Source organism: Collinsella sp. CLA-ER-H8, from assembly GCF_040092335.1.
GTDB lineage: Bacteria > Actinomycetota > Coriobacteriia > Coriobacteriales > Coriobacteriaceae > Collinsella.
In genome coordinates this window covers 1-57,671 of record NZ_JBBNLU010000002.1, presented here as the reverse complement: position 1 = coordinate 57,671, position 57,671 = coordinate 1, and the positions used below count along the sequence as shown (strand labels likewise).

The 57,671-nt window shown below is 60.3% G+C and carries 53 protein-coding genes (1 of these 53 running past the window's edge); 45 read left to right on the top strand and 8 right to left on the bottom strand.

The annotated features are described in order from the left end of the window. On the bottom strand, window positions 1–1,105 hold the beginning of the coding sequence (locus AAAX72_RS01505) for a U32 family peptidase (protein ID WP_349128728.1). It extends 1,388 nt beyond the left edge of the window; only the first 1,105 of its 2,493 coding nucleotides appear in the window; it begins with the start codon at window positions 1,103–1,105; its stop codon lies beyond the left edge, outside the window. Window positions 1,106–1,483: 378 nt separating this feature from the next. On the opposite strand from AAAX72_RS01505, the gene AAAX72_RS01500 reads away from it, so the two are divergent. Then, a complete protein-coding gene (locus AAAX72_RS01500; protein ID WP_349128726.1) occupies window positions 1,484–1,861 on the top strand; it encodes a Rid family detoxifying hydrolase in 378 nt (125 codons plus the stop codon). A gap of 122 nt (window positions 1,862–1,983) precedes the next feature. Here AAAX72_RS01500 and AAAX72_RS01495 read toward each other — a convergent pair whose 3' ends face one another. Continuing rightward, window positions 1,984–2,640: a PAS domain-containing protein gene (locus AAAX72_RS01495; protein WP_349128724.1), complete on the bottom strand. Its 657-nt coding sequence runs from the start codon at window positions 2,638–2,640 to the stop codon at window positions 1,984–1,986. A 351-nt stretch (window positions 2,641–2,991) separates the two neighbouring features. Between AAAX72_RS01495 and AAAX72_RS01490 the strand changes: the two genes are divergently transcribed. From AAAX72_RS01490 to xdh, 5 genes are all read left to right on the top strand, one after another. Next, a complete protein-coding gene (locus AAAX72_RS01490; RefSeq protein WP_349128723.1) occupies window positions 2,992–4,386 on the top strand; it encodes a solute carrier family 23 protein in 1,395 nt (464 codons plus the stop codon). 196 nt (window positions 4,387–4,582) lie between these two features. Further along, window positions 4,583–5,938 (top strand): putative aminohydrolase SsnA, encoded by a 1,356-nt coding sequence (ssnA, locus tag AAAX72_RS01485; protein ID WP_349128721.1) that lies wholly within the window; start codon window positions 4,583–4,585, stop codon window positions 5,936–5,938. A gap of 148 nt (window positions 5,939–6,086) precedes the next feature. After that, window positions 6,087–9,086 carry a putative selenate reductase subunit YgfK gene (gene ygfK, locus AAAX72_RS01480; RefSeq protein WP_349128719.1) on the top strand — a complete coding sequence of 1,000 codons (3,000 nt, stop codon included), beginning with the start codon at window positions 6,087–6,089 and terminating at the stop codon, window positions 9,084–9,086. 11 nt (window positions 9,087–9,097) lie between these two features. Next, the gene (locus tag AAAX72_RS01475; protein ID WP_035137469.1) at window positions 9,098–9,577 is read left to right on the top strand and encodes a 4Fe-4S binding protein; all 480 of its coding nucleotides are present in this window, start codon (window positions 9,098–9,100) and stop codon (window positions 9,575–9,577) included. Window positions 9,578–9,589: 12 nt separating this feature from the next. Then, entirely contained in the window at window positions 9,590–12,367 is a 2,778-nt protein-coding gene (xdh, locus tag AAAX72_RS01470; protein ID WP_349128718.1) for a selenium-dependent xanthine dehydrogenase, read from the top strand. Between the two features lie 480 nt (window positions 12,368–12,847). On the opposite strand, the gene AAAX72_RS01465 is transcribed toward xdh, so the two are convergent. After that, window positions 12,848–13,846: a hypothetical protein gene (locus AAAX72_RS01465; RefSeq protein WP_349128716.1), complete on the bottom strand. Its 999-nt coding sequence runs from the start codon at window positions 13,844–13,846 to the stop codon at window positions 12,848–12,850. 592 nt (window positions 13,847–14,438) lie between these two features. On the opposite strand from AAAX72_RS01465, the gene AAAX72_RS01460 reads away from it, so the two are divergent. The 8 genes from AAAX72_RS01460 (at window position 14,439) to AAAX72_RS01425 (ending at window position 25,345) form a co-directional block, all read left to right on the top strand. Then, complete coding sequence (locus AAAX72_RS01460; RefSeq protein ID WP_349128714.1) at window positions 14,439–15,830, top strand: ATP-binding protein; 1,392 nt, start codon at window positions 14,439–14,441, stop codon at window positions 15,828–15,830. Window positions 15,831–16,860: 1,030 nt separating this feature from the next. Beyond that, entirely contained in the window at window positions 16,861–17,067 is a 207-nt protein-coding gene (locus AAAX72_RS01455) for a hypothetical protein (RefSeq protein ID WP_117773406.1), read from the top strand. Between the two features lie 2 nt (window positions 17,068–17,069). After that, entirely contained in the window at window positions 17,070–18,428 is a 1,359-nt protein-coding gene (locus AAAX72_RS01450; protein ID WP_349128713.1) for a class I SAM-dependent DNA methyltransferase, read from the top strand. Between the two features lie 78 nt (window positions 18,429–18,506). After that, window positions 18,507–18,866, top strand: coding sequence for a hypothetical protein (locus AAAX72_RS01445; protein WP_349128712.1), 360 nt, complete (start codon window positions 18,507–18,509; stop codon window positions 18,864–18,866). A gap of 2 nt (window positions 18,867–18,868) precedes the next feature. Further along, window positions 18,869–19,435 carry a hypothetical protein gene (locus AAAX72_RS01440; RefSeq protein WP_349128710.1) on the top strand — a complete coding sequence of 189 codons (567 nt, stop codon included), beginning with the start codon at window positions 18,869–18,871 and terminating at the stop codon, window positions 19,433–19,435. A 195-nt stretch (window positions 19,436–19,630) separates the two neighbouring features. Then, a complete protein-coding gene (locus AAAX72_RS01435; RefSeq protein ID WP_349128709.1) occupies window positions 19,631–20,086 on the top strand; it encodes a restriction endonuclease subunit S in 456 nt (151 codons plus the stop codon). A 2-nt stretch (window positions 20,087–20,088) separates the two neighbouring features. Beyond that, window positions 20,089–23,181 (top strand): DEAD/DEAH box helicase family protein, encoded by a 3,093-nt coding sequence (locus tag AAAX72_RS01430; protein ID WP_349128707.1) that lies wholly within the window; start codon window positions 20,089–20,091, stop codon window positions 23,179–23,181. Window positions 23,182–23,221: 40 nt separating this feature from the next. Next, window positions 23,222–25,345: a DUF262 and DUF1524 domain-containing protein gene (locus tag AAAX72_RS01425; protein WP_349128706.1), complete on the top strand. Its 2,124-nt coding sequence runs from the start codon at window positions 23,222–23,224 to the stop codon at window positions 25,343–25,345. 67 nt (window positions 25,346–25,412) lie between these two features. Here the strand turns inward: AAAX72_RS01425 and AAAX72_RS01420 are convergent, their stop codons facing one another. The 3 genes from AAAX72_RS01420 to AAAX72_RS01410 all read right to left on the bottom strand — a co-directional run bounded on the left by AAAX72_RS01420 (window position 25,413) and on the right by AAAX72_RS01410 (window position 27,607). Continuing rightward, window positions 25,413–25,694: a hypothetical protein gene (locus AAAX72_RS01420; RefSeq protein WP_349128704.1), complete on the bottom strand. Its 282-nt coding sequence runs from the start codon at window positions 25,692–25,694 to the stop codon at window positions 25,413–25,415. A gap of 149 nt (window positions 25,695–25,843) precedes the next feature. Then, window positions 25,844–26,830, bottom strand: a complete 987-nt coding sequence (locus AAAX72_RS01415) for a hypothetical protein (RefSeq protein ID WP_349128702.1) — start codon at window positions 26,828–26,830, stop codon at window positions 25,844–25,846. A 123-nt stretch (window positions 26,831–26,953) separates the two neighbouring features. Beyond that, complete coding sequence (locus AAAX72_RS01410; protein ID WP_349091912.1) at window positions 26,954–27,607, bottom strand: helix-turn-helix transcriptional regulator; 654 nt, start codon at window positions 27,605–27,607, stop codon at window positions 26,954–26,956. A 277-nt stretch (window positions 27,608–27,884) separates the two neighbouring features. Here AAAX72_RS01410 and dpaL point away from each other — a divergent pair, with 277 nt between their 5' ends. The 5 genes from dpaL to hydA all read left to right on the top strand — a co-directional run bounded on the left by dpaL (window position 27,885) and on the right by hydA (window position 34,104). Further along, window positions 27,885–29,099 (top strand): diaminopropionate ammonia-lyase, encoded by a 1,215-nt coding sequence (dpaL, locus tag AAAX72_RS01405; RefSeq protein ID WP_217750831.1) that lies wholly within the window; start codon window positions 27,885–27,887, stop codon window positions 29,097–29,099. Window positions 29,100–29,173: 74 nt separating this feature from the next. Beyond that, on the top strand, window positions 29,174–30,559 hold the full coding sequence (locus AAAX72_RS01400) for a YgeY family selenium metabolism-linked hydrolase (protein WP_055252228.1): 1,386 nt from the start codon (window positions 29,174–29,176) through the stop codon (window positions 30,557–30,559). A gap of 200 nt (window positions 30,560–30,759) precedes the next feature. Next, complete coding sequence (gene ygeW / locus AAAX72_RS01395; protein ID WP_349128700.1) at window positions 30,760–31,962, top strand: knotted carbamoyltransferase YgeW; 1,203 nt, start codon at window positions 30,760–30,762, stop codon at window positions 31,960–31,962. 150 nt (window positions 31,963–32,112) lie between these two features. Next, window positions 32,113–32,727 carry a nucleotidyltransferase family protein gene (locus tag AAAX72_RS01390; RefSeq protein ID WP_152067670.1) on the top strand — a complete coding sequence of 205 codons (615 nt, stop codon included), beginning with the start codon at window positions 32,113–32,115 and terminating at the stop codon, window positions 32,725–32,727. Between the two features lie 9 nt (window positions 32,728–32,736). Further along, on the top strand, window positions 32,737–34,104 hold the full coding sequence (hydA, locus tag AAAX72_RS01385) for a dihydropyrimidinase (protein ID WP_152067671.1): 1,368 nt from the start codon (window positions 32,737–32,739) through the stop codon (window positions 34,102–34,104). A gap of 110 nt (window positions 34,105–34,214) precedes the next feature. Here the strand turns inward: hydA and yqeC are convergent, their stop codons facing one another. Next, window positions 34,215–34,949, bottom strand: coding sequence for a selenium cofactor biosynthesis protein YqeC (gene yqeC, locus AAAX72_RS01380; RefSeq protein WP_349128698.1), 735 nt, complete (start codon window positions 34,947–34,949; stop codon window positions 34,215–34,217). Window positions 34,950–35,051: 102 nt separating this feature from the next. On the opposite strand from yqeC, the gene yqeB reads away from it, so the two are divergent. The 23 genes from yqeB (at window position 35,052) to AAAX72_RS01265 (ending at window position 49,625) form a co-directional block, all read left to right on the top strand. After that, on the top strand, window positions 35,052–35,846 hold the full coding sequence (gene yqeB, locus AAAX72_RS01375; protein WP_349128696.1) for a selenium-dependent molybdenum cofactor biosynthesis protein YqeB: 795 nt from the start codon (window positions 35,052–35,054) through the stop codon (window positions 35,844–35,846). Window positions 35,847–35,855: 9 nt separating this feature from the next. Then, a complete protein-coding gene (locus AAAX72_RS01370; protein ID WP_349128695.1) occupies window positions 35,856–36,899 on the top strand; it encodes an XdhC family protein in 1,044 nt (347 codons plus the stop codon). Between the two features lie 312 nt (window positions 36,900–37,211). Beyond that, window positions 37,212–37,769: a 50S ribosomal protein L5 gene (gene rplE / locus AAAX72_RS01365; RefSeq protein ID WP_006235260.1), complete on the top strand. Its 558-nt coding sequence runs from the start codon at window positions 37,212–37,214 to the stop codon at window positions 37,767–37,769. Window positions 37,770–37,848: 79 nt separating this feature from the next. Next, the gene (locus AAAX72_RS01360; protein ID WP_022094280.1) at window positions 37,849–38,034 is read left to right on the top strand and encodes a type Z 30S ribosomal protein S14; all 186 of its coding nucleotides are present in this window, start codon (window positions 37,849–37,851) and stop codon (window positions 38,032–38,034) included. A gap of 119 nt (window positions 38,035–38,153) precedes the next feature. Further along, entirely contained in the window at window positions 38,154–38,552 is a 399-nt protein-coding gene (rpsH, locus tag AAAX72_RS01355) for a 30S ribosomal protein S8 (RefSeq protein ID WP_006235262.1), read from the top strand. 33 nt (window positions 38,553–38,585) lie between these two features. Further along, entirely contained in the window at window positions 38,586–39,122 is a 537-nt protein-coding gene (rplF, locus tag AAAX72_RS01350) for a 50S ribosomal protein L6 (RefSeq protein WP_006235263.1), read from the top strand. Window positions 39,123–39,197: 75 nt separating this feature from the next. Next, window positions 39,198–39,566 carry a 50S ribosomal protein L18 gene (rplR, locus tag AAAX72_RS01345; RefSeq protein WP_349128693.1) on the top strand — a complete coding sequence of 123 codons (369 nt, stop codon included), beginning with the start codon at window positions 39,198–39,200 and terminating at the stop codon, window positions 39,564–39,566. A gap of 14 nt (window positions 39,567–39,580) precedes the next feature. Continuing rightward, window positions 39,581–40,105, top strand: a complete 525-nt coding sequence (rpsE, locus tag AAAX72_RS01340) for a 30S ribosomal protein S5 (protein WP_006235265.1) — start codon at window positions 39,581–39,583, stop codon at window positions 40,103–40,105. A gap of 2 nt (window positions 40,106–40,107) precedes the next feature. Continuing rightward, entirely contained in the window at window positions 40,108–40,290 is a 183-nt protein-coding gene (gene rpmD, locus AAAX72_RS01335; RefSeq protein WP_006235266.1) for a 50S ribosomal protein L30, read from the top strand. Window positions 40,291–40,293: 3 nt separating this feature from the next. Further along, window positions 40,294–40,743 carry a 50S ribosomal protein L15 gene (gene rplO / locus AAAX72_RS01330; protein WP_006235267.1) on the top strand — a complete coding sequence of 150 codons (450 nt, stop codon included), beginning with the start codon at window positions 40,294–40,296 and terminating at the stop codon, window positions 40,741–40,743. After that, a complete protein-coding gene (secY, locus tag AAAX72_RS01325; protein ID WP_022094278.1) occupies window positions 40,737–42,023 on the top strand; it encodes a preprotein translocase subunit SecY in 1,287 nt (428 codons plus the stop codon). Before rplO ends, secY begins: the two co-directional genes overlap by 7 nt. Before the next feature lie 18 nt (window positions 42,024–42,041). Continuing rightward, a complete protein-coding gene (locus tag AAAX72_RS01320; protein ID WP_349128691.1) occupies window positions 42,042–42,668 on the top strand; it encodes an adenylate kinase in 627 nt (208 codons plus the stop codon). Continuing rightward, a complete protein-coding gene (gene map / locus AAAX72_RS01315; protein WP_329738298.1) occupies window positions 42,665–43,453 on the top strand; it encodes a type I methionyl aminopeptidase in 789 nt (262 codons plus the stop codon). The genes AAAX72_RS01320 and map overlap by 4 nt, the downstream gene beginning before the upstream one ends. Before the next feature lie 104 nt (window positions 43,454–43,557). After that, window positions 43,558–43,776 carry a translation initiation factor IF-1 gene (gene infA / locus AAAX72_RS01310; protein ID WP_035137443.1) on the top strand — a complete coding sequence of 73 codons (219 nt, stop codon included), beginning with the start codon at window positions 43,558–43,560 and terminating at the stop codon, window positions 43,774–43,776. A gap of 150 nt (window positions 43,777–43,926) precedes the next feature. Next, entirely contained in the window at window positions 43,927–44,040 is a 114-nt protein-coding gene (gene rpmJ, locus AAAX72_RS01305; protein ID WP_006363204.1) for a 50S ribosomal protein L36, read from the top strand. A gap of 14 nt (window positions 44,041–44,054) precedes the next feature. Then, entirely contained in the window at window positions 44,055–44,429 is a 375-nt protein-coding gene (rpsM, locus tag AAAX72_RS01300; protein ID WP_022094275.1) for a 30S ribosomal protein S13, read from the top strand. 14 nt (window positions 44,430–44,443) lie between these two features. Next, window positions 44,444–44,848 carry a 30S ribosomal protein S11 gene (gene rpsK / locus AAAX72_RS01295; RefSeq protein WP_006235274.1) on the top strand — a complete coding sequence of 135 codons (405 nt, stop codon included), beginning with the start codon at window positions 44,444–44,446 and terminating at the stop codon, window positions 44,846–44,848. Between the two features lie 19 nt (window positions 44,849–44,867). Further along, window positions 44,868–45,464 (top strand): 30S ribosomal protein S4, encoded by a 597-nt coding sequence (gene rpsD, locus AAAX72_RS01290; protein WP_006235275.1) that lies wholly within the window; start codon window positions 44,868–44,870, stop codon window positions 45,462–45,464. 32 nt (window positions 45,465–45,496) lie between these two features. After that, window positions 45,497–46,438 (top strand): DNA-directed RNA polymerase subunit alpha, encoded by a 942-nt coding sequence (locus AAAX72_RS01285; RefSeq protein WP_006235276.1) that lies wholly within the window; start codon window positions 45,497–45,499, stop codon window positions 46,436–46,438. A gap of 30 nt (window positions 46,439–46,468) precedes the next feature. After that, window positions 46,469–46,936: a 50S ribosomal protein L17 gene (rplQ, locus tag AAAX72_RS01280; RefSeq protein WP_055287451.1), complete on the top strand. Its 468-nt coding sequence runs from the start codon at window positions 46,469–46,471 to the stop codon at window positions 46,934–46,936. A gap of 92 nt (window positions 46,937–47,028) precedes the next feature. Further along, window positions 47,029–47,853, top strand: coding sequence for a tRNA pseudouridine(38-40) synthase TruA (gene truA / locus AAAX72_RS01275; RefSeq protein ID WP_349128689.1), 825 nt, complete (start codon window positions 47,029–47,031; stop codon window positions 47,851–47,853). Window positions 47,854–48,056: 203 nt separating this feature from the next. Beyond that, window positions 48,057–49,055 (top strand): glycosyltransferase, encoded by a 999-nt coding sequence (locus AAAX72_RS01270; protein ID WP_349128688.1) that lies wholly within the window; start codon window positions 48,057–48,059, stop codon window positions 49,053–49,055. Window positions 49,056–49,187: 132 nt separating this feature from the next. Beyond that, the gene (locus tag AAAX72_RS01265; protein WP_006235280.1) at window positions 49,188–49,625 is read left to right on the top strand and encodes an ArgR family transcriptional regulator; all 438 of its coding nucleotides are present in this window, start codon (window positions 49,188–49,190) and stop codon (window positions 49,623–49,625) included. Between the two features lie 188 nt (window positions 49,626–49,813). On the opposite strand, the gene AAAX72_RS01260 is transcribed toward AAAX72_RS01265, so the two are convergent. Beyond that, window positions 49,814–52,012 (bottom strand): PBP1A family penicillin-binding protein, encoded by a 2,199-nt coding sequence (locus AAAX72_RS01260; protein WP_349128686.1) that lies wholly within the window; start codon window positions 52,010–52,012, stop codon window positions 49,814–49,816. Between the two features lie 162 nt (window positions 52,013–52,174). Here AAAX72_RS01260 and AAAX72_RS01255 point away from each other — a divergent pair, with 162 nt between their 5' ends. From AAAX72_RS01255 to AAAX72_RS01245, 3 genes are all read left to right on the top strand, one after another. Continuing rightward, entirely contained in the window at window positions 52,175–54,133 is a 1,959-nt protein-coding gene (locus AAAX72_RS01255) for a U32 family peptidase (protein ID WP_349128684.1), read from the top strand. Window positions 54,134–54,229: 96 nt separating this feature from the next. Continuing rightward, complete coding sequence (gene tyrS / locus AAAX72_RS01250) at window positions 54,230–55,441, top strand: tyrosine--tRNA ligase (RefSeq protein ID WP_035137437.1); 1,212 nt, start codon at window positions 54,230–54,232, stop codon at window positions 55,439–55,441. A gap of 279 nt (window positions 55,442–55,720) precedes the next feature. After that, the gene (locus AAAX72_RS01245) at window positions 55,721–57,541 is read left to right on the top strand and encodes an adenine deaminase C-terminal domain-containing protein (protein ID WP_349128682.1); all 1,821 of its coding nucleotides are present in this window, start codon (window positions 55,721–55,723) and stop codon (window positions 57,539–57,541) included. Window positions 57,542–57,671 lie beyond the last annotated feature (130 nt).

The window sequence follows — 57,671 nt, the reverse complement described above, 5'->3', positions numbered from 1 at the left end:
CCTTGCCCACGGGCTCAAACAGCTCAATACGGGCGATGGCGGCACGGCGACGGCGGTCGTCGGGCTTGAGGCCGCGCACATCGCGGTTGGCCGGGCGGCTGCCCAGCACCGTGCCCACGATCTGGCCGCGGTTGTTGGAACGCTCGTAGCTCATCATCTCGTCGCCCGAGGTGCCGTCCTGATAGGCGTGCGTAAAGTCGCGGTTGAAGCAGCGCTTGAGCTGGCGCTGGCGGGCGGCTTCCTCGTCCTTGGCAACGGTGGCTCCGGATAGCATGTCGTCAATTTCGTGACGATACACATCAACGATGGAGTACACGTAATCGGGCGCCTTCATGCGGCCCTCGAGCTTGAGCGATGCGGCACCGGCGTCATACAGACGGCGAACAAGCTGCGAAGTGTTGGTGTCGCGCGGGCATAGCGCACGCTCGCGGCCGGCGGGGGAGAGCGCGCGGCCGTTCTCGTCGATCAGCTCGTAAGGCAGGCGACAGGGCTGAGCGCACATGCCGCGGTTGGCCGAGCGGCCCGCCATGGCAAAGCTCGACAGCAGGCACAGACCCGAGTAGCAAAAGCAGATGGCGCCGTGGCTAAAGACCTCAAGGTCCACATCGGGCGCGGCATCGTGAATGGCGGCAATCTCGTCGATGGAAAGCTCGCGCGAGAGGGTCACGCGGTCGGCGCCCTGCTCGCGGCACCAAAGGGTTCCGCGGTCGTCGTGGATGTTTGCTTGGGTTGAGATGTGCGTCTCGATGCCGGGCATGGTGCGCTTGACCTCAAAGAACAGACCCCAGTCCTGGATGATGAAGGCGTCAGCGCCCAGCGTGGAGCAGCGATGGATGAGTTGCAGCGCATCGCCCATCTCGGACTGCTTGATGACGATGTTGACCGTGACGTAGACGCGCGACCCGGCCAGGTGTGCAGCACGGCAGGCCTGCTCAAAGGCCTCGTCGGTAAAGTTGGTGGCCTTGCGGCGGGCGTTGAAGCTTCCCATGCCGCAGTAGATGGCGTCTGCCCCGGCAGCGAGTGCGGCGGCAAAGGGCTCCGGGCCTCCGGCGGGGGCCAAGAGCTCGGGTCTGCGGTTGGTGGTTCGACTGGCGGTTGCGGTCATATCCTGCCTTTCAAAATGCTCAGATATTCAAAAGTATAGTGGTGCTGTTGCGGCAGACGAGCCCTGTGGCCCAAGCAGGATAAAGTCTTCAGCAGCCCTTGCAGCAAAAATGATCCGTTTCCCTCCGTCCCCTATGGATCACCTGATTCGATGGGGACGGAGGGAAACGGATCATTTTGAGCTTCACCGTCCGGTCGTGCCGTTCAGCGGCTGACAGGCGCCGTTGGGAGATAAAATATTCTCGCAACGTGATAATAATCTTGCATCGCGCGGAAACCTTGAGTACTATCCCAAATCAAGCGCGGTGTTCAGACCGAACTGTGCCTCCCGGTGTGAACACCGCGCTCACGCTCTCTATTTGATCGTAAGGAGAAAAACATGAGCAAGGCCGTCGTGTCTTCCGATAACGCACCCGCAGCCATCGGCCCGTATTCCCCCGGCATCCAGACCGGCAACATGGTGTTCCTGTCCGGCCAGCTGGGCATCGACCCCGCAACCGGCAAGATGCCCGAGGGCGTCGAGGCCCAGGCTAAGCAGTCCCTTGCTAACGTCGAGGCTCTGCTGACCGCTGCCGGCGCCACCTTTGCCGATGTCGTCAAGACCACGGTCTACCTGGCCGACATTGCCGACTTCGCTGCCGTGAACGAGATCTACGCTTCCAAGTTCGAGGCTCCGTTCCCCGCGCGCAGCGCTTTCCAGGTTGCCGCTCTTCCGGCCGGCGGTCTGGTCGAGATCGAGGTCGTCGCCGCTCTCTAAGACGTTGGCGAAAACAAAACATGACATCCAAAAAGACCCTGCAGTGCGTGTGAACTGCAGGGTCTTTTGTCAAGCGATGCGACAAAAATGATCCGTTTCCCTCCGTCCCCAAGGGTTAACGTTTAGCCTTCCTTGCGGACTTTTTGCAGGTAGCGGTAGACGCTGGGCTCCGAGATGCCCAGCGCGGTGGCGGCGCAGGCCACGGCACCCTTGAGCATGAACACCCCGTTGCCGTTGAGGTGGCGAATGACGTTCACGCGGTCGCTTTGACCAAGCGATGCTACATCCAGCCCGCGCGCGCTCAGCAACTCGGCAATGCTGCGGTCGATGAGCTCCTGCGTAGACTCCGAAAGGCTTTCGACCTCGATAGACGCGGGCTCTGCCTGTCTAGGCGCCGCGTCGAAGCACGCCATGAGCTGCTGCGCCATGGCGTTGATGGAGCGCACGGTCGAGAGGTCGGTGTTGACGCAGAGCATACCGACAATCTCGTCATTCTCGCGGATAAAGTACGTCGCCGACTCCAACGTCTTGCCACCGGCACCGCGCCCCTCGTAGCCCGTAATAAACGGCAGGTCGCGATACTTGGCGTCGTGCATGATCTTGAGCGCCAGATCGGTGGCGGGACCGCCGACCTTACGGCCGCTTACGATGCCGTTGCGAATATCGACGATGGCGTGGTCGGGATCCGAGAAATCGTGCAGGACGATCTCGCTGTTTTTGCCGAGTATCTGCTCCAGGAAATCGACCATCGGCAAAAAACGACGTACGGTCTCGTTCACGGGCAACTCCTTTGGGTTCTATCGAAGTGTTCATAACAATTTTTTATCATGGTAACACGCTGCTCATCATCTCGTATATCCGCAGGTACATTGCGTAATACAGACGAACGGTAGGAATTTAGCGGTAAACGGTTGACCAAAAGAAAAGTAAGATGTTATTTTGACCAGACACTTTCCTGACCTGCGGAAATGCGCTATCTCAGCTGAGGAATAGTCTGATAACAAAAAATTATTATTGAGAATGAGAATCATCTTTAATACGATATGCAACGAAGGCACAACCTCAACCCCGCACTGCGTCACAATAGAGCGTTAGATGCGAAAACAACTATTTCGAGGATTGGTGGTCAAATGACCCAGGAGACGGTTACGAACGGCACTGAAGCCCTGTTCACTCGCGAAGGCATGCCTCCCGTTAAGGAAATGATCCCGTGTGCCCTTCAGCACGTACTGGCATCGTTTGCCGGCATCATTACACCGGCGGTCATCATGGCCGGCGTCTACGGCTTTAATAGCCAGCAGAGCACCGACATCATTCAGGTTGCGCTCATTCTTTCGGCAATCGACACGGCCCTTCAGGCCTTCGCTCCCTTCCGTCGCATTGGCGGCGGCCTGCCCATCGTCATGGGCGTTTCGTTCGCGTTCCTGCCGGCCCTTCAGGCCATGGGCGCCTCGGGCTTTAGCTTTGGCGCGCTGCTGGGCGGCGAGATCGTCGGCGGCGCCGTTGCGGTCCTCTTTGGTCTGGCCTACAGCAAGATCAAGTGGCTGTTCCCGCCCGTCGTGACCGGTACGGTCATCTTCTCCATTGGCGTCTCTCTCTATCCCACGGCCGTCAAGTACATGGCCGGTGGCATGGGCACGCCGCTGTGGGGCACCCCGCAGGCCTGGTGCGTTGCTCTTATCACCTTCGCCGTGGTCTTTGCGCTCGCCAACTTTGGCAAGGGCACGCTCAAGCTGGGATCCGTGTTCTTTGGCATGATCGTCGGCATGATCGTTTCGATCCCCTTTGGCATGATTGACTTCTCCAGCGTCGCCACCGCTCAGGTCTTCGCCCTTCCCAAGCTCGTGCCCTATGCGCTCGAGTTTGATCCCGAGGTCTGCATTACCCTCGCCGTCGTGTTCCCCATGGTTGCCATTCAGGTTATCGGTGACGTCTCCGCTGCTTGCCTTGGTTCCATCGACCGCATGCCCACCGAGCGCGAGCTCTCCGGCGCTATCGTGTCCCAGGGCCTCACTTCTATGGTCGGCGGCCTGCTAGGCGGTCTTCCCACCAGCGCCCTTGGCCAGAACGTGGGCATCATCTGCTCCAACAAGGTCGTCAACAAGTGGGTCTTTGTGATCATTGCGGCCGTCTTTGCCATCGCCGGTCTGTTCCCGCAGCTCTCTGCCGTCCTTTCCGCTATCCCGCAGCCCGTCATCGGCGGCGCGACCGTCGGCGTCTTTGGCACCATCACCATGAACGGCGTGCGCATGTTCACCCGCGAGGGCCTTACGCAGCGCACTACTACCATCGTCGGCACCTCCGTCGTCTTTGGCCTGGGTATCTGGATGGCCAGCGGTTGCCTTGCCGGCGAGGGCATGCCCACCTGGGTGTCCACCGTCATCGGCTCCAATGCCGTAACTCCCACTGCCATCATGGCCATTGTCCTTAACCTGATCCTTCCGCAGACGCCGGTCGTGGCTCAGCACATCGATGCCGCCAAGGATGCCGCTGTGGATCTGGTCCTGCCCGAGAGTAAGAAGTAACCAATTCGGTGCTATTCGCCGGCGGACGCATCGCCTCGTCCGCCGGCGCCATGCGGCGCCAAGCCGCACTTCAAAGGGCTTGTCCCTTTGGTGAAGCGTTGACGGGAGAGGGCCCGTTTCCGGTGTAGGCCGGCGCTTCGCACTTCCGCCATGTCAGAGGTGTCAAACCCCGCCCCTGATGTTGAAGGGAGCATTTATGCTTCTGGTCGCTAACGGTTCCGTCTTTACCCGCAACGCTCAGACTCCGTTCATTCCCAACGGTGCAGTCGCTATTGACGGAGATACGATCGTCGAAGTGGGCCCCGAGCGCGAGCTCAAGGTCAAGTACCCGGATGCCGAGTACGTCGACGCCCAGGGCAACCTCATCATGCCCGGACTCATCAACTGCCACACCCACATCTATTCGGGTCTGGCCCGCGGTCTTGCCATTAAGGGCTGCAACCCCACCAACTTCCTGGAGAATCTTGAGCAGCAGTGGTGGAAGATTGACGACAACCTGACGCTCGACGGCACCAAGGCCAGCGCCTATGCCACGATTCTGGATTCCATCCGCGACGGCGTCACCACGATCTTCGATCACCATGCGAGCTTCTGCGAGATTCCGGGCAGCCTCTTTACCATTAAGGACGCCGCTCAGGAGCTGGGCATGCGTTCGTGCCTGTGCTACGAGGTCTCCGACCGCCGTGGCCAGGAAAAGTGCGACCAGGCCATTGCCGAGAACGCCGAGTTTGCCCAGTGGGCCGCCAAGGAGCGTCGCGATAACGACAACCACATGATCGCCGCAATGTTTGGCGGTCACGCCACCTTTACGCTGTCGGACGAGACCATGGATAAGATGGCCGAGGCCAACAACGGCCTGACCGGCTTCCACATCCACGTGTGCGAGGGCATGAACGATGTGTGGGACTCCCGCCTCAACCGCGGCGGCATCAGCCCCGTCGAGCGCCTGCTGCAGCACAACCTGCTCGGTCCCGACACCATGCTCGGCCACTGCATTCACGTGACGCCTGCCGAGATGGATATCGTCAAGGAGTCCGGCACCTGGCTGGTCAACAACCCCGAATCCAATATGGGCAACGCTGTGGGCTGCGCCCCCGTGCTCGAGTTCTTCCGCCGCGGCATCCCCGTGTGCATGGGCACCGACGCCTACACCCACGATATGCTCGAGAGCCTCAAGGTCTTCCTGATTATTCAGCGCCATAACGCCGCTATGCCTAACGTGGGCTGGTGCGAGGCCATGACCATGCTGTTCGAGAACAACGCCAAGATGGCCAGCAAGTACTTCGATCGCAAGCTCGGTGTGCTTGAGCCCGGCGCTGCCGCCGACGTCATCGTCATGGACTACAAGCCCTTTACGCCGCTGAGCGAGGAGAACATCGACGGCCACATGCTCTTTGGCATGATGGGCAAAAACTGCCGTACCACCATCATCAACGGCCGCGTCCTGTACAAGGATCGCGAGTTCGTTGGCATTGATGAGGACAAGATCAACGCGTGGACCATGGCTGAGTCCAAGAAGCTCTGGAGCACGCTTAACGATCGCGCCTACTAATTACAAGTAGATTCACGCGCGCCGGATGTTTCGCCGCATCCGACGCGCGTATAGGCGACCTCCGCGGGGTCGCCGGCGCTGTGCTAGCGCTACACCGTATTTGCGCCCGCCGCGCGGTCTCGCCGGGCGTTACAGAGAGGAGCTCATTATGAGCGACATCATGAGGCCGATCCCGTTTTCGCAGCTGATGAACTGGATCATCGAGGAGCACAAGACCCAGGACGCCATCTTTGGCGTGCGTAAGATGGTCACGGCCAACCAGGAGGGTGCGCTTCCCATTTTTGACGAGCGCATCGAGACTCCGTTTGGCCCGGCCGCCGGCCCCAACACGCAGCTTGCCCAGAACATCGTGGCATCCTACGTGGCCGGTTCTCGCTTCTTTGAGCTCAAGACCGTTCAGGTTATGGACGGCGAGGAGCTCTCCAAGTGTGTGAACAAGCCCTGCATCGTGGCGCAGGACGAGTGCTACAACTGCGAGTGGTCGACCGAGCTCGAGGTTCCGCAGGCTTTTGCCGAGTACGTGAAGGCATGGTTCGCCTGCCACCTGATCGCTCGTGAGTACGGCCTGGGCAGCCCGGACGGCTTTGTCTTCAACATGTCCGTGGGTTATGACCTGGAGGGCATCAAGAGCCCCAAGGTCGACGCCTACATCGAGGGCATGAAGGACGCCAGCGGCTCCGAGGTTTGGAACGAGTGCCGCACGTGGGCGCTCGCTAACCTGGACAAGTTTGAGCATGTCGATGCCGCGTTTGTCGAGTCCATCCCGGCACGCGTTTCCAACTCCATCACCGAGTCCACCCTGCACGGCTGCCCGCCGGCCGAGATCGAGCGCATCGCGACCTATCTGATCACCGAGAAGGGCCTCAACACCTACATCAAGTGCAACCCCACGCTGCTGGGCTATGAGTTTGCCCGCCAGCGTCTGAACGAGCTGGGCTTTGACTACATCGTCTTCGATGACACGCACTTCCGCGAGGACCTGCAGTGGGCCGATGCCGTGCCTATGTTCGAGCGCCTGATTGCCCTGTGCGCCGAGCGCGGTCTGGAGTTTGGCGTCAAGCTCACCAACACCTTCCCCGTCGACGTGACGAGAAACGAGCTGCCTTCCACCGAGATGTACATGTCTGGCCGTTCGCTGTTCTCGCTGACCATCGAGGCTGCCCGCCGCATTACCGAGCAGTTTGACGGTAAGCTGCGCATCAGTTACTCCGGTGGCGCCACGGTCTACAACATTCGCGCCCTGTATGATGCCGGCATTTGGCCCGTCACCCTGGCGACCGACGTGCTCAAGCCCGGTGGCTACGAGCGCTTTAGCCAGATGGCCGGCGAGTTTGCCGATCTGGCCGGCAAGCCGTTCGCGGGCGTCTCTCTCGACGCCGTGACCGCGATCCAGACCGACTCGCTCACCAACCCGCTCTACAAGAAGCCGCTGCGCCCGCTGCCCGACCGCAAGGTCGCCGGCAAGAGCCCGCTTTCCGACTGCTTTACCACGCCGTGCCGCACGAGCTGCCCCATCCAGCAGGATATTCCCGCCTATCTGGCGGCTGTTGACGAGGGCCGCTACGAGGACGCGCTCAACATCATCATCGAGCGCAACGCCCTGCCGTTCATCACCGGCACCATCTGCCCGCATCCCTGCGGCCGTGCCTGCGAGCGTGCGTTCTACGAGCCCGAGGGCGCCCAGATTCGCGCCAGCAAGCTCAAGGCCGCCCGCGAGGCCATGACCGCCGTGCTGCCCAAGCTGCGCGCCCAGGCCATCGCCAACGACGGCGAGCACAACGTTGCCGTTATCGGCGGCGGCCCGGCCGGCCTGGCGACGGCGTTCTTCCTGACGCGCGCCGGCGTGCCCGTCACCATCTTCGAGGCCCGCGATTCGCTCGGCGGCGTGGTCCGTCACGTGATTCCTGAGTTCCGTATCGCCAGCGACGATATCTCGCACGACGCCGAGCTCTGCCTGGCCTTTGGCGCCAAGGTGCAGCTCAACGCCCGCGTGGAGTCCATTGACGAGCTCAAGGCCCAGGGCTTTTCCGACGTGGTCGTGGCCACCGGTGCCTGGATGCCCGGCTCTGCGGGCTTGGGCGAGGGTGCCGAGCTCGACGTGCTGGAGTTCCTCGAGGCCGCCAAGAAGGGCGAGAAGCTCGAGTTGGGCGAGGACGTCGTAGTTATTGGCGCCGGCAACACCGCCATGGACGCGGCTCGCGTGGCCAAGCGCCTGGCTGGCGTGAAGAGCGTGCGCCTGGTGTATCGCCGCACCAAGAAGCAGATGCCCGCCGACGAGGAAGAGCTCGATCTTGCTCTTGCCGACGGCGTTGAGTTCTGCGAGCTGCTGGCGCCTAAGGCGCTCAACGGCGCCGTGCTGACCTGCGACGTTATGGAGCTTGGCGAGCCGGATGCAAGCGGCCGTCGCAGCCCCGTCGCCACGGGCGAGACCGTTGAGCTTTCCGCCACCACGGTGATCTGCGCCGTGGGCGAGGGCATCGATGCCAGCCTGTACGATGCCGCGGGCGTCGAGCACGACCGTCGCGGCCGCCTTGCCGCCACCTCCACCGGCGTCGAGGGCGTCTGGGCTGCAGGCGATTGCCGCCGCGGTCCCGCCACCGTGGTTGAGGCTATTGCCGACGCCGCCGAAGTCGCCCGCGCCATCGCCGGCGTGGACTTTAACAAGTACGCCGACTGCAACGAGCAGGCCGGTCGCGAGGACACCTGCTACGAGCGTAAGGGGTCGCTGTGCCGTGACAAGCGCAACTGCACCAAGACTCGCTGCCTGGGCTGCGGCTCGGTGTGCGAGGTCTGCTGCGACGTGTGCCCCAACCGCGCCAACGTGGCAATTAAGGTACCGGGCTTGGCCAAGCATCAGGTCGTCCATGTCGATGGCATGTGCAACGAGTGCGGCAACTGTGCCGTGTTCTGCCCCTACCAGGAGGGCCGTCCCTATAAGGACAAGCTCACCCTGTTCTGGAGCGAGGAGGACATGGAGAACTCCGAGAACGAGGGCTTCCTGGCCGTGGACGAGGACCACTTTAAGGTCCGCGTCGCCGACACGGTCCGTACCGTCTCGGTCGATGCCGTCAACACCGGTCTTCCCGAGGCCCTCCGCCTGACCATCAGGGCTGTGCGCGACAACTATTCGTACCTTCTTAAGAAATAGGCGAGTCTCTTATGGCCAAATCCATTCAACATAATGTGGCCTACGTTGCCTGCGGAAGCGGTTGCGCCTCCGCAGGCGGCGACGCCCGCTGCAGCGAAGGCTGCATTGGCTGTGGCGCCTGCGTTACGGCCTGCCCCCACGGTGCCATCGCACTGGTCGACGGCGTCGCCCGCGTGGACCGCTCCAAGTGCACGGGCTGTGGCCTGTGCGGCATGGCGTGCCCGCAGCGCGTGATTGCCTTCGTTCCCGGCTACCAGAACATCCTGGTGCGCTGCAACAACACGGATAAGGGCGCCATTGCGCGCAAGATCTGCGACACCAGCTGCATCGGTTGCGGCATGTGCGCCAAAAAGTGCCCCGCCGGCGCTATCCGCATCGAGGACAACTGCGCTCATATCGACGGCGCGGACTGCCTGTCGTGTGGTATGTGCGCCGTCGTCTGCCCGCATGGCGCCATCCACGACCGAACCGGCATCGCCGCCGGCGTGTAGAAGGGAATCACCATGGCACAGGAATTCACTTTTACCGTTAACGGCGTGGAGCGCACGACGACCCAAAATAAACCGCTGCTGCGCTACCTGCGCGACGACCTGCACATTCACTCCGCCAAGGACGGCTGCTCCGAGGGCGCCTGCGGCACCTGCACCATCCATGTGGACGGTGCGGCCGTCAAGGCGTGCGTGCTGACCACCGCCCTTGCCGCCGGCCGCAACATCGTGACCGTCGAGGGCCTGCCCGAGGACGTGCGCGAGGCCTTTGTGTACGCCTTTGGCGCCGTGGGTGCCGTGCAGTGCGGCTTTTGCATCCCCGGCATGGTCATGGCGGGTGCGGCGCTCATCGCCGAGGATCCCGAGCCCACCGAGGAGCAGATCAAGTACGCCATTCGCGGTAACGTCTGCCGCTGCACCGGCTACAAGAAGATCATCGAGGGCATCTCGCTTGCCGCTGCGGTGCTCCGCGGCGAAAAGCAGATCGACGAGGATTTGGAGCGCGGCGACGACTACGGCGTGGGCAAGCGCGCCTTCCGCATCGACGTGCGCAAGAAGGTGCTCGGCGAGGGCAAGTACCCCGACGACATCGACGAGCTCGATCAGCCGGGTCTGACCTATGCCAGCGCCGTGCGCTCCAAGTACCCGCGCGCCCGCGTGCTCTCCATCGATACTTCCAAGGCCGAGGCCCTGCCCGGCGTGGTGGGCATCCTGCGCGCCGAGGACGTGCCGGTCAACCAGGTCGGCCACCTTATCCAGGACTGGGACGTCATGATCGCCCAGGGCGATATCACCCGCTGCGTGGGTGACGCCATCGTGCTGGTGGTTGCCGAGGATGAGGCGACGCTCGAGAAAGCCAAGAAGCTCGTAAAGATCGATTACGAGCCGCTGGAGCCCGTGCGCAACATCGCCGAGGCCAGGGCTGCCGACGCCCCGCGCCTGCACGACAGCTTCTTTGCCTTTGGCAACACGGTGGAGCTCAAGGACAACGTGTGTCAGAGCCGCCACGTGACGCGCGGCGACGCCGCCAAGGCGCTGGCCGAAAGCGCGTTCACCGTGACGCAGCGCTTTACCACGCCCTTTACCGAGCATGCCTTCTTGGAGCCCGAGTGCGCCGTTGCCTTCCCGTACAAGAACGGCGTCAAGGTGCAGTCGACCGACCAGGGTGCCTACGACACGCGCAAAGAGTGTGCCCATATGTTTGGCTGGGATAGCGAACCCGAGCGCGTGGTCGTCGAGACCATGCTCGTGGGCGGCGGCTTTGGCGGTAAGGAGGACGTTTCGATCCAGCACCTGGCCGCGCTTGCTGCCTATAAGTTCCAGCGTCCTGTGAAGTGCAAGCTCACGCGTGCCGAGTCGCTCGCGTTCCATCCCAAGCGTCATGCCATGGACGGTACCTTTACGCTGGGTTGCGACGCCGAGGGCAACTTTACCGGCCTGGATTGCGAGATCAACTTTGACACCGGCGCCTACGCGTCGCTGTGCGGCCCGGTGCTCGAGCGCGCTTGCACGCATGCTGTCGGCCCCTACAAGTACCAGAACACCGACATTCGCGGTTATGGCTACTACACCAACAACCCGCCCGCCGGCGCGTACCGCGGCTTTGGCGTCTGCCAGTCCGAGTTTGCGCTCGAGAGCCTGATCGACCTGCTGGCAGAGAAGGTCGGCCTGGATCCGTGGGAGATTCGTTACCGAAACGCTATCGAGCCGGGCGAGGTTTTGCCCAACGGCCAAATTGCCGACTGCTCCACGGCGCTTAAGGAGACGCTGCTCGAGGTCAAGGATGCCTACTATGCGCATCCCGGACACGCCGGCATTGCCTGCGCCATGAAGAACGCCGGCGTGGGCGTGGGCCTGCCCGATGCCGGCCGCTGCAAGATTCGCGTCGAGAACGGCGTGGCCGTGGTCTATGCCGCCACGTCCGACATCGGCCAGGGCTGCAACACGGTCTTTTTGCAGGACGTTGCCGAGGCCTGCGGTCTGCCGCTGAGCTGCATTGCCAACGGCGAGTGCTCCACCGAGAACGCTCCCGACTCCGGCACCACGTCTGGCTCGCGTCAGACGGTCGTGACCGGCGAGGCCGTGCGCGGTGCCGCCTTCCTGCTGCGCGATGCCATGCTTGACATCGAGGCCGGCAAGTCTGCGCCCGCCGCTCCCGTGAATGCGCATGGCGACGGCGTCAAGATCGAGTACGACGACGGTCGCGCCTATCAGCTGCACACGCAGGAGCTCGTCGCCGGCCAGGGTATGCATCCTCAGGATCCCGCGACCGCCATTAAGGCGCTCGAGGGATGCGAGTTTGGCTACGTGTACCTGGAGCCGACCGACAAACTGGGCGCGGATGTTCCCAACCCCAAGAGCCACATCTGCTACGGTTTTGCCACGCATGTGGTCATTCTGGATGATGACGGTCGCGTGAGCGAGGTCTATGCCGCGCACGATTCCGGCAAGGTGGTCAACCCCATCTCCATCCAGGGTCAGATCGAAGGCGGCGTGCTCATGGGTATGGGCTATGCGCTTACCGAGGACTGGCCGCTCAAGGACTGCGTGCCCCAGGCAAGGTACGGTACGCTCGGGCTGTTCCGTGCGCCCGAGATTCCGGATATCCACGCCATTTACGTGGAGAAGGACGAGCTGCTGCCTGTGGCATATGGCGGCAAGGGCATCGGCGAGATCGCAACGATCCCCACGGCGCCCGCCGTACAGAACGCTTACCGCGCGTTTGACGGCAAGCTGCGTCCGGATCTGCCCATGGTGGATACGCCCTACAGCCGCGCCCGTCGCCGCGGGTAGGGTAGGGTGCGGACAGCATTGCTGACGGGCTGTTCGCGCTCAACACCAACTGCATATGCTGCGCCTTTGGCCCCAGCTCCATCGCGAGCCGGGGCCTTTTGTTTGGAGCGCCTCCGCATGCGGAAGCTGCGTCCCGGAATCCAGCCTCGGAACGGGATTAACTTTCCCAACGGGGCCGCATGCGGAAACTGCGTCCCGGAATCGTGCCTCAGAATGGGATGCGTTTTCCGCTGGCCGGTCGTTTGGAAAGCGCATCCCAGTTTGAGTGTTTATTCCGGGATGCGGTTTCCGCTGAAGGACTCAACCGGAAAGCACGACCCGTTCCGAGACCTGATTCCGGGACACGGTTTCCGCTAGGCATACCATCTGGAAAGCGCATCCCGTTTTGAGCGCTCAATCTGGGACACGGTTTCCGCGGGTGCTGCCAACCGGAAAGTGTGTCCCAGTTTGGTGGACAGGCGGGCATAAACTTAGCAGCCCCTACAGCTCAATATCGTTGAGCCATGTCGGCAGCGCGGTCTGCCGGATGCCTGCCGTCTGCAGCTTTTTGGCGAGCATTCCTGCCGAGCGGACCTCGTTCATGGTAAAGCGCAGCAGAGGGTGGCCGTAGAGCGATAGGTGCGCCTCGCGCTGTCGTTCGGCAACGAGCGCCTCGGCGGTGGTGTGTCCGGCCAGCATGGTCTGGTCGGTATATTTGATGAGCCCGTCGAGCTCGCCCAGCGTGAGTTCCCGCGCCTGGCGCTCCCAGGCAAAGTCCGTTCGTATGGGCTTGGCCGAATCGAAGGGGTCCGTCAGCTCGTATTGAAGCCAGTCGGGCGCAAAGCCCGTCTCGATCATGACGGCTCGGGCGACCGATTCCCCGCCGCTCTCGGCGCGGGCGTCGGCATACCGAAGCGTTGTGAGGGCGGTACGAATCGCGCGACCATTGCGGGCAGTCGCTCGTTGCTCAACGGCCTCCATCAGCTGTTCCGGCGCAAGGCCGAGCTTTGAGATCGCCGAATCGGCAATGGACATGCCGTCGGCAAAACCAGTTTGCAGCAGGCAATCTGTGGCCGTTTGGATGGGCGGCGTTACCGATATGCCGGACAGACGGATTGCTCCGACCGGCTCGATCTGATGCCGCTGAATATGCGCGCCCGGGCGAGCCGACGGCTTGGTGGCACTGCAGACATGCACGACATTCAGGTGTCGCCACGAGACCTCGAGCCCCAGCAGGCAGGCGGCCGAAAACGAGCAGAACGTCCAATCAGGGTGGATGATCGCAAGGGCGCGAATAATCTCGCAATGACGCTGCGCCCGGTTGAGCTCATCCCAGCGCATTCTGCGCGCGAACAGTCCCGGCATGGGGGAGACGACCGCGCTGTCGGTGCGCCGAAGGAGCGCTTTTCGGATCGCCGTGCTCGGGGGAATCAGACAGCGCCCTTCTTGTTCGGCTTGAGTGAGCAGTTGGTCGATGAGCTGGTCATTGCAATGGGTCATGAGCTACCGCCTCCTTTTGGGTAGCAAAAACGTATCAGCTGGAACTTGCCGCTCAGCTGACCAAAAGCTGACCAAAATCTAACCATGCAGGTAGATGACCTGCTTTTGGCGACATATTTCTTGTTTGAATCGGTGGGCGGTAATCGGCGACCGTGAACGGTAGCTGGATATGAAGTCTTGGTAAGTTTCGGGACGTGTACTTTTTGAAAAAGAGCATTCTATCTGCTGTTGTGTGTTTCTGGATCGCATATTTGAAGGCATGTGATAAGGGCGGCGGACTGTCGCCTTGTACCTGCGGAAACTGTGACCCGGAATGAGCGCTCGGAATGGGATGCATTTTCCGGTAGAAGCTTCAGCGGAAAGTGCATCCCAGAATTCAGGCTCAGAACGGGACGCACTTTCCGGATGACGTGCTTGGCGGAAACTACGGCCCAGTTTCTGGCTCCAGAACGGGATGCATTTTCCGGAGCGGTCCACGTGCGGTGGGGGTGCCGCCCCTTGTGCGTGCACCGCTTGTCGAATTACGTTATAGCTAGCTATATTATAGGAAGGTATAATATAGCTAGCTATAACGTAAAGGAAGGATGGCCCTATGTTTATCGGAAGAACAGTGGAAATGTCCGAGCTCAATCGACTGTATGGCACGGGCTCCTTTGAGATGCCTGTGATTTACGGCCGTCGTCGTGTGGGCAAAACGCGTCTTATCACAGAATTCATCCAAGACAAGAAGGCTATTTACTTTCAAGCTCGTCGTACCAATGCAGAGGCAAACCTGCACGGCTTTAGCCAGGCGATACTTGCGGGTTCGGTTGGTGCTGCAGGCGTGTCGTTTCGTAGTTTTGACGAGGCGTTCGATGCATTGGCCACCATGGCTCGCACGGAACGTTTGATTGTCGTGATTGACGAGTATCCCTATCTCGCCCAATCGAATCCCGAGATCAGTTCGTTGCTGCAAGACAAGATTGATCACTTGTACAAAGAGACTAGGCTCATGCTGATTCTATGCGGCTCGTCTCTTTCGTTTATGGAGGAACAGGTGTTGGGCTACGAGAGCCCACTATACGGTAGGCGTACGGCCCAGTTTAAGATCATGCCGCTCGATTTTATGACGACCCTCGGCCTGTGGCATAGCATGGGTCGCGAAGACGCTGCGGTTTGCTATGGCATGACGGGCGGCATTCCTGCATATATCGAGAAAGTCGATCCTGCCGTATCGCTCAAGGACAACATCAAACGTCTTTTCCTTACTCCTACGGGCTATCTCTTTGAGGAGCCGAGTAACCTGCTGTTGCAAGAGTGCCGCAATCCCGAGCAATATGATGCGATCGTGCAGGCAATTGCCCAGGGGCGCTCGAAGATCTCGGAGATTGCGAGCTCTACGGGAATCCCTGCGAGCAACGTAAAGAGCTATGTGGATAAGCTGGCGTCGCTTGGGATTGTCGAGCGCGAGCTGCCCCTAAACGAGACGAGCAATAAGCGAGCCGTGTATCTGCTGAGCGATCAGATGTTTAGGTTCTGGTACAAGTTTGTGCCGCAGAACATCGGGCTGATTCAAAACGATATGGCCGCGATGGCGTATGAGCGCATTGAGCCGCACGTATCGGATTACATGGGTACGGTCTTTGAGATTATATGCAGACAATACGTGTACGAACTCGCGCGCGCGGGCCAGCTCGATGTGGTTCCGGCGAGTGTCGGGCGCTGGTGGGGGACGGATAATCGCACGCATACGCAGGAAGAAATCGACTTGATTGTTGACGATGGCGAGGGCGTTGCGCTGTTTGCGGAGTGCAAATGGCGCAATGAACCGGTGGGCGAAGACGTGCTGCAAAAGCTCGTGCACCGAAGCGAGCTCTTTAGACGGCAACGAAAAAGCTATGCGCTTTTCTCAAAAAGCGGCTTTACGCAGGGATGTCGGGATGCCGCGGAGAGTAGGGGAGACGTCAAGCTGATCTCGTTTGCCGAGATGTGTGGGCGGGGATAATGAAGCGCGTCCTGATTTGATGCCGGGAATGGGATGTGCTTTCCTTTTGCGACTTTTGGCGGAAAGTGCGTTCCAGATTTCGGCTTCAGAATGGGATGCCGTTTCCGGATCGGCCCTCAGGCGGAAACTACGACCCGGAATTTGGCTCCAAAACGGGATACGCTTTCCCGGTGGCATCTCTGGCGGAAACTGCATCCCGGAATCGAGCCTCAGGGTGGGACGCATTTTCCGGTAGAGGCCTGGGACGGAAGGCGTGTCCCAGAATTCGGCTAATCCGATGGCCAGGTGGTTGAGCGAGCGGGCTCCGAGGCTCCATTACTGAAAATTCATTTGTTAAACCTGGCAACCGTGGGTAGAATAAAGCCGACGGCAGCCCAAGGGTGATAGCTGGGCAGCGCCGTTACTTAGTTCAAGGGGTCAATGCCTTAACGGCGTCGACCCCTCTTCTTTTGCTTCGTACGCTGCTTAAGTGCCTCGGAAAGTCCGATAAGCGCCGTGAGGAGCGAGACCAAAGATCAGGAGCTTCACGAAATCAATCAGATCGGTCATGGGCATCACCTCCCGTCGCATGGAGGGCGCTGCCCGGCACATGGAACTGCCGTCAACAACTGCCATTCTATCAAAGCGCGGTCATAAATACGAATATATGTTCGATAATAACAGCAACGTGATTCCCTCGAATAGCAGCCTTTCGTAAGGGCGGCAGAAGACGACGCTGGGCGATTGGGGATAGACGCGCAGGTCTTCGTCACCGAAAGCCCGTTTGATTAACCAGCCCTCTGTAGGTACACTGCATATTGATGGGCTCGGGATGACCGCTGATTCAAGTCACCGGGCCTAAATTCATATCTATAGGTTTAACCGAATGGCTGACAAGCCTACGGGACCTAAGATTCCATGGCATCGCGAATGGGCAGAACGTTGACTCTCGACTTCCCCTTCTATCTGCGTCAGATGGTCATTGGCTTCTGTTCCTTTGCTAGAATCAGAAGCACATTTGTATTGCATCATGCAATCGCGGGGGTTGCCAATGAAATACGCCGAGCTTGTCGACGGAGAGGCCAAGACAAGCGAGCTCAAGAGCTTTCTTGTGGATGGCGAGAACGTTGCCGTGACCATCCGCATACCTAAAAACATGCGTGATGCGGCGAAGGACGCCGCTGCGCTTTCTGGCATCAGCTTTACCTCGCTGGTAAAGATGAGCCTCATCGAATATCTGACCAAGAAGGAGAAATAGCAGTGGCGGATAGCGACGATCTTATCAAGGCCGTTGGCGCCAATATTCAAGAGAAGGCATCTCTCATTTGGAGTGCCGCCGATACCCTGCGTGGCCCCTACAAGCCTCATGAGTACGGCCTGGTCATCCTTCCTATGACCGTTATCAAACGCTTCCACGACTGCCTTGAGCCCACGCACGATGCCGTTCTCGCCGCAGCTGAGAAATACAAAGCCTTTTCCGTGAAGGACGGCTTTTTGCGCGATGCCTCCGGCTACCCCTTCTACAACACCTCTAAGTTCACCTTCGAGACGCTCAAGGCCGACCCGGAGAACATCGAGGACAACTTCAAGGACTACATCAACGGGTTCTCAGACAACGTGCAGGACATCTTGGCACGCATGAAGTTCGCCGACCAGATCGAACGCCTCTCCGACCCAGACGCCCCGCTGCTCTACCAGGTCGTCTGCGACTTCTGCAAGCCGCAGGCCGACATGTCGCCCGACAAGATCAAAGCTGTGGACATGGGCTACATCTTCGAGAACCTCATTCAGCGCTTCTCCGAGTCCTACGACGAGGACGCCGGCGCTCACTTCACGAGCCGCGACATCGTGTACCTCATGACCGACCTGCTCATTCAGGCAGACCCGCACGTCTTCGACGGCGACCGCATCACGAAGACCGTCTACGACCAGACCATGGGAACCTCGCAGATGCTCGGCTGCACCGAGGAGCGCCTGCGCCAGCTCGACGCCGAGGCCCGTGTAACCTGCTACGGTCAGGAGTTCAATCCCTTCACTTTCGGCATCGCGAAGGCGAGTGCGCTAATTCGTGGCGAGGACGACGCCAACATGCGCTTCGGAGATACCCTCTCCGCCGATAAGTTCGATGGCTTCAAGTTCGACTACTGCATTTCCAATCCACCCTTCGGTGACCCGTGGAATCCTCAGGCCCCCTCGGTGGAGAAGGAATTCAAGACTGCCGGCGGTGGACGCTTCCCCGTTGAGAAGCTTCCCGCCAAGGGCGATGGTCAGATGCTCTTCGTGCTCAACGGCCTGTCTAAGCTCAAGGACGACGGCGTGATGGCGATTGTCCAGGACGCGAGTCCGCTCTACAAGGGCAAGCCCGGCAGCGGCGAGGACAGCATCCGCCGATACGTGTTGGAGAACGACTGGCTCGACGCGATCGTGCAGCTGCCCTGCGACTCGTTCTACAACACCGGCATCGCCACCTACGTTTGGCTCTTCAGCAAGGCGAAGGCACCGGAGCATCGCGACCACGTGCTGCTCATCGACGCCTCCCGGTGCTTCGAGAAGCGCCGCAAGGGCATTGGCGACAAGAAGAACGACATCACCAAGTCCTGCCGCGACCTTATCGTCTAGGCGTACTCCGAGTATCGCGACGGCACTTGGACGGGCGCCGGGTCCAACGGACTAGAGGTCTCCGTCGAGGCGCGCCTGATGGAGACGGTCGAGTTTGGCTTCAACCGCGTTGCCGTGGAGAGCCCCGTCGTCGACGAGGACGGAGAACCCGTCCTTAACAAACGCGGGAAAATGCAGGCGGACAAGGCCAAGGAGGACACCGAGGACATCCCGCTCACTCAGGACATTGACGCCTATATCGAGCGCGAGGTACGCCCGTACAACAAGTACGCCTGGGTGGACAAGAAGAAGACCAAGGTGGGCTACACCGTCCCGTTCACGCGCGTGTTCTACAAGTACGCCGAGCTGGAGCCAGCTGACGAGATCGCCAAGCGCATCCTCGAGCACGAGAAGACGCTCGAGGAGAGCCTCGAGGCCCTCTTCGGAGAGGTGCGTTAGCGATGCGGGAGATGAAGGACAGCGGCGTCGAGTGGCTTGGCGAGGTGCCCGCGGAATGGGGCTTCGATAGGCTTGGCGGCTTCTTTTCGTTGAGAAGCGAAAAGGTATCAGACGAAGATTACGCTCCTCTGTCTGTGACCAAGGGCGGAGTAGTGCCTCAGCTGTCTCATGTCGCAAAGAGCGATGACCATGCGAATCGTAAGTTGGTCTGCAAGGGTGACTTTGCTATCAACAGCCGTTCGGATCGTCGCAATTCCTGCGGTTTTGCTTCTCAGGACGGATCGGTTTCGCTTATCAACACTATTTGCGTTCCGCGCGGAGAGATCGAATCGCGCTATTTCGGCTACTTGTTCGACAGCTCCCAATGGTCAGATGAGTTTTATTCATGGGGCCATGGGATAGTCGCCGATCTTTGGACAACCGGATGGAACGACATGAAGAAGATTCTTCTTCCGGTTCCTCCCCTCCACGAGCAGCGCCACATCGCGGACTTCCTGGACGAGAAGTGCGCCGAGATTGACCGCGCCGTCTCCGCTGCCGAGCGGTCCGTTCAAGAATATGTCGTTTAAAAAAAGGGGCTCGTTACCGAGGCCGTTCGGCGTGCGGGTGGAAAAGAGGTGCGCCTTCGTCACTTGTGCTCAAGGGTATTTGATGGCCCGTTTGGCTCCCATTTGAAGAGCGCCGATTATATCGATGAGGGCATTAGGGTTGTAAGGCTCGAAAATCTCAGGTATATGAGCTTCGATGACTCGAAGCGGTCTTATGTGTCGCAAGAAAAGTACGAAACCATCGCCCGCCATACCGTAATGCCAACCGATTTGATCATGGCGACTTTCGTTGCAAAGGAAGTCCAGGTTGCTTCTCTTCCTAAAGAAGTCCAATTTGCTGTTAATAAAGCGGATTGTGTGGGCCTGCGCTTGAAGAGCGGGGTATGTGTCAATCGGTACGTTCAATATGCGCTGTCTTCGAATGTCGTCCTTGACTATCTCCGAAGCAACCTACACGGTACGACCCGCGATAGGGTTAACACATCGCAGATTAAAGAGATACCGCTTGCCGTTCCGTCCCTCGATGAACAACTTCGCATTGCTGGTTTCTTGGATGAGAAATGCGTCCAAATCGACGCGGCTATCGCCGCAAAGCAAGCCATCATCGCCGACCTCAAGGCGTACAAGCAATCGCTCATTTACGAAGTCGTTACTGGTAAAAGGGAGGTTTAAGCATGCCTGCGCAGACAAAGGAAAAGAACCTCGAAGAGGACATCGAGTCGTTTCTCTGCTCGCCTGAGGGCGGTTTCTTCAAGTGCGACGACAGGCATTCGCTCCTCTACGTCGAGGACGGCACCTATCAGATGGTCGGCGGCGGCTACATGGAGCATCGTGACCGTGCGCTCGACGCCGCCACCCTGGTCAACTTCATCCAGACGACGCAGCCCAAGGCGTGGGATCGCTTCGAGCGCATGTGCAACTCCGATTCCACGGCGAAGTTCGCCAAGGTCTTCAACGACGCCGTCGACCGCCTGGGTATGGTCGCGGTGCTCAAACACGGCTTCAAGCACCGAGGAATTCCTTTCAAGGTCGTATTCTTCAAGCCGGAGAGCGGGCTTAACGAAAGCGCCGCCGACCGCTATGCCAAGAACGTCTGCCGCTGCATCCGCCAGTTCCACTTCGCCGAGACGGGCAACCAGACCATCGACATGGTCCTGGACGTGAACGGCATCCCCCTGGTGGGCATAGAGCTCAAGGACCAGTTCACCGGCCAAGACGTTGAGAATGCCATGCGCCAGTGGCGCGAGGACCGCGACCCGAGGTGTCGCTGTCTCAAGTTCAACACGCGCATGGTGGCCTTTTTCGCCGTCGATCTCGAAAATGTCTACATGACCACCAAGCTGGAGGGCGCGAAGACCTTCTTCCTGCCGTTCAACCAGGGCTCCGCCGGGGCGGGAAACGACGGCGGCGCCGGCAACCCCGCAAATCCCGACGGTTATGCCACGAGCCACTTGTGGGAGGTCGCCCTGCAGAAGGACAGCCTGCTCGATATCGTCAACAAGTTCCTCCACCTGGAGGTCAAGGAAGAGACAGAGCTCGATACGCGCGGCAACGAGGTGAAGCGCAAGAAGGAGCGCATCATCTTCCCCCGTTACCACCAGCTCGACTCCGTGCGTAAGGTCATCGCCGACGTGCGCGCGAACGGGACGGGCAAGAACTACCTCGTGCAGCATTCGGCGGGGTCGGGCAAGTCGAACAGCATCGCCTGGACGGCCTATCGCCTTGCATCCCTCTTTGTGGATGACACCCCGCTGTTCGACTCCGTGGTCGTCGTCACCGACCGCCGAGTGCTCGACAGCCAGCTGCAGGAGACCATCTCGGGCTTCGATCACGCCATCGGCTCGGTCGTGACCATCGGCAAGGACAAGACCTCGGCCGACCTGCGGGACGCCATCAACGGCGGCGCTCGTCTCATCGTCTCGACCCTTCAGAAGTTCCCCGTGATCTACGAGCAGGTCGAGAGCAAGGGTAAGCGCTTCGCCATCATCGTCGACGAGGCACATTCGTCCCAGACGGGAACGAGCGCGCTCAAGCTCAAGAGCGCCCTTGCCGACAAGCGCGACGCGCTCGAGGAGTACGCTGAGATCGAGGCGGAAGCCGAGGACGCCGCAGCCGATTGGGAGGACCAGCTCGCCGACGAGCTCGCGAGCCACGGCCGTCACAAGAACCTGACCTTCGTTGCCTTTACCGCCACGCCAAAGGAACAGACGCTCGAGATTTTCGGCGATGAGTGGCCTGACGGGTCCTTCCACCCGTTCCACGTCTACTCGATGCGCCAGGCGATAGAGGAGGGCTTCATTATGGACCCCCTCGCCAACTACGTGAGTTATTCGGAGGCCGTCGAGCTCGCACGCACGGTCCCCGACAATCCCGACGTACCGAGCAGCCCCACGCTCAAGCTGCTCCGCAAGTATAAGGAGCTGCACCCCTATGCCCTCGGCCAGAAAGCCGAGATCATCGTGGAGACATTCCGCAATGTGACACGCACCAAAATCCGCGGCAAGGGCAAGATGATGGTGGTCACGGCCTCGCGCCTCGCGACGGTTCGCTACTACCACGAGATCAAGCGCTACATGCAGAAGAAGGGCTACGATGATATCGAGGTGCTGGTGGCGTTCTCGGGCGCCATTAGCGACCCGGCTGACGGCCCCGACGGTCCCGAGTACACCGAGCCGGTCATCAACGTCGGCCACGATGGACAACGCGTCGCCGAGAGCCAAACGAAGGCCGAGTTCCACAACTATGGGGACGTGCTTGTTGTTGCCGAGAAGTACCAGACGGGCTTTGACGAGCCGCTGCTGCACACGCTGGTGGTGGACAAGAAGCTCAAGGACGTGAAGGCCGTCCAGACGCTCTGCCGCGTCAACCGCATCCACCCGGACAAGGAGGACACCTACATCCTCGACTTCGTGAACAAGCCCGAGGACATCCAGAAGGCTTTCGAACGCTTCTACACCGAGACGTCGCTTTCCGAGCAGATTAACACCGACCTCCTCTATCAGGTGCAGACCGATATTCGCGGTTACGGGCTCTATGACGAGTCTGACATTGAGGCCGCTGCCGAGATAGTCTTCACCGATGGCAAGGGTAAATCGCAGAGCAACGTGCAGGGTAAGCTCGCGGCCGTTTTGAAGCCGGCGGTCGCGCGTTATAACGAGTTGAACGACGATGAACGCTATCAGGTTCGTCGCAAGGTGCGTAGCTTCTGCAAGTGGTACACCTACATCACCCAGATCGTGCGCATGTTTGACCGAGACCTGCATAAGGAATACGTGTATTTAAGCTATCTGCGCCACCTCCTCAAGGTCGAGAAGATCCCCGTCGAGGCTGTGGACGACAAGGTCGAGATGCGCTTCTACAAGCTCAAGCAGGAGTTCGAGGGCAGCATTTCGCTTGAGCCTGGCGGCGGCGTGCTCGATCCCGGTGGCGCGGCCAAGACCGTGACGCCCGTTAAGAAGCGCGACCCGCTGCAGGTGCTCGTGGATAAGTTCAACGAGCAGTGGGCTGGCAACTTCACCGAGGGTGATCGTGTGGTTATCGACACGCTGTGGAAGCGTATCGCCGAAAACCCGCAGGTCGCCGACACCATCCGTCGCGACGGCAGACAGGTCTTCGAATCAAGCCTGCTGCCCAAGGTGTTCGATGAGGAGGCTCGCCGCGCCTATGTGGAGAACACGGACTCCTTTACCAGCCTCTTTGAGGACAGTGAGAAGTATCGCGCCATGATGAGCGCCATCGGGCAGCTGCTGGTTGAGAAATTCAAGTAGGATTCCTGAGATTGATGTTGGAAAAAGGGGACAATCGCAAATGAAAGCAACCGAGGCAAATCTACTCGACCTTATGGGCGTGGCGAAGATGCAGTTCGTCATTCCCGTGTACCAGCGAGTTTACTCGTGGAGTGTAAAAGAGTGCGAGGTGCTTTGGGATGACGTCATGCGAGCGGGTCGTGATGGCGTATCGCACTTCGTGGGGTCAATGCTTTATATCCCCGAGTCCGAGAGCTCTGCCACGAGCATTTCGCGCGTGCTTCTGATTGACGGACAGCAGCGCATGACGACGTTTTCGTTGATGATTGCAGCTTTGGCTGACTATTTGGAGAGCAACCCCGACAAGGCTGGCTTCCTTGGCGACCTCAAAATCTCGGCGCTGAGGAAAAATTACCTCTTTAACGATGACGACTACAACGGTCTGGCACGCTACAAGCTGGTGCTCTCGCAGGACGATAAAGAGACGCTGTTCTCCATCGTGTCTGGGGCTCCCGTGCCAGATGAAAAATCGGATCGCATTGTCGAGAACCATGCGTTCTTCCGTGAAAAGATGCACGGGAAATCATTCGACCCTGCAAGGCTTTGGGCGGGGCTAAACCGCGTGCAGGTCATCGACACTAAGCTCACCGCTGGCGTTGATAATGCCCAGCTCATATTTGAGTCCATGAACTCCAAGGGCAAGCCGCTCACGCCCATTGACCTCATCCGTAACTACGTTCTAATGTCGCTTCCCAACGACGAACAGACCAAGCTTTATGAGGGTTATTGGCATCCACTCGAGTGCTTGTTCGGAAAAGGCGGCGAGGACGAGTTCAATGCATTTATCTGGTACTGGCTGTGGCTTAAAGTTCCCAATAGGATGCCGAAGGAGAACGAGGCCTACTACGAGTTTAAGCGCTATTTCGCCGACGACTACGATGGTGACACCGAGGGCCTGCTTAAGGAGCTGCGCGGGTATGCACATAGATACGCCAGTCTGTTCCTTGGTAAGGAGAAGGACGACGGACTGCGCCGAGTGTTCAGCAGAATCGTTAGCCTTGATGTGAAGCAGATTAGGCCTCTTTTGATGCTGCTTTACTCAGTTTACGAGGGAAATATGTTGAACCGCAATGCGTTTCTCCGTATCTGCGAGACCATCGAGTCGTTCCTGTTCAGGCGGGCGGTTTGCGGCAGGCTTACCACGGGTCTAAATAATTTCTTTGCCGGCATGTATCGCAATCTTGAGCAACAGGACGATATAGAGGAGTACGTTACGGCGATGCTCCTTATCCACGGTAGCGGTATGACTGCGTACTTCCCGACAGACGAGCATTTTGTCGAGGAGTTTAAGACGCGTGACTGCTACAACCGCTTCTCCAAAAAGCGCTATTACCTGGAGCGCATGGAGAACTGGCACCACCCGAAGGAGTCCATCTCGGCTGACGATTACCAGATCGAGCACGTCATGCCCCAGACGATTGATGATGAGCACGGCTGGAAGGAATCGCTTGGCGAGAACTGGGAAGACATCCACGACAGGCTGTGCAATAACTTGGGAAATCTAACGCTGACGGGCTACAACCAGGAGTACTCAAACCGGTCGTTCTCGGACAAGCTCAATCTTCCTGGCGTGGGGCTTAAGTGCAGTCCGCTCCACCTGAACAAGTCGATCGCCTCGCATGAAAAATGGGGCGAGGCGGAGATTGGGCAGCGCGCGGACGAGCTGGCGAAAGAGGCATGTGAGATATGGAAATACCCCGACCTTTCGGCAGATGTCGTCGACAAGTACCGTCCTTCTCGCGGGGAGTCTGACGAGGCTCCTGTCTGGACTCTGCAGGAGAATCACCCCACTTTTGCTGAAGGCGGACTCAACCAGAAACTTTTCGATGAGGTACGCGAGTCCGTTCTGAGTGGTAACCCTTCGTGGGAGTCCTATATAGCCAAGTACTATGTGGGCTTCAGGTCGGGCAAGCGAAAACTGCATGCCGTGCTAGAAGGCAGGACCAGCAACGGTGGTTGGATTGCCGTCGGTCTGGCAAAGAGTGTGGATGATCTAACGGATCCAGAGGACATATGCCAGGACAAACGCACGCAGGGTGGATTTGGCCCGGGCCTACCAACCTATGTTGCCCTTCGGAATGCTGATGACATTCCCGCGGTACTCGATCTTATAAAGCAGTGCTAGGTTGAAGGCCGGGAATCTAGTTCCCGGCCCTTGCCAGCTCAAAATCGTCGATGGCTCGTCCGCCCGTCTACACCCTTACGATCCTGCGGGCCGCACTCAGCAGCTCGTACTCCCTCTGGCTCCACTGGTACAGCTCGGTCGCGCGTACGGCGTCGCGGCACAGGTCCAGAAACACCTGGGCGCCCTCGCAGAAGCACTCGCGGGCAAAGGCGCCGGATCCGTCCGCAACGCACGCGCCGTCGGCAAAGAGCTTCCAGCTGGACGGCTCGCGCGAGTCGTCTCCGAGCAGCTTGATCTGCAGAACATGTGGGCCGCCAGCGGCACATGGCCCTTCTTCCAACGCCTGCACCGCAAAGCGCATCTGGAGGGACAGAGTATAAAATCCAGAAAAGTGTCGAAATGGGCACCTTAAAACTTCGGAAAAGTGTAGCTGGATGACAAAACAGCACTTAGAAGCCGGTGCTGGATGCGGGATCCTGCGGCTGCCTTCAGCTCTCGCTACTCATCGTCCCCGTCGTTGGGGTCGCCCTTGAGGGTGTTGATGTCCAGGTACTGGTTATCGTCTTCTCTTTGCTGGGTCTCCGACTCCGCTTGGGTGGGGCCGCGGAACAGCTGGAATCCCTCAAACGCAATGACACCGAGCAGGGCAATGATAATGGCGATAAAGGCAACCTTGACTGCCTGCGGAAATTCCGAGAAACGCAGCGCCTTTTCCTCGACGTAATAATCGGCGAAGCGCTCTTCGCCCGTGCTTTTGGTATACGCCGGCGCGGATGCGGCCTCCGGGTCATATTCCGGTGCAGGCGTGGCGGCGTACGGATCGTTGAGATAATCGCTCGATGCGGTGCCATAATTCTCGGTCTCGATGCGACCGGTGCCAGCATGGCCATCGGAATAATCGGAATATGTCGCACCGCCCTCATAGCCCGCGGCGCTCGTGTCGGCGGCAAAAAACGGGTTAACTGGAACATCGAGCGCCGGCATGCCGGTAGAGGTCTCATCCAGATCGGCTGCAGCCCAGGAATCGTAGGCAACTTGATGGGCAACGGGCTCATCGAGCCTTGCGACCGGAGGCTTGCGCGCCGCAGGAACGGGCAACTGCTGGGCGTTATACATAACGGTGCTGTCGGCCGATTTGCCCTGCGTCGCTGCAGCGAGAAATGCCGCCGTCTCGGACGGGTCGCTTGCGGGGCGGGGAGCGGGCGTGGGCGCCGAAGTGGGTGCGGGCGTAGGCGCGGGCGCCGAAACAGGCGACTGCGCAGGAGTCGGCGCAGATGCGGGCTTAGGCGCAAGCGCGGGATTGGGGTTTGACGGGCGAGCCCCGCCGCCCATGAGTTCGTCGGCGGTCCACGGGCGATCATCCATCACGTCGTCAAGGCTCAGCGAAAACAGGTCGTCTTCACCCTCATCGAACATGCGGTGCACATGTCCACCAATTGCCGGAATCAATCCGCGACCGGTGCATGATGCCTTGCTCAACGCCATTCTGTCCCATCCTTTCGAAATACTAATGACATCGATTATATGGAACTTCCCAAGCGGCTCGGTCTTGGATTCGTGCTTTCCAGAACTCGCGCCCAAAAGGGGAGGGGCAATCCAGGCGAGTGCCTACTTGTCGCCGGCCGCCGCCTTGGCCTCATTGAGGTAGCTATAGAAGCTGTACTTGGAGATGCCAAAGAACTCGCAGGCGCGCTCGCTCGACTTGGAAATGAGGAAGGCGCCGCGACGGTCGAGGTAGCCAATGGCACGAATGCGCTCGTCTTTGGTCATGAGCGCCGCGGGCTTGCCCACAAACTGCTCGCACTCGTGCAGCAGGTCCTCGAGCAGGTCGCCGATGTTCTTGGTAATGGGCTCGGGCTCGGTATAGCCCGTGCCGCCGGTGCCGGTAAAGGCATCGAGTGAGCGCTCAAAAGCCTTCATGAGCGTAATGTCAAAGTTGATGCCCAAAATGCCGACGGGCTTGCCCTCGTCGTTGCGGATAAAGATCGTCGAAGATTTGAGCAGCTTACCGTCGGTGGTTTTAGTGAGGTACGGCTCGCGGTCGTGTACATCGGTGGCGCCCTCGTGCATGGACTCAAACACGATATGGCTGGGGCCGTCACCCAGTTTGCGCCCGCTGACGTGGCCGTTTTCGATCACTACGATGGAGTGGTCCACGTCCTCGGTCTCCAGATCGTGGACGACGATTTCGCAGTTGGGGCCAAATTGGAGCGCCAGACCGTGTGCGAGGCGCTTGTAAAACTCAATCTGTGCGGGGGTCATGGGTACCTTCCTAAAAATTAGTTTGGGCTCACTGTGCCATAAACCACACATGACCGCAAACAAATCCATCAACAAGGCAATTCATGACCGTTCGGCGGCGAAAAAGTACCGATTACGGCAACAAACAATTCGTTAGATATACCAATCAAAAAGTGTGATAGAACATTACTAACAAACTTTTTGTTTGGCATCCACATAAAAGTTCAGTCGTGTGAATGGGATCGGGCTGAAACGCGTATGCGGGGGCCGGCAAGAGAGGACTTAAGGAGTTCACCGTATGGCCGATAAGATCCAGTGGGCGGGCAACACGATGCCCAAGAGCGATGACAAGCACTTGGGAATCATGAGCCTCGACCACGTGAAGAAGGCCCGCGCCTTCCACCAGTCGTTCCCCCAATATACCGTCACTCCGCTTGCCCGCCTGGACGGTCAGGCCGCGCGCCTAGGCCTGTCCAACCTGTGCGTTAAGGACGAGAGCTATCGCTTTGGCCTCAACGCCTTTAAGGTTCTGGGCGGCTCGTTTGCCATGGCCAACTACATTGCCGACGAGACCGGCAAGGACGTTGCCGACTGCACCTTCGATTACCTGACCTCCGATCAGCTGGCCGAGGACTTTGGCCAGGCTACATTCTTTACCGCTACCGACGGCAACCATGGCCGCGGCGTGGCATGGGCTGCCAACAAGCTGGGCCAGAAGGCCGTCGTGCACATGCCCAAGGGTTCCACCAAGCCCCGCTTCGATAACATCGCCGCCGAGGGCGCCACGGTGACCATCGAAGAGGTCAACTACGACGAGTGCGTGCGCATGGCTGCCGCCGAGGCTGACGCCTGCGAGCGTGGCGTCATCGTTCAGGACACCGCCTGGGAGGGCTACGAGAAGATCCCGTCCTGGATCATGGAGGGCTACGGCACCATGGCTTCCGAGGCTGCCGAGCAGCTGCGCGAGATGGCCATCAACCGCCCGACCCACGTGTTTGTCCAGGCTGGCGTGGGTTCGCTCGCCGGCGCCGTGGTGGGCTACTTCACCAACCTGTATCCCGATAACCCGCCCACCTTCGTCGTGGTTGAGTGCGCGCCTGCCGCCTGCCTGTACAAGGGCGCTGCCGCTGGCGACGGCGATCCGCGCATCGTGGACGGTGACATGCCCTCCATCATGGCCGGTCTGTGCTGCGGCGAGCCCAACATCCTGGGCTGGGATATCCTGCGCAACCATGCCACCGCCTTCGTGTCCTGCCCCGACTGGGTCACCGCTCGCGGCATGCGCACCCTGGGCGCTCCCGAGAAGGGCGACCCGCGCGTCATCTCCGGCGAGTCCGGCGCTGTGACCACCGGCCTGGTCGAGACCCTCATGCTCGATCCCGAGTACGCCGAGCTCAAGGAACTCATCGGCCTGGACAAGACGAGCTCCGTGCTCTGCTTCTCCACCGAGGGCGACACCGATCCCGACCAGTATCGCCGCATTGTTTGGGAAGGCGAATATCCCACTTGCTAATCGTTGGGGCGGAGTAAATAGGTATCGCTCCGCCACCTCACAGGTAGATTCCTTCGTTTGAAAGGTTATGAACAATGGCTAAAGAACTCGATTTCGACGCTATCAAGGCTGCTGCGGAGTCTCATCGTGCTGATATGACGCGTTTTCTTCGCGCAATGATTAGCCACCCCTCTGAGTCCTGCGAGGAGGGTGAGGTTGTTGCCTGCATCAAGGCCGAGATGGAGAGCCTTGGTTATGACGAGGTCAAGGTCGACGGCCTGGGCAATGTCATGGGCTTTATGGGCGAGGGCGACAAGATCATCGCCATCGACTCTCACATCGACACCGTCGGCATCGGCAACATCGAGAACTGGGATGCCGATCCCTACGAGGGCTACGAGACCGACGAGATCATCTACGGCCGCGGCGGCTCCGACCAGGAGGGTGGCATGGCTTCTGCTACCTACGCTGCCAAGATGATGAAGGACATGGGCCTCATCCCCGAGGGCTACAAGATCATGGTCGTCGGCACCGTCCAGGAAGAGGACTGCGACGGCATGTGCTGGCAGTACATCTACAACAAGGACGGCATTAAGCCCGAGTTCGTCATTTCCACCGAGCCCACCGACGGCGGCATCTATCGCGGTCACCGCGGCCGTATGGAGATCCGCGTCGACGTTCACGGTACCTCCTGCCACGGCTCCGCTCCCGACCGCGGCGACAACGCCATCTACAAGATGGCCGACATCATCGCCGACGTCCGCGCCCTCAACAACAACGGCTGCGACGAGTCGACCGACATCAAGGGTCTCGTCAAGATGCTCGACCCCAAGTACAATCCCGAGCACTTCGAGGATGCCCGCTTCCTGGGCCGCGGCACCTGCACCGTCAGCCAGATCTTCTACACCAGCCCCAGCCGCTGCGCTGTCGCTGACTCCTGCGCCATCTCCATCGACCGTCGCATGACCGCCGGCGAGACCTGGGAGTCCTGCCTGGACGAGATCCGCAACCTGCCGGCCGCCAAGAAGTACGGCGACGACGTGAAGGTCTCCATGTACATGTACGACCGTCCGTCCTGGACCGGCGAGGTCTACGAGACCGAGGCTTACTTCCCCACGTGGATCAACAAGGAGACCGCTCCGCACGTCAAGGCCCTCGTCGACGCCCACAAGGCCATGTTTGGTGACGAGCGCATCGGCTGCGAGCCCAGCATGGACAAGCGCACCGGTCGTCCGCTGTGCGACAAGTGGACCTTCTCCACGAACTGCGTTTCCATCCAGGGCCGCTACGGCATCCCCTGCGTGGGCTTTGGCCCGGGTGCCGAGTCTCAGGCTCACGCTCCCAACGAGGTCACCTACAAGGACGACCTGGTCACCGCTGCCGCCATGTACGTGGCTGCCCTGAACCTCTACGATCCGAGCCAGGCCGATGGCGACGCCACCGTGTTCCGCGCCGGTCTGACCAACAACAAGATCGATTAGTCCCATTCCTCGATTTTGTTGAGCCGGGGGCCGCTCGTGTCCCCGGCACCCCCTGTTGACTTGGGGCCCGCGGTCGTTATCTCCCATGCTTCCTCAACGGTGGCGGGTCCTCGTCATGGTGCTCTGCATGTTCTGCCACACGCGCATGCCGGAGCACATCTACTCATTGCGATCGTTTCATCTTTAGAAAGGACATTTCCATGGACGCTAAGTTTACCGAGCTCGTCGAGCAGCTGAACGGTCTCGACTTTAAGGGTATGTACGGTAGCGACTTCCTGCACACTTGGGACAAGACCACCGACGAGCTCAAGGCGCTCTACATCGTCGCCGACGCCCTGCGCGAGCTGCGTGAGAACAACGTTTCGTCCAAGATCTTCGACTCGGGCCTGGCCGTCTCCCTGTTCCGCGACAACTCCACCCGTACGCGCTTCTCTTTCTCTAAGGCCGCCAACCTGCTCGGCCTTGAGCTACAGGACCTGGACGAGAAGAAGTCCCAGATCGCCCACGGCGAGACCGTCCGCGAGACCGCTACCATGATCTCCTTCATGGCCGAAGTCATCGGCATCCGCGATGACATGTACATCGGCAAGGGCGATGCCTACATGGCCGAGGTCTCCGAGTCCGTGCAGCAGGCCTACGAGGACGGCGTTCTGGATCACCGTCCTACGCTCATCTCCCTGCAGTCCGATTCCGACCACCCCACGCAGTCCTCTGCCGACATGCTCTACCTCATCAACGAGTTTGGCGGCCTCGAGAACCTCAAGGGCAAGAAGGTTGCCGTCACCTGGGCCTATTCGCCCTCTTACGGCAAGCCGTTGTCCTGCCCGCAGTCGCTGATCAGCCTGCTGCCCCGCTTTGGCATGGACGTCACCCTGGCTCACCCCGAGGGCTACGACCTCATGCCCGAGGTCGTCGAGCGCGCCAAGAGCTATGCCGCCGAGTCCGGCACCACCTTTAAGCAGGTCAACACCATGGCCGAGGCCTTCGAGGGCGCCGACATCGTGATCCCCAAGAGCTGGGCTCCGTTTGCCGCCATGGAGAAGCGCACCAACCTGTACGCCGAGGGCGACGACGCCGGCATCGCAGCGCTCGAGAAGGAGCTGCTCGCCCAGAACGCCACCCATCAGGACTGGTGCTCCACGACCGAGCTCATGGAGAAGACCGCCAACGGCCAGGACACCATCTTTATGCACCCGCTGCCCGCCGACATCTCCGGTGTCTCCTGCGAGCACGGCGAGGTTAACGCCGACGTCTTCGACATGCACCGCGTGGGCATGTACAAGGAGGCCAGCTACAAGCCGTACGCCATCGCAGCCATGATGTTCCTGCAGAAGGTTGCCGATCCCGCCGCTACCCTCAAGGCCCTCGACGAGCGCAACACCGCCCGTTGGCTCCAGGCCTAAAGCCGGGTTGAGGTAAGCCATGTAAAGGGGGCGCTCTGCCAACCGGCGGGGTGCCCCTTTTTTGCATCGCGGGCGTGTGGGATAAGCGCTTTCGATGTGGATGCCCGCGGCGCGAGTTATGGGTACGATGGTTTCAGGGGAGGTATCACCATGAAACTTGGATGCGTCATTATGGCTTCGGGCGAGGGCAAGCGGTTTGGCTCCAACAAGATGCTTGCCGATATCTATGGCGAGCCGCTGATTGCTCGGACCATCGATTCGGTTCCCCGGGGCTTTGACGTCGTGGTTTCGACGCGTTGGCCCGAGGTCGCTCAGATTTGCGAGGACAAGCATTGCCCGTGCGTGCTGAACGATGGCGAGCTGCGCAGCGAAAGTGTCCGTGCGGGCCTTTCGTGGGGAGTCGAACGCGACTGGAAAGGATGCCTCTTTTTGCCGGGCGACCAGCCGCTCGTGAGTTCGGATTCTTTTGAGGCTATGGTTCGTGCATTTGACGAGCGTGGCCGCAAACATCCGGTGCGTCTTGCGTGCAACGGTGAGCCTTCGAGCCCGGTGCTCTTTCCGGCGGAACTGTTCGATGCACTTATGTGTCTTGAGGGCAAGGACGGCGGGGGCTCGATTCTCAAAGGTCGCGTCGACGTTGCGCTGGTCGAGGCGCGTGCCTACGAGCTGTGGGACGTCGATACCGTCAAGGGACAGCGACGCATAACGGAGCATATTGCCGCCTGCTCGTATTTTGATCGCGTGGCCAACTGCATCAATCAATAAGGAGCAATTATGATCATCATCAAAAACGGCGCGCTCGTGACGCCACAGGGGCTTCGCCGCGCCGATCTTGCCATGGAGGGCGATAGGATCGTGCGGATCGCCGCGGCGATTGAGCCGGGCGAGGGCGATACCGTCGAGGACGCCGCGGGCTGCTGGGTATTCCCTGGCTTTATCGACGGCCACACGCACATGCAGTGCTGGACCGGCATGGATTGGACGGCCGATAGCTTTGAGACCGGCACGCGCGCGGCTGCCTGCGGCGGCACGACGACCATTGTGGACTACGCGACGGCCGATCGCGGCGTGACCATGCCCGATGCCTTGGTCGAGTGGTATCATCGCGCCGACGGCACCTGCACCGCCAACTACGCCTTTCATATGGCACTCGCCGAGTGGAATGAGCGCAACCGCGCCGATCTTTCGGCTATGCGCGAGGCGGGCGTATCGTCGTTTAAGACCTACTTTGCCTACGATCATTTGCGCCTGGACGATGCCGAGACGCTCGAGGTGCTCGAGGAGCTCAAGCGTATTGGCGGCATACTGTGCGTGCATTGTGAGAACGGTACGCTGGTGAATGAGCTGCAGAAGCGCGTGTACGAGCAGGGGATTCATGGGCCCGAGGGGCATGCGCTCAGCCGTCCGGACGTGTGCGAGGGCGAGGCCGTGAGCCGCCTGCTGTATCTGGCGCACCTGGCCGGGGACGCTCCGGTCAACGTGGTGCACCTTTCGACCAAGCTGGGGCTCGAGGCCATTCGCGCTGCCAAAGCGCGCGGGCAGAAGAACATCTATGTCGAGACCTGCCCTCAGTATCTGATGCTCGACGATACTTGCTACTTGGAGCAGGGCGAGGACGGCTTTGCGGGCGCCAAGTACGTGATGAGCCCGCCGCTGCGCCATGCCGGTGACCGTGCCGCGCTACGCGAGGCGCTTGTGGCCGGCGAGATCGATACGATTGCGACCGATCATTGCAGCTTTAACCTGCACGGGCAAAAGGACCGCGGGCGCGACGATTTCCGCGCGATTCCCAACGGCGGGCCCGGCGTGGAACATCGTCCCGTCGCGATTGCCACGAGCTTTGAGGGCCAGCTGGGCCCCGAGGATCTGTGCCGCTTGATGAGCGAGAACCCGGCGCGCGTTTTTGGCATGTATCCGCGCAAGGGCTGTCTTGCCGAGGGTGCCGATGCCGATGTGTGCGTGTGGGATCCCAAGGCGCGCTGGACGATCAGTGCCGCGACGCAGCATCAGGCTGTGGACTACACGCCGCTCGAGGGTTTTGAGGCACATGGCCGCGCCAAGGCTGTGTTTGTGAACGGCGTGCTGGTGGCGCGCGATGGCGAGCCCACCGGAGCCCAACCCGGCCGCTACGTCCCCCGCTAACAGGAAGATCACCGGATTCCCCTCCGCAGTTGCGGTGAAATACGGACTGTTTGCGGCCGTTTGGCGGCCAAACAGTCCGTATTTCACCGCAACTGACGAGATGGGGCCGGCTACTTGAGGCTGGTGGCGACGATGGGGCGGCCGAGGGCTGCCTCGAGGCGGTCGGCCATCGTGGGGTCGCTGAGCGTGTCGGCTTGGTTGAGCATGATGCGGGCATTGTTGAGGTTCAGCATCTGCAGCTCGGCATTGAGCACCATGGCGACGCGCTCTGGGGTGGCAGTGTCGGTGAGCTCGCAGCCGCAACGCTCGCAAAAGAGCTCGGGGCGGTGGACGGCTTCGTTGATGGGCTTGCTGAGCCCCGAGGCGCCGACGAGCCAGATGACGTTGGCCGTGCCGGCGGGAACGACCGGCTCCCACGGGGCATGCGCCTTGAGCGGGAGCCGCTTGCTGCCGTCCGCCTCGGCCAGGACGTAGTCAAAGCGCTGCGTCAGCTGCTCGAGCGGCTCGGCAGGGGAGGAGAGTTTGCCCGTCTCCGGGTCCAAAACACCCGCCTGGCAGATACTTCCGCGGCTCATGCCCGCGCATGCCTCGCAGGTGCAACCGGGGACATGCGAGGCGCCCGGCTTCCAAGGCGCGGCGTCCAGGCGACGATTCGACCCGTCCCATGGCACGCCGGCAACGGGAAGCATATGCGTGGTGGTGCAGAGGAGCACGCGGCCGCCAGCGCGCATGAGCTCAAGACCCAGCGTTTTGAGCAACGTCGACTTGCCGCCGCTGCCGATAATCGCGGTAATGCCCGGCTCGATCCTGAGCGCCGAGGCAAGATTGCCGCTAACCGTTTCCATCTGTTCACCGCCGTATAATACTGTGATAATAAATAATCATCAGAGTAGCGGTCGAACCGCTTTTGCTCTGCTCAAACCGTAGCACAGGGAGGTGCCCCGGGAATGCTCGTTTATGTTCGCGGCGCCGGCGATATCGCCACGGGTGTCGCCGCTCGCTTGGTGCGCGCCGGCGTGTCGGTTGTTATGGCCGATATCGCGGTTCCCACGTGCATCCGCCGCACAATCAGTTTTTGCGAGGCTATTCGCCTGGGCGAGGTCCAGGTCGAGGGCATTCGCGCTCGCTTGGCGCAGACGCCGGCAGAGGCGCTCGAGATTACCCAAGCGGGGGATGTTGCCGTCGTGGTGGACCCTCAGGCCAAGATGCTCGATGAGCTTAAACCCGCGGCTGTGGTCGACGCGATTTTGGCCAAGCGCAACCTGGGCACCACGCGCGACATGGCGCCTACCGTTATTGCCGTGGGGCCGGGCTTTACCGCGCCGGTTGACTGCGATGCCGTGGTCGAAACCATGCGCGGGCATTTCCTGGGCCGTGTCATTACTCAAGGTTCGCCCCAGCCCAACACGGGCGTGCCGGGCATTATCGCCGGCTATGGCAGGGAGCGCGTAATCCACAGCCCCGCCGCCGGCGTGTTTCGGTCCGACCGCGCAATCGGCGACATCGTGAGCGCCGGAGACGTGATTGGCTACGCGGGCGATACGCCCATGTGCACGCAGATCGATGGCTGTCTGCGCGGGCTTTTGGCGAACGGCGTGCGGGTGACTGAGGGCTTTAAATGCGCCGATGTCGATCCGCGCGGCGATGCCAGCTATATCAACTACATTTCGGACAAGGCGACGTCGGTCGGCGGCGGCGTGCTCGAGGCACTCGCTATGCTCACCGATATCTTTAGAGGATAGAAGGCGGCAATGGAAAAGCTCGATGTTGTGAATGCGGCGCTTGTCGCCCTGCGTGCTGGCGAGATGTGCGAGCTCGTGGTCGTGGCCGGCACGGCGGGGTCGTCGCCGCGCGGCGTGGGCGCCTGGATGGCCGTCTTTGCCGACGGTAGCCAGGCGGGCACCATCGGCGGCGGCAAGATTGAGCTCTTTGCGCTGGACGAGGCGCGCGAACTCCTGAGCGCGGGACAGTCGCGTCTGGTCCGCTACACCATGGGCGGCGAGAACTCCGATACCGGCATGATCTGCGGCGGAGCCATCTGCCTGTGCTATCTGCATCTGGATGCGACCCAGGCACCGTTGTTCCAGGAAATTGCCGACGTCTTGGTCTATCGACGCATCGGCGACTTCGTCATCGACTTTGAGCCGTTTATCGCGAGCGCGCTCGAGGGCGATGTGGCCGAGTACCATGGCGAGGCATCGCGCCATACCATTGCGGGCTGCCCCGGGCTTTCACTGGTGGAGGAGGGGAGTAACGTCACCTACACCAACGCTGCCTCTGAGATTCCCGCGGCGCACATCGAGACGCTCTGCCCCGAGGGCCTGACCTACATCTTTGGCTGCGGCCACGTGGGCGCCGCGACGGCGCGGGTGCTCACGGCGGCGGGCTTTGCCGTCGTGGCGTGCGACGACCGCCCCGGCACGCTGACCCCCGATTGGGTGCCCGGTGTCTACGATCGTCGTCTGGTCGACTACAAGAGCCTGAGCAAGCAGTGCCCCATCGGCCCGCGCGACCTGGTGGTCGTCGCCACGGCGGGTCACAAGTCCGATATCGACGTGGTGATTCAGGCCATGCGCGCCAAGCCTGCCTACCTGGGCTGTCTGGGTTCGCGCCGCAAGACGGCCTTTGTGCGTGCCCGCCTGGAGCAGGAAGGCTTTACGCAGGACCAGATCGACGAGTTGCACCTTCCGATCGGCGTTGCCATCGAGGCCGAGGACCCCGAGGAGATCGCCATCTCCATCGCCGCCGAGATGATCCACCTGCGCCGCACCAAACTCGTCCCCCGCAAGCGCTAATCCCCGTTCCCACCGATAAGTTGCGGTGAAATACGGATTGTTTAAGCCTGTAAGGCCGCCCAACAGTCCCTATTTCACCGCAACTGCTTTTTGGGATCCATTTGTGCGGGGGAGTTGTGGAGTTGTGCAGGCAGACGAGGTTTTTCTGGAAATACGCTCCCGATGCGCGTATAGTACCGATTGTTTTGTCGGCTCCTGCTGCGTCGAGTCCAAACCGCAAAATGCCATGAGCGGCGCGGATGCAGCCAGGAGGCACGAGGACAACCCATCGTGGCCACGCCCCGTGCTTAAAACCCCAAGAAGGAGTGAACAATGGCAGAAGAGAAGTATGTGCCGCGTCTGAAGACCAAGTACAACAACGAGGTCAAGCAGCAGCTTCAGGACAAGTTCCAGTACGAGAACGTCATGATGATCCCCAAGTTTGAGAAGATCGTCGTGAACATGGGTGTCGGCGAGGCCGCTACCGATTCCAAGGCCATCGACGGTGCCGTGCGCGACCTGCGCGCCATCACCGGCCAGCAGCCGATGATCACCCGTGCCCGCAAGTCCATCGCTACCTTCCGCCTGCGCGCTGGTATGCCGATCGGCTGCAAGGTTACCCTGCGTGGCGACCGTATGTGGGAGTTCTTCGATCGTCTGACCTCCGTCGCGATCCCCCGTATCCGCGACTTCCGCGGCATCTCCGCCAAGAGCTTCGACGGCCGTGGTAACTTCTCCATGGGCGTCACCGAGCAGCTCATCTTCCCCGAGATCGACTTCGACTCCGTCGATCACCAGCGTGGTATGGACATCACTTTCGTGACCACCGCCAACACCGATGAGGAGGCCAAGGCCCTTCTGGACGCCTTCGGTTTCCCGTTCAAGAAATAGGTTCACCTGCCCTATAAGCGCCGTTCCCACAAGGGGGCGGCGCTTGGGGCGAACAATACTCTATGTGAGGAGGATATAAGTGGCTAAGACATCGATGATCGTCAAGTGCAATCGCAAGCAGAAGTTCTCTACTCGTGAGTACACGCGCTGCCAGCGCTGCGGCCGTCCGCACTCTGTGTACCGCAAGTTCGGCCTGTGCCGTGTCTGCTTCCGCGAGCTTGCACTCAAGGGCGAGCTTCCCGGCGTTAAGAAGGCCAGCTGGTAAGTCACTACCAGCGTTTCAAGCATCAGTTTGGAACAGGGAAAACGCGCTAAAAAGGCTTTGCCGTTAAGGGCGGCGAAGAACCAAGAGCACGTGTTCATCAAGAACGAAGGAGAATCTGTATGAACCTTACAGACCCGATCGCAGATATGCTTACGCGCATCCGTAACGCTAACTCTGTGAACAAGGCCACGGTCTCCATGCCGAGCAGCAAGAAGCTCGTCGAGATCGCTCGTGTTCTGCACGAGGAGGGCTACATCGAGGGCTACGATGTCGAGGACACCGTTCCCCAGAAGACTCTGCACATCACGCTTAAGTATGGTCCCAAGAAGGCTAAGGTCATCAACGGCATCCGCCGCATTTCCAAGCCGGGCCTGCGTAAGTACACTGGCGTTGCCGACATGCCCCGCGTCCGCGGTGGCCTTGGTACCGCCATTATTTCCACCAGCCATGGCGTCATGACCGACCGCGATGCTCGCAAGCACAACGTCGGCGGCGAGATCATCGCTTACGTCTGGTAATTCGCTCGGTAGGTAGAAGGAAAGGAGATCACCGTGTCTCGTATCGGTAATAAGCCTGTCCAGATTCCCGCCGGAGTCGAAGTGGCAGTCAACGGCAACAACGTTGTCGTCAAGGGCCCCAAGGGCCAGCTCGAGCTCGATGTCTTTGAGAAGCTCGCTATCAACGTCGAGGACAACGTCCTCACCGTTTCCCGTCCCGACGACGAGCGTGAGACCCGTGCCCGCCACGGCCTCACCCGCGCCCTCATCCACAACATGGTTGTTGGCGTTTCCGAGGGCTTCGAGAAGAAGCTCGAGCTCGCCGGCGTCGGTTACCGCGTGCAGCAGAAGGGCAAGAACCTCGAGTTCTCCCTGGGCTTCTCGCACCCCGTGATCGTCGAGGCTCCCGAGGGCATCACCTTCGAGGTTCCCGACAACACCCACGTGAACGTCAAGGGTATCAACAAGCAGCAGGTCGGTCAGATCGCCGCTGAGATCCGCGGCCATCGTCCTCCCGAGCCTTACAAGGGCAAGGGTATCCACTACGTTGGCGAGCACATCCGCCGCAAGCTGGGTAAGGCCGCCAAGTAGTCGTAACCGACTCACTCGCATAAGACCAGCACCCCGTCAGGTGCTGGCAAGATCAACCTTTTTAGGAGTTTACGTATGAACAAGCATAAGGCGAAGCTGGAAGGCCTCAAGCGTCGTCAGCGTCGTGTTCGCGGCAAGGTCTCGGGTACCTCCGAGCGTCCGCGTCTTCGCGTGACCCGTACTAACGCCAACATGTATGCCCAGATCATCGACGACAGCAAGGGCTCCAGCCTGACGCTCGTCTCTGCCTCGACCCTCGAGGCCGAGTTCAAGGGCACCCACACCTCGAACAAGGAGGCTGCGGAGAAGGTCGGTCAGCTCGTTGGCAAGCGCGCCATCGAGGCCGGCATCACCAAGGTCGCCTTCGATCGCGGTGGCCGTATCTACCATGGCCGCGTCAAGGCCCTCGCCGACGGTGCTCGTGCCGCCGGTCTCGAGTTCTAGGAGGTATGTAGCACATGGCTCGTAATCAGAAGCAGCAGCGCGAGGCCTCCGAGTTCGAGGAGCGCGTCGTTTACATCAACCGCGTGTCGAAGACCGTCAAGGGTGGTCGTCGCATGAGCCTCGTCGCTCTCGTCGTCGTTGGCGACGGCAAGGGCAACGTCGGCGTTGGCATGGGCAAGTCCGCTGAGGTGCCCATGGCCATCTCCAAGGCATCTCTCGATGCCAAGAAGAACATGTTCCACGTGCCGGTGACCGAGCAGGGCACCATTCCGCACGAGGTTCTCGGTCACTTTGGTGCCGGCCGCATCATCATCAAGCCCGCTGTCGAGGGTACCGGCGTTATCGCCGGCGGCGCTGTGCGTCCCCTCTTCGAGCTTGCTGGCATCAAGAACGTCCTGTCCAAGTCCCTCGGTACCGACAACGGCCTCAACATCATCAAGGCTGCCGTCGAGGGCCTCAAGGAGCTCTCCAGCCCTGAGGACGTCGCGGCTCGCCGTGGCCTGACGGTCTCCGAGATGTTCGTCGGTAAGGAGAACTAAGCATGGCTGACACCATCAAGATCAAGCAGGTCCGCAGCACCAACGGTTGCAAGCAGGACCAGGTCCGTACTGTCCGTGCCCTCGGTCTCCACAGGATCCGCGAGGTTCGCGAGATTGCTGACAACGAGTCCGTCCGCGGCATGATCTTCAAGGTCAAGCACCTTGTCGAGATTGTAGAGGAGTAGCAAATGCAGCTTCACGATCTTACTCCCGCGCCCGGTTCCACCAAGAACCGCAAGCGCGTCGGCCGTGGCAATTCTTCGGGTCACGGCACCACTTCTGGCCGCGGTCAGAAGGGCCAGGGTTCCCGCTCTGGCGGCACCAAGGGTGCCGGCTTCGAGGGTGGCCAGACTCCGCTGGCCATGCGCCTGCCCAAGCTTCCGGGCTTCCGCAACCCCCGTCGTATCGAGTACACCGCTGTTAACGTTGAGCGTCTCGAGCGCAAGTTCGAGGACGGCGCTGTGATCGACGGTGCCGCTCTTAAGGCCGCTCGCATCACCAAGAGCGAGTTCGAGCCCGTCAAGGTGCTCGGCAATGGTGAGCTCACCAAGAAGTTCACGGTCAAGGTCGACAAGGTCAGCGCTTCTGCGCAGGCCAAGATCGAGGCCGCCGGCGGAAAGGTCGAGCTGCCGTGCTAAATGGTCTTAAGAATGCTTTCCGCATCAAAGAATTGCGCGAAAAGATTCTTTTTACCATAGCTATGCTCGTCGTGTACCGCATTGGTGCGCACGTTCCTGTGCCCGGCATTCCCTTCCAGGGGATGCTGGGCCTTTTCTCGACCGATAACAATTCGGTCGCCGCAGGTGCTATGGCCCTCCTGAATCTTTTCTCTGGCGGCGCTTTGAGCTATGTGTCGGTGTTTTCGCTGGGCATCATGCCTTACATCACCAGCTCGATCATCCTCCAGATGCTCCAGGCCGTCGTGCCTTCCCTGCATGAGCTTGCCCGCGAGGGCGAGGTCGGTCAGACCAAGATTACGCAGTATTCGCGTTACCTCACCCTGGCTCTGGCAATCCTCAACTCCGTGGGTTACCTCTTCCTCTTTAAGAGCTTTGGCATCAGCTTCAATGGCGCCGGCGCTCCCGAGATCATCTTCGACCTCATGATCGTCGGTACGCTCACCGCGGGCGCCATGCTGATCATGTGGATTGGTGAGCTCATCACCCAGCGCGGTATCGGCAATGGCATGTCGCTGATCATCTTTGCGAACATCATGGCCGGTCTGCCGCAGGCTATCTTCTCCAGCACCGAGGGCAATGCCGGTGGCATCATCACCATGGTGATCATCTGCGCCATCATCCTGCTGGTTATCCCGCTGATTGTTTTCCTTGAGCGCGGCCAGCGCCGCATCCCGGTCTCCTACGCTAAGCGCGTCGTGGGCCGTCGCATGATGGGTGGCCAGACCACCTACCTGCCCATCAAGGTCAACACCGCGGGTGTCGTGCCGATCATCTTCGCTTCGGCGCTGCTGTACTTCCCGGCTCAGATTGCCGTGTTCTTCCCCGGCATCGGCTGGATCCAGGCAGTTGCCTCTGCGCTTTCGCGCGGCTGGCTCAACTGGGTGCTTAACGTTGTCCTCATCGTGTTTTTCGCGTACTTCTACACGTCCATGGTGTTCAACCCCGATGACACGGCCGACAACCTTAAGAAGCAGGGCGGCTTTATTCCGGGCGTGCGTCCGGGTAGGGCTACCGCGGCCTACATCAAGAACGCGCTCAACAAGATTACGCTTCCCAGCGCTGTCTTTTTGGCGCTCATCGCCATCGTGCCTTCGATCATCTTCTCCTTTACGGGTAACCAGCTAATCCAGGCATTTGGCGGCACGTCCATCCTCATCATGGTCGGCGTCGTGCTCGACACGGTCGATAAGCTCGAAGGCCAGATCAAGATGTATGATTACGATGGATTCTTTAAATAGGCTAGAGGAGGATTGCTCATGAACCTCGTATTGCTCGGAGCTCCGGGTGCCGGTAAGGGTACCGTCGCACAGGAGCTCGTCGCCGAGTTTGGCGTCGCTCACATTTCCACGGGCGACCTGCTGCGTGCTGCCGTCAAGGGTGGCACCGAGCTTGGTATTCAGGCTAAGAAGTACATGGACGCTGGCGAGCTCGTTCCCGATCAGCTCGTGATCGACCTTGTCAAGGAGCGCCTTGCCGCCGATGACGCCCAGCAGGGCTTCATCCTCGACGGCTTCCCGCGCAACACCGCCCAGGCCGTGACGCTTGATTCCGAGCTCTCCGCCATGGGTCGCGAGATCGACTGCGCCCTTCTGGTCGATGTGGCCCCCGAGGTCATTATCGATCGTCTGTCTTCGCGTCGCACCTGCCGCGCCTGCGGTTACACCGGCACCGCTGCCGATGCTACCTGCCCCAAGTGTGGCGGCGAGATGTATCAGCGCGACGACGACAAGCCCGAGACCATCAAGAACCGTCTCGACGTCTACGAGAAGTCCACGAGCCCGCTCGTCGACTACTATCGTGGCCAGGGTCTGCTCAAGTCGATCAACGGTGACCAGGCTCGCGAGACCGTTTACGGGGATGTCAAAGAGGCTCTCGGTCTATGATCAAGATTAAGTCTGCAACGCAAATCGAGCAGATGAAGAAGGCAGGAGCGCTATCTAAGATGGCGCTCCGCCACGTTGGAGCCATGGTGCGCCCCGGCGTTTCGACTTTTGAGCTCGATCAGCTCGCGGAGCAGATTATCCGCATGCATGGCGGCACCCCGGCCTTTAAGGGTTACGGCGGGTTCCCGGGGACCATTTGCGCATCGATCAACGATGCCGTGGTCCACGGTATTCCCAACCCCGACATGATCCTGCGCGATGGCGATATCATTTCCATCGATACGGGAGCCGTTGTCGACGGTTGGGTCGGCGATAACGCTTGGACGTTTTTCGTCGGCACCCCCACGCCCGAAGCCAAGGCTTTGTGCGAGGTTACGCGCGATTGCCTTAAGGCTGCCATCGAGCAGGCTGTTCCCGGTAACCATATCGGGGACGTCGGTTATGCCGTTCAGTCCCTCGCCGAGTCTCACGGTTACGGCGTGCTTCGCGATTATGTGGGCCATGGCATTGGCCGCGTGATGCACGAGGACCCCAATGTTCCTAACTATGGAAAGAAGGGGAGGGGCGTTCGCCTCCAAGCCGGCATGGTCATTGCCATCGAGCCGATGGTTACGATGGGTTCCAACCATGTGAGCACGGGCTCCGACGGTTGGATCGTTACGACCAACGACCACCTGCCCGCCGCGCACTACGAGAACACCGTCGCCATTACCAATGACGGTCCGGTGATTCTCACCACGGATGCCCAAGGTTCTTGGTGTTCGCTCCAAGGCGGAGAAATGTAACAAGTTCCACTTAGTTGTGGAGCCATTACGAAGTTATTACGATGCGTGCATACGTGTTGTAGAATACTCAATCGCTGTCGTTTTCTAGAGAAAGATGATTGCTTGTGAAGAAGGAAGACGCAATTGAGCTCGAGGGTACGGTAAAGGAACCGCTGCCCAATGCCATGTTTAAGGTCGAGCTCGAGAACGGTCATTCGGTTCTGTGCAACATTTCTGGCAAGATCCGAATGAATTACATCCGTATTCTCCCCGGTGACAGGGTTGTCGTGGAGCTTTCCCCGTACGACCTGACCCGCGGCCGCATCACCTATCGCTACAAATAGCGGCACGCATACACGCACTCCATTTCCGACTGCAGGCTTAGCTCAACCTACGGTCGGATTGTGTGTGAAGACCAGCCATAGTTTTAAACGCCTGCGGCTGGGCGAGTAGATAGTAGGGAAGTAGTTTGAGCGCTACCGAAAGGAAGAACGATGAAGGTACGTCCTTCGGTCAAGAAGATGTGCGATAAGTGCAAAATCATTAGGCGCCATGGCAAGGTCCTCGTCATTTGCGAGAACCCCCGTCATAAGCAGCGTCAGGGTTAAGAGAGGAGACTACGTTGGCCCGTATTAATGGTGTCGACCTCCCGCGTGAGAAGCGCGTTGAGATCGGTCTGACCTACATTTACGGCATCGGCCGCACCACTGCGACGAAGATTTGCGTCGAGTGCAACGTTAACGTGGATACGCGCGTTAAGGACCTCACCGAGGATGAGGTTAACGCCATCCGCGATTATATCGATAAGAACCAGATCATGGTTGAGGGCGACCTCCGCCGTGAGCGCAACCAGAACGTCAAGCGCCTTATGGACATCGGCTGCAACCGCGGCCTTCGTCACCGCAAGGGCCTCCCGGTCCGCGGCCAGCGCACCCACACTAACGCTCGTACCCGCAAGGGCCCGAAGCGTCAGATCGGTGCTAAGAAGAAGAAATAAGGAGCGCTAGATAGATGGCTACTGCTAAGAAGAACGTTCGCGCTGCCCGTCTGAAGCGCGCGGACCGTAAGAACATTTCCGTGGGCCAGGCTCACATTCGTTCTACGTTCAACAACACGATCGTTTCGATCACCGATCCCCAGGGCAACGTCATTTCCTGGAAGTCGGCTGGCCAGGTGGGCTTCAAGGGCTCCCGTAAGTCCACGCCGTTCGCTGCCCAGATGGCTGCTGAGGCTGCTGCCAAGCAGGCCATGGAGCACGGTATGAAGAAGGTTTCCGTCTTCGTCAAGGGCCCCGGCTCCGGTCGTGAGACCGCCATCCGCTCCCTCCAGGCTGCTGGCCTCGAGGTCTCGAGCATCCAGGACAAGACCCCCATTCCGCACAACGGCTGCCGCCCCAAGAAGCGTCGCCGCGTGTAACTGAAAGGATCGTATCAATATGGCAATCGACAGGACTCCTGTTCTTAAGCGCTGCCGTCAGCTCGGGATCGATCCCGCTGAGCTCGGTTACAGCAGCAAGAAGGAATCTATCCGTCAGCCCAAGCGCCGTCGCAAGGAATCTGAGTACGGCATGCAGCTGCGCGAGAAGCAGAAGGTCAAGTTCATCTATGGCGTTCTGGAGAAGCAGTTCCACGGCTACTTCAACAAGGCCCGTAAGATGAACGGCGTCACCGGTGAGAACCTCATGATCATCCTTGAGTCTCGCCTCGACAACGTCGTCTTCCGTCTTGGCTTCGCCCGCACCCGCAAAGAGGCTCGTCAGTCCGTCCGTCACGGTCACTTCACCGTGAACGGCAAGCGCGTGGACATCCCGTCCTACCGCGTCAAGGCCGGCGACGTCGTCGCTGTCGGCGAGAAGTTCCGTGACCTCCTCCCCATCAAGGAGGCTCTGATTTCCTCCGAGCGCTTTGAGGTCCCTGGCTGGCTCGAGGTCGATATCGAGAAGCTGTCTGGTAACGTGCTCGCTCTGCCGACGCGTGAGCAGATCAGCGGTGATATCAACGAGCAGCTCATCGTCGAGCTCTACTCTAAGTAGTCCATCCGGGCTGCTGAGGCTGGAGGTAATACATGTCAGAATTCATTAGGCCTCAGGTTCAGGTCGAAGAGATCAACGAGACGTCTGCTCGTGTCTCCGTCGAGCCGCTCGAGCGTGGCTACGGCGATACGCTGGGTAACTCCCTTCGTCGCGTTCTTCTGTCCTCGCTCGAGGGTGCCGCCGTCGAGGCTATTCAGATCGATGGCGCGCAGCACGAGTTCATGACCATCCCTAACATGGTCGAGGATGTCACCGACATCGTCCTGAATGTCAAGGGTCTTGTCTTCAGGGCTCTCGGCACGACCGACGAGGCGACCGCCACCATCTCGGTTGACGGCCCCTGCGAGGTCACCGGTGCGGACTTCTTTATTCCGTCCGAGTTTGAGCTGGTCAACCCCGAGCAGCACATCGCAACGCTCACCGAGGGTGGCCATCTCACCATGAGCATGCGCATCGGCTATGGCCGCGGCTATGTTTCTGGCGAGGCCAACAAGCGCGACAACGATCCCATCGGTGTGATCCACGTCGACTCGCTGTACTCGCCGGTTTCCCGTTGCGCCAAGCTCGTTGAGGCTTGCCGTGTCGGTCAGCACACCGACTACGACCGCCTTGTCCTCGAGATCGAGACCAACGGCTCCATCGCCCCGCGCGACGCCGTGGTCCAGGCTGCCAATATCATCAACCAGCATATGGCCGCCTTTATGAACCTTGCCGAGACCCCCGAGGTCGAGGAGGAGGCTTCGATCTTCGCTCCCGAGGTCACCAACGACAACGCCGAGCTGGACAAGCAGATCGAGGATCTGGACCTTTCCGTCCGTTCCTACAACTGCCTTAAGCGCGCCAGCATTCACTCGGTCCGTCAGCTCGTTGAGTTCTCGGAGAACGATCTGCTCAACATCCGTAACTTCGGTGTTAAGTCGATCGAGGAAGTGAAGGACAAGCTTGAGTCCATGGGCCTGAGCCTGAAGGCTTAATGCTTCGCATATTTGAGGAGAAACTAGACCATGCGTCACAACGTTAAGAAGGGCCTGAAGCTCGGCACCGATGCGAGCCACACCAAGGCCATGAAGAAGAGCCTTGCTAAGGCCCTCTTCGAGAACGACCGCATCAAGACCACCGAGACCCGCGCTAAGGCGCTGCGTTCGGTCGTCGATCCGATCATCACCTGGGCCAAGAAGGGCGACCTGCACTCTCGTCGTCTGGCTATCGCCAAGCTCGGCGATAAGCAGCTCGTTGCCGAGATCTTCGACAAGGCTGCCCAGGGTATGTGGCAGGACCGCAACGGCGGTTACACCCGCATCATGAAGCTCGGTAACCGTAAGGGCGACAATGCTCCCATCGTTATCATGGAGCTCGTCACCGAGCCTTGCACGCCTAAGGCCAAGAAGGCTGCTCCGGCCCCCAAGAAGGCCGCTGCTCCCAAGAAGGTCGAGGCTGCCGAGGAGGCTCCTGCTGAGGAGACCGCTGAGTAGACAATCCGTCTGCATAGGCTATATTCGAGGGGTACGTTCGCGTACCCCTCTTTTTTTGTCGAAATGCCATTGCCTGTTTGTTGGGAGCGCCCATGACCGCGCCGTCTGATTTCAATTCGATTCCTGAGCTCGATGCCACGCTCGTTTTCCGCGTGGCCTACGATGGCTCGTCCTATAGCGGCTTTGCCGAGCAGCCTGGCCAGACGACGGTTGCGGGCGAGCTGCGCCGCGCTATCGAGACGCTCCTGCGCCGTCCGATCGACCTGACGTGCGCAGGGCGCACCGATGCCGGCGTGCATGCGGTGGCGCAGTACATTAGTGTGCCCGTAACGGACGCTGAGCTTGTCCTGACGCGCCGTAGGTGGCTGAGGGCCATGGATGCCCTGCTGCCCAAAGATATCGCCATAAACGAGGTCTACAGGGCCCGTAAAGGCTTTTCTGCACGTTTTGACGCGCGTTCCCGTACGTATACGTACCGTATTGCCGATCGAGATGCGCGCCCCGTGCTGTCCCGCGGTGCCGTGTGGTGGCATCGCTATCCCTTGGATGCTGAGGCTATGTCTGCTGCCTGCCCCGCGCTGCTGGGCGAGCAGGACTTTAAAAGCTTTTGCAAGGTTGCCTCGGCCGTTGGCAAGCCCACGCATCGCTGCGTGATGCGTGCCGAGTTTGGCCATGAGGTTGCGTTTGGCGAGGACATCCTGACGTTTACCATCGAGGGCAATGCGTTTCTGCATTCGATGGTCCGCACGATCGTGGGCACGCTTGTCGAGATTGGCATGCATCGCCGTGAACCCGAGTGGATGCGCGAGGTCATCGATGCTTGCGACCGTATCGCTGCGGGCCCCACGGCTCCTGCCTGCGGCCTTACGTTTATGGGCGTGGATTACGATCCCGCCGAGCTTGTCGTGCTCGACTAGGGGAGGGCTTGACGCGTCGTGCGTCGGCACCTGTCATCTGTGGGCTGCGCGTGTGCAACATCTGTTCTTGGCGTGCAATACAACCGGTGTCTCATTGCTTTTATTGCCGGGGTGTACCATGAACCACGGTTTGATTCATTGCTGTCGAGAGGACGGATAACTTGGTTCGACGTGGCTCGCATCCGCGACTTTCGGTGATCCTTGTGGTAGAAGGTTCGCCCAGCTATGCGATGCGTGCGCTCGAGAGTATCCAGAACCAAGACCTCTACGATTTGCAGATTGTCGTTGTCTGCCGCGATGCTGCGCCCGGTGTGCGCCATTCGCTTCAAGTTGCTGCCGACAGGGACATCCATATTGATTTGATTGACGTCGAGGACTCGAAGCGCGGTGCTTGTCTTCGTGCCGGTTTTGCTGCCTCGCGTGGCTCTCAAATCATCGCCATGAACGCCGATGAGTGGTTTGCTCCGCAGGCCCTTTCCAAGATGGTCGATATCGCGTGCGATACTGCGGCAGACATTGTGCTCCCCTCGGTGTCGCTCGACCGCTATGATGCACATCGAGAGCGCCATTCGCGCGTCTTGGATGCTGCTCATATTTCCATTGATAGCAAATCTTCGATGGTGGCCGGGCTGCCTCAGTTGATTTTAGGCGGCCTAGTCGCTCAGACCTCTGGCGTGATGTATAGCCGTCCGCTGTTTGAGGCATGCCTGTCGCGCGGCAAGGCGTACCGTACGGTTGAGTTTATGGCTTATGCGCTCTCGCAGGCACGATTCGTGTCCGGCTGCGGCGACGCTTGTTTCCACGCGGTGGCACCTAAGCTTACAGATGCCTTTGATCCCACCATGTATGCCAGGATATCCGATGACACTCGAGCGCTCGACGAGCTTGCGGACTCACTCTCGGAAGCAGATAGCGGTGGTCGGCTCAAGCTGGCAAGCCAAAAGTTCTACTTTGCCGGACTGGTCGCCTGCATCGAGAATTTGTGCCTGAGCCCGCATGGGTTGTCGTCAATCGAGCGTTCCGCCCGCATGCGTGATATGCTCGATGCGCCTCGAACCCGTCAGATGGTCGCCGCGCTCAAGGACAACCATCGGGGACTGGGTCTGTTGTTTGGGCCGATTGCCAGCGCCAAGCCCGCGCGCTGCGTGATGTGTACGCATCTGGCAGCTTTTCTTAACCGGACGGGCGCAAAAACCGCCTAAACGGCTCATTACGAAACAAACTTGCATAGAATTGTTTCGAAATGCGTTCTTATACACAAAAGCCTTCAAATAGCGTTAAACTATTCAATCACTGATTGATTGTCTCCGCCATCTTTTGGAGAGAGGGTTTGTATGGCTAAAAAACGCAATGGGCGCCAGGATGCCATTAGAGATATTGTGCGCAATAAGGACGTCCGCACGCAGCGCGTGCTGGTCGATGAGCTCCGCGCTATGGGCTTTGATTGCACGCAGGCGACTGTCTCTCGCGATATTGCCGATATGGGGCTGCGTAAGCTCCCTGAGGGCATCTATGTTCTGGCAGAGGACCTGCACCTGCAGCGTATGGTTTCCGAGCTCGTTACGGGCGTTCTGCGTACCGATAATCTGGTTATGATCAAGGCTCAGCCTGGCACGGCTTCCGGCATCGCCGCCGCCGTTGATGCGGCAGAGTTGCCCGATGTGCTTGGCTCGCTTGCCGGCAACGATACGATTTTGGTCATTGCCCAGACGGCCGAGGACGGCGAGCGTCTCGAGGCGCTGATCAATAAGCTGAGCAATTCTCGCAAGTAGGCGTGCGGGTCGTGCGCTCGGCTCTGTGCGCGCTGACATCGTGGCTTGTAAGGGGTATCGACATTGGTCGGTACCCCCTTTTTTGTTTGCCGGTATAAAGACCGCCCACCAGGTCGCTTCAAACTAAAAGGCCCCCGAGCAGTTCAATAGGCTGCTCGGGGGCCTTGTTGCTTATGGCCGGATGATTTCTAGCCGACCGTATCGTCAGGCGTGGGCGAGGGATCGGGAGTGGGCGTAGGCGTAGGCGTGCCGCCATCGCCGCCGGTCGAACCACCAGTGGAGCCGCCCGTCGAGCCACCGGTCGTACCGGTGCCGCCGGTGGTGTCGCCGCCCGTGGTCTCGGTGGTTGTGGTCGTCGTGGTAGTCGTTGTGGTGGTTTCCTCTTCGTCCTCGTTCTCGTCCTTGTCCTTGTCGTCGTTCTCCGTCTTCTTGGTGTTGTTGGTGCCGTAGAACTTCCAGACGCTATTGTTCTTATAGGTGGGCGCCGTTCCGGTCGCAAACTCCTCGCGCTCGGTACCGGTCAGAACGGTGTTCATAAACCGTTTGAAGACAGGCAGGTTGGTGCTGTCGCCCAGCAGGTCCGTGCCGTATTTTTGGATGGGGATCTCGCCCGCGGAATAGCCGGTCCACAGGGCGCACGCCAGCTGCGGGGTATAGCCGCAGAACCACAGGTTGGTGGTGTTGTCGGTGGTGCCCGTTTTGCCGGCATAGGGCTGGTTGACGCTCAGGGCGCCAGCAGCACCCGTACCGCTTCCCTGCATGACGCCGGACAGAACATCGGTGACCGCGGCGGCCTCGCCCTCGGTAAGCACCTGTGAGGGATTGTCGGTGTGCTGGTACAGCACCGAACCGGTACGAGAGTCAATCTCGGTGATGGCGATCGGCTGGCGATAGTAGCCGCCGTTGGCAAACGTCGCGTAGGCGGCGGCCATCTCGAGCGGCGAGATCGAGCCGGTGCCGAGGGTCATGACGGGAACGTCCTCGATGTTGTCCTTGGCGGGATCGATGCCGAGCTTTTTGACGAGCGAGATGATCTTGCTGTTGCCGACGGCTTCCGCCACCTGGATGTAGCCGGTGTTGGAGGAGTATGCCGTCGCCTGCTTAAGCGTGATGTTGCCATAGCTATGGTTGGCGTAGTTTTGGACCTCGGTCGTGGTGCCCTTGGCCTTGAGCGGCGAGTTGCAGTTGAGGGTGACGTTGGGGTTCATGCCGTTTTGGATGGCAGTTGCCAGCGTAAAGGCCTTAAAGGTGGAGCCGACGGGACGCTTGGCCGTGGCATGGTTTACGTGGTTCTCGTCGGCGTTGTAGTCATAGCCGCCCACCATGCACTTGATGTAGCCGGTCTTGGGGTCGACGACAACCATGCCCATGTCCAGGCCGTCGAGTGAGAGCGTGTCGAGCTGCTCGCGGACGGCATTCTCCGCCACCTGCTGCATCGTGGGGTCGATGGTGGTCTTGACGGTCAGGCCGCCCTTAAAGAGCACGTCGGTCGAGAACTCCTGCTCCAGCAGCTGCTTAACATAGGCGACAAAGTAGGGCTGCGAGTATACGTCGACGCCGCTGCCCGAAATCTCGGTCACGTTGAGGGTGATGGGCTCGGCCTGTGCGGCATCGTGCTCCTCCTGGGTGATGTGGCCCAGGCGCAGCATGTTGTCGAGAACCTTGTTGCGGCGAGACAGTGCCAGGTCGGGGTTGACCGTAGGGTCGTACTGCGAGGGCGAGTTGGGAAGGCCGATGAGCAGCGCGGCCTCGCTCAGGGTGAGGTCGGCGGCGCTCTTGGACAGATAGGTCTCGGCGGCGGCCTCAATACCGTAGGCGCCGTGACCGTAGTAGATGGTGTTGAGGTACATCATGAGGATCTCGTCTTTGGAGTACATGTCCTCCATCTTGATGGCGATGTAGGCCTCGCGCACCTTACGCTCGATGGTCGAGTCGAACTGCTCCTCCTGCAGGATGGTGTTGCGCACCAGCTGCTGGGTGATAGTCGAGGCGCCTTCGTGCCCGCCGCCGAGGGTTGCCACCGCAGCACGCGCGATACCCCACAGGTCGATACCGCCGTGCTCGTAGAAGCGCTCGTCCTCGACGTCAACGGTGCCCTGCAGCACGTAGGGGGAGACCTCGTCCTTGGTGATGGACTTACGGTTTTGCGTGTAGAAGCTCGCGATCTTGTTGCCGTTGCAGTCGACGATCTCGGTGGGCTCGCTCACCAGATACGCGTTGGCGTCGGTGTAGTCGGGCAGATCGGACAGCCAGCGGTTGACGTTGCCGACCATGCCGATGCCAAACGCGACGCCCGCGATAAGCAAAAAGCCCAAAAACGAGAGCAGGATTATGGGCAGGGCATGCGTCTTTGAACGGCTGCGTCCCTGTCGTTGGCGAGGACCCATATATTGACCTCCAGGTATGTCGTGCCGGACGGCGGATGTGCCGTCGGGGCAGGATGGACATAAGTTATTACACGATAAACCAAACGGGGCGCGCGAGGCCTCGTGTATGCTGGAAGACGGCATTTTTCAGAGTGAATGCATACCTTGGTAAGGAGTTTGCCGATGGCGATTCGGGCGATGGGGCCGAGCGGACAATACGAGACTGGATTGGATGCTGCCGGTGCGGCGCTGCCCGAGCTGCTGGCGCCGGCGGGCGGACTCGACCAGATGCTTGCGGCCATTGCCGCGGGTGCCGATGCCATCTATGCGGGGTTGGGCGGCTTTAACGCCCGCGTGAGCGCGCATGGCTTTACGGATGACGAGTTTGCGCGCGGCTGCGCCGTGGCGCATGCCCATGGCGTGCGCGTGTACGTGACGCTCAACGTGTTCGTGTTTGACGATGAGCTGTCCGATGCGGTGGCGTTGGGAGCTCATGCACTGGAGCTGGGCGCCGATGCTCTGATTGTTGCCGATGCCGGGTTGGCCTGCGCGCTGCGCGCGGCGATTCCCGGGGTCGAGATTCACCTGTCCACGCAGGCGGGCGCTCATAGCGAGGGTGCCGTGCAGTTGGCTGCCAAGGAGTTGGGAGTTGAGCGCGTGACGACGGCACGCGAGCTGGCGGTCGACGAGATTGCGGCGCTATGTGCCACGGGCGTGCCCATCGAGGTATTCTGCCACGGTGCGATTTGCATCGGCTATTCGGGGGCGTGCGAGTTCTCGGCCCTGCGGCGTGGGCGCTCGGCGATGCGCGGCGACTGCACGCAGCCGTGCCGTCTGGCGTACGACCTGGTGGACGAGGCGGGGCAGAGCGTTGTCGCCGTCGAAGGGGATCGCCTGTTGTGCCCGCGCGACTATCTGGGTATTGCGCATCTGCCCGAGCTTGTAGATGTCGGCGTGGCGTCGCTCAAGATCGAGGGGCGCATGAAGAACCCCGACTATGTATTCAACGTGGTGCGGGTGTGGCGCCGGGCACTCGATATGCTGTGCGACGGCGCGTGGGATCCCGGTGCCGTGGAAGGGCTTGAGCGCGAGCTGGGAAGGTCGTTTAACCGTGGGTTTACCGATGCGTACCTGCGAGGGCGTTCGGGTGCCGAGCTGATGAGCTTTGAACGCGCGATCAACCAGGGCGTGCGTGTGGGCCGTTTGGTTGCCGTGGGACACGAGGAAGTGACCGTCGAGCTCGATGCCGCCGTGGCGGCGGGCGATACGCTCGAGATCAGGTTTTACCCGGGCGCCGACGCTCGGCCCGATGTACCTAAACGCTGGCCGCAAGTTCCCTGCCCGGTGGATGCCGCGGCGGGGGAGCGCATCGTTGTCCATTGCAAGCGTAAGGTCGATGCGGGCTGCGAAGTGTATCTGATTCGCAGCGCTGGTGTGCTTGAGCAAACGGCGGCGGCGCTGGAGTGCATGCGGGCCGAGGCCGATGCGGTCGTGCTTGCGAAACGCGCTGTCGAGACGCTGCCGTTTGCGGGCGTTCTGATGGATAGCGGCACGCAGCCGGAAGAGTCGGCAGAGTCTGCCGCCGCTCGCTTGGTCTTTGCCTGGCAGCTGATGGACCAGGACCCGCACGACGAGCTCGACCTGTCCGATGCGACTGTTGTGCTCGACGAGGTCTGCCGTGTGGGCGATATCGAGCGGACTCGGTCGCTCATGCAGCGTGCCGGGCGCGTCGTCTGCCGCAACCTGGGACAGGTGGTGATCGCTCGCGAGCTGGGCGTGACGTTTGACGTGGCGGCGCCGGTGTTCTGCGCGAATCGGGCCACGCTTACCTGGCTGCGCGGACTCGGTGCGGGGCGGGTGTGCTTGCCGGCGGAGTTGCTCGGCAATGATGCGGAGCGTATTGCCGAACTGGCCGCTGAACCCGGCGTCTTGGGTCCGGTCGACGCCGACCGTCCCGAGCTTATGGTGTGCGAGCACTGCCTGCTGACCGCCGAGGGCGTCTGCGCCACCGATGCGACGGGACAGGTTCGTTGCCGCGACTGCTTGCGTCGTCGGCAGGTACGCTATCTGGTCGAGCGTGACGGTACACGTCTGCCAGTTGCCATTGACGCATGCGGCAGGACGAGGATTTTCCTGTCGTAGGTGCTGCGTCGCGTCAGTTTGTTATCATAAGAGAGTTTATGGACTTCCAGCACCGCCGTTTTCGGCGAGGGTGCTATAGCAAAAGGAGGATACCCAATGCTGTCTGTTGACGAGCAAATGCGTATCATCACCTCGGGCGCCGCGCAGATCGTTCCCGAGGCCGACCTTCGCAAGAAGCTTGAGAAGGGCGAGCCCCTCAACATCAAGCTCGGCGTCGACCCCACCAGCCCCGACCTGCACCTGGGCCACGCCGTGCCGCTGCGCAAGATGCGTCAGTTCCAGGACCTGGGCCACAACGTCACCCTCATCATCGGCAACGGTACCGCGTTGATTGGCGACCCTTCGGGCAAGAATTCCACCCGTCCGCAGCTTTCGCAGGAGCAGATCGAGGCCAATGCCGAGACCTACGTGAGCCAGGCCATGAAGATCCTGGATCCCGAGAAGACCACCATCGTGCACAACGGTGACTGGATCTTGTCGATGGATCTGGCCGGTCTGCTGCAGGTGTGCTCCAAGTTCACCGTCGCCCGCATTCTTGAGCGCGATGACTTTACCAAGCGCTACCAGTCTCAGACGCCGATCGCCCTGCACGAGTTCCTGTACCCCGTGATGCAGGCCTTTGACTCCGTGCAGATCAAGGCCGACGTGGAGATGGGCGGCACCGATCAGCTCTTCAACCTGCTCGCCGGCCGTGAGCTTATGGAGAAGATGGGCATGGAGCCGCAGATTGCGCTCACCATGCCGCTGCTCGAGGGTACCGACGGCGTGCGCAAGATGTCCAAGTCCTATGGCAACTACATCGGCCTGACCGACGCTCCCAAGGATATGTTCGGCAAGACCATGTCCATCCCCGACGAGATGATTGGCAAGTACTACCGCCTGGCGAGCTCGCTCACCCCGGCGGAGGTCGACAAGATCGACGCCGCCCTGGCCGACGGCTCTGCCGATCCCTATGAGCTCAAGCGCGCTCTGGGTCGCGACCTGTGCGACACCTACCACGGCGCCGGTGCCGGCGACGAGGCTCAGGCTGAGTTCGACCGCGTGTTCAAGGAGGGCCAGCTCGCCGACTTCCCCGAGAAGCACGTTGAGCTGACTGTTAACGACGAGGGCCAGATCTACCTCGCCGGCCTGCTCAAGGACTTGGGTCTTTCGGCGAGCGCCGGCCAGGCTCGTCGCGATATCGACGGCGGCGGCGTCAAAATCAACGGCAAGGCCGTGGCTCCCAAGAGCTACAACATCGACCCCAGCGCCCTCAAGCTGGGCGACACCCTCTCCGTGGGCAAGCGCAAGGGCTTTAAATTGGTCTAGCAAGTAGGTCAACCTAACATGTGCAATAGGGCCGCAGCCGGGGTTCCCGACTGCGGCCTTTTGAGTTGCGGTGAAATAGTTCCTAAAAATGCCATACGGGCGCCCAGGCAGGAACTATTCCACCGCAACTTTTTTCTCCGTCCCCAAGGGATCATTTGGCGGTGCCGTTAAGCGGAGATGTGTGCCGCCGCTCCTTCTTTTGGGCATACAATTGCTATTGGCTTGCTGCGGTGAAGGCTCGTCCGCTCCGCAGTTATTTCTACAGTTAAAGGAGTATGTATGTCCGTTGAGGTCATGAGGTCTGTGATCGATGCAGCCGAGGGTCGCGTGCCCGTCGACACGCTGTTTACCAATGCACAGATTGTCGACGTATATGGCCAGCGCGTGGCGCCCGGTAGCGTTGCCGTCAAGGATGGCGTAATCGTCGGCGTGCTCTACGACGATCGCGACGATGCCGCCGGTACCTACGAGGCTGCCGAGGTTATCGACTGCCAGGGTCGCTATCTCGCCCCCGGTTTTATCGACGGACATCTGCACATTGAGTCCTCGAACATCCGTCCCGCCGAGTATGCGCGCATGGCGGCGACGCGCGGTACCACCACTGCCATTGCCGACAGCCACGAGATCGCCAACGTAGCGGGGCTCGACGGCCTGCGCTTTATGATCGAGGACGGTCGCCGCGCGCCCATTTCCATCAAATACATGATGCCCTCGTGCGTGCCCGCGCTGCCCGATGAGCAAGCGGGCGCTGTGATTACCGCCGCTGACATGCAGGCGTTTTTTGCTGAGCATCCGGGCGACGTCTTTGGTCTGGGCGAGATGATGAACCTGCCGGGTGTCTTTATGGCCGACCCCGAGACCTGTGCTCGCATCGATGCTGCCAACCAGACGCCGTCCAAGCAGGTTGACGGCCACGCGCCGCTCGTTGCCGGTAAGGACCTCAACGCCTATGCCGCAGCGGGTATTATCGCCGACCACGAGTCGACGATTCCCGAGGAGGCACTCGACAAGCTATCTCGCGGCATGTATGTGATGCTGCGTGAAGGTACGTGCAGCCATGACCTGGCCAATCTATCGCCGATGCTGCTGGAGAATCCCGCGCGCGCCCGCCGCTGCTGCTTTGCGACCGACGACCGTGCTCCCTCCGATGCTCTTTCGACCGGCATGATCGACAATGCCTGCCGCGTGGCCATCGAGGTCGGCGTCGACCCGGTGGTCGCCATCTCCATGGCGTCCCTTTCCACGGCTGAGGCATTTGGCCTGGACCACGGCTGCCGCGACCCGCACGAGCTCCGCGGCGCAATCGCCCCGGGCAAGCGCGCCGACCTGCTGTTGCTTGATGACCTGACGTTTGCTACGGCTCCGTATCGCGTATATGCCGCCGGTGCTCTGGTGGCGCAGGACGGCACCTTTGTGGGCGAGATCGCGCCCGAGATGGCCGAGGTTGCGGCCCTTGCCGATGAGCTGCGTGCTTCCGTTAAGCTGCCGAAGCTATCGCTCGACGTGTTCGACTATGCCTTTAAGCCGGGCGAGGCCGTGATCGACGTGGTGCCGGGCAAGGCCATCACGGGTATGGCTCGCCCCGAGAACGCCGAGGGCCTGCGCCGCATTATGCTGATCGAACGTCACGGCCGCGGCGTGTCGCTGCAAGCCGAGGGCGCCGATGGCGATGGTCCCGCCGGCATGGGGCTTGTCGGCAAGCATATCGGCCGCGGCTGGGTGCGCGGCTTTACCATCACAGGCGGCGCTATCGCCTCGACGATTGGCCACGACTCGCACAACGTGTGCGTGGTGGGCGACAACGCGGCCGATATGATGGCTGCCGTCGAGGCTGTTGGCCAGGGCGGCCACGTGTTGGTGCGCAACGGCGAGGTCGTGGCGCGTATTCCGCTGGCGCTTGGTGGTCTGATGAGCGAGGGCACGGCCGAGGATGTCGCCACGCAGCACGACGACTTTATGGTCAAGGCGCGCGCCATGGGTATTGAGTCGCCGCTCGATCCCATCATGGGCATCATCTTCCTGCCCCTGCCGGTGATCCCGACGCTCCGCATCCGCCCCGAGGGCATGTTCGACGTCACCACCTTCACCTACGCCGACTAGTCATTGGGTGTTCCTATAGTTTTGTCAACCGTCGGGGCTACTCCCGGTAGGGCACCCGGTCGCGCATCACGGCGTATATCGCCCTGAGCCGCTTCCTCGCGACGGCCTTGAGCGCCCGCCCGTGCCCCAT

Excerpts from the sequence above, each read along its gene's own strand:
- AAAX72_RS01500 (WP_349128726.1), top strand. The coding sequence starts at position 1,484 with ATGAGCAAGGCCGTCGTGTCTTCCGATAACGCACCCGCAGCCATCGGC.
- AAAX72_RS01490 (WP_349128723.1), top strand. The coding sequence starts at position 2,992 with ATGACCCAGGAGACGGTTACGAACGGCACTGAAGCCCTGTTCACTCGC.
- ssnA (WP_349128721.1), top strand. The coding sequence starts at position 4,583 with ATGCTTCTGGTCGCTAACGGTTCCGTCTTTACCCGCAACGCTCAGACT.
- ygfK (WP_349128719.1), top strand. The coding sequence starts at position 6,087 with ATGAGCGACATCATGAGGCCGATCCCGTTTTCGCAGCTGATGAACTGG.
- AAAX72_RS01475 (WP_035137469.1), top strand. The coding sequence starts at position 9,098 with ATGGCCAAATCCATTCAACATAATGTGGCCTACGTTGCCTGCGGAAGC.
- xdh (WP_349128718.1), top strand. The coding sequence starts at position 9,590 with ATGGCACAGGAATTCACTTTTACCGTTAACGGCGTGGAGCGCACGACG.
- AAAX72_RS01465 (WP_349128716.1), bottom strand. The coding sequence starts at position 13,846 with ATGACCCATTGCAATGACCAGCTCATCGACCAACTGCTCACTCAAGCC.
- AAAX72_RS01460 (WP_349128714.1), top strand. The coding sequence starts at position 14,439 with ATGTTTATCGGAAGAACAGTGGAAATGTCCGAGCTCAATCGACTGTAT.
- AAAX72_RS01455 (WP_117773406.1), top strand. The coding sequence starts at position 16,861 with ATGAAATACGCCGAGCTTGTCGACGGAGAGGCCAAGACAAGCGAGCTC.
- AAAX72_RS01445 (WP_349128712.1), top strand. The coding sequence starts at position 18,507 with ATGGAGACGGTCGAGTTTGGCTTCAACCGCGTTGCCGTGGAGAGCCCC.
- AAAX72_RS01440 (WP_349128710.1), top strand. The coding sequence starts at position 18,869 with ATGCGGGAGATGAAGGACAGCGGCGTCGAGTGGCTTGGCGAGGTGCCC.
- AAAX72_RS01430 (WP_349128707.1), top strand. The coding sequence starts at position 20,089 with ATGCCTGCGCAGACAAAGGAAAAGAACCTCGAAGAGGACATCGAGTCG.
- AAAX72_RS01425 (WP_349128706.1), top strand. The coding sequence starts at position 23,222 with ATGAAAGCAACCGAGGCAAATCTACTCGACCTTATGGGCGTGGCGAAG.
- AAAX72_RS01415 (WP_349128702.1), bottom strand. The coding sequence starts at position 26,830 with ATGGCGTTGAGCAAGGCATCATGCACCGGTCGCGGATTGATTCCGGCA.
- AAAX72_RS01410 (WP_349091912.1), bottom strand. The coding sequence starts at position 27,607 with ATGACCCCCGCACAGATTGAGTTTTACAAGCGCCTCGCACACGGTCTG.
- dpaL (WP_217750831.1), top strand. The coding sequence starts at position 27,885 with ATGGCCGATAAGATCCAGTGGGCGGGCAACACGATGCCCAAGAGCGAT.
- AAAX72_RS01400 (WP_055252228.1), top strand. The coding sequence starts at position 29,174 with ATGGCTAAAGAACTCGATTTCGACGCTATCAAGGCTGCTGCGGAGTCT.
- ygeW (WP_349128700.1), top strand. The coding sequence starts at position 30,760 with ATGGACGCTAAGTTTACCGAGCTCGTCGAGCAGCTGAACGGTCTCGAC.
- AAAX72_RS01390 (WP_152067670.1), top strand. The coding sequence starts at position 32,113 with ATGAAACTTGGATGCGTCATTATGGCTTCGGGCGAGGGCAAGCGGTTT.
- hydA (WP_152067671.1), top strand. The coding sequence starts at position 32,737 with ATGATCATCATCAAAAACGGCGCGCTCGTGACGCCACAGGGGCTTCGC.
- yqeC (WP_349128698.1), bottom strand. The coding sequence starts at position 34,949 with ATGGAAACGGTTAGCGGCAATCTTGCCTCGGCGCTCAGGATCGAGCCG.
- yqeB (WP_349128696.1), top strand. The coding sequence starts at position 35,052 with ATGCTCGTTTATGTTCGCGGCGCCGGCGATATCGCCACGGGTGTCGCC.
- AAAX72_RS01370 (WP_349128695.1), top strand. The coding sequence starts at position 35,856 with ATGGAAAAGCTCGATGTTGTGAATGCGGCGCTTGTCGCCCTGCGTGCT.
- rplE (WP_006235260.1), top strand. The coding sequence starts at position 37,212 with ATGGCAGAAGAGAAGTATGTGCCGCGTCTGAAGACCAAGTACAACAAC.
- rpsH (WP_006235262.1), top strand. The coding sequence starts at position 38,154 with ATGAACCTTACAGACCCGATCGCAGATATGCTTACGCGCATCCGTAAC.
- rplR (WP_349128693.1), top strand. The coding sequence starts at position 39,198 with ATGAACAAGCATAAGGCGAAGCTGGAAGGCCTCAAGCGTCGTCAGCGT.
- rpsE (WP_006235265.1), top strand. The coding sequence starts at position 39,581 with ATGGCTCGTAATCAGAAGCAGCAGCGCGAGGCCTCCGAGTTCGAGGAG.
- rpmD (WP_006235266.1), top strand. The coding sequence starts at position 40,108 with ATGGCTGACACCATCAAGATCAAGCAGGTCCGCAGCACCAACGGTTGC.
- rplO (WP_006235267.1), top strand. The coding sequence starts at position 40,294 with ATGCAGCTTCACGATCTTACTCCCGCGCCCGGTTCCACCAAGAACCGC.
- AAAX72_RS01320 (WP_349128691.1), top strand. The coding sequence starts at position 42,042 with ATGAACCTCGTATTGCTCGGAGCTCCGGGTGCCGGTAAGGGTACCGTC.
- map (WP_329738298.1), top strand. The coding sequence starts at position 42,665 with ATGATCAAGATTAAGTCTGCAACGCAAATCGAGCAGATGAAGAAGGCA.
- rpmJ (WP_006363204.1), top strand. The coding sequence starts at position 43,927 with ATGAAGGTACGTCCTTCGGTCAAGAAGATGTGCGATAAGTGCAAAATC.
- rpsK (WP_006235274.1), top strand. The coding sequence starts at position 44,444 with ATGGCTACTGCTAAGAAGAACGTTCGCGCTGCCCGTCTGAAGCGCGCG.
- rpsD (WP_006235275.1), top strand. The coding sequence starts at position 44,868 with ATGGCAATCGACAGGACTCCTGTTCTTAAGCGCTGCCGTCAGCTCGGG.
- AAAX72_RS01285 (WP_006235276.1), top strand. The coding sequence starts at position 45,497 with ATGTCAGAATTCATTAGGCCTCAGGTTCAGGTCGAAGAGATCAACGAG.
- rplQ (WP_055287451.1), top strand. The coding sequence starts at position 46,469 with ATGCGTCACAACGTTAAGAAGGGCCTGAAGCTCGGCACCGATGCGAGC.
- truA (WP_349128689.1), top strand. The coding sequence starts at position 47,029 with ATGACCGCGCCGTCTGATTTCAATTCGATTCCTGAGCTCGATGCCACG.
- AAAX72_RS01265 (WP_006235280.1), top strand. The coding sequence starts at position 49,188 with ATGGCTAAAAAACGCAATGGGCGCCAGGATGCCATTAGAGATATTGTG.
- AAAX72_RS01260 (WP_349128686.1), bottom strand. The coding sequence starts at position 52,012 with ATGGGTCCTCGCCAACGACAGGGACGCAGCCGTTCAAAGACGCATGCC.
- AAAX72_RS01255 (WP_349128684.1), top strand. The coding sequence starts at position 52,175 with ATGGCGATTCGGGCGATGGGGCCGAGCGGACAATACGAGACTGGATTG.
- tyrS (WP_035137437.1), top strand. The coding sequence starts at position 54,230 with ATGCTGTCTGTTGACGAGCAAATGCGTATCATCACCTCGGGCGCCGCG.
- AAAX72_RS01245 (WP_349128682.1), top strand. The coding sequence starts at position 55,721 with ATGTCCGTTGAGGTCATGAGGTCTGTGATCGATGCAGCCGAGGGTCGC.